The organism is Halalkalibacter alkaliphilus (assembly GCF_023555415.1).
GTDB classification, from domain to species: domain Bacteria; phylum Bacillota; class Bacilli; order Bacillales; family Bacillaceae_D; genus Halalkalibacter; species Halalkalibacter alkaliphilus.
Genome location: NZ_JAKRYL010000001.1, coordinates 288357 through 341461, shown reverse-complemented (window position 1 = coordinate 341461; position 53105 = coordinate 288357). Strand labels below are relative to the sequence as shown.

The following is a 53105-nucleotide window of genomic DNA, read 5'->3' as shown; positions in this document are numbered from 1 at the left end:
TTTTTAATACTAGGGGGAGACGATGAGTAAAATAGATACAATAAAAAAGATAGAAGTGGCTGCACTGTCAGATTTAACGGTTGGAATCGGGCAAAGGGTAAATGTAGATGGAGAAGAGATTGCGCTTTTTAAACAAAGAGATGGGTCTGTAAAAGCGATTCAAAATAGCTGTCCTCACAAAGGAGGGCCGCTATCGGAAGGAATCGTCAGCGGTGAGCATGTGTTTTGCCCCCTACACGATTGGAAAATTAACGTGAATGATGGGCAAGTGCAAGCACCAGATGTAGGTTGTGTGAAGAAGTATAAGGTAGACGTCGAAGAAGAATTGGTTTATATATATTTGTGAGTTTAAATGTAGGAGCATGCGCCTTGGGGGAAGGGCGCATGCTTTTTGTGTGGGAGGGGGTATTAAGTTAAGTGTGACCGTCATCACAACCTCCACAAAGTTTCTCTGATACCCTTATAAAAAAGGAGGTATTCATATGGAACATATTTGTGGATTAGCAGGTAACGCTTCAATCGAATTGTGTCGCCCACTTAGAACATTGAAAGAAGAACATAAACCATTACGCGAGCAAATGGAGTTTTTGTACAATTTATCGGTTTCAATAGAAGAGGAAAAAGATAGTGAAAAGATGAAGGAGCAGTTGGAAAATTTACGAGATGGAATCGTTCAGTTTGTTAGTCAGTTGGATCCCCACTCTGAAAAAGAAGAGGGAGTGTTATTTCCCATGGTGGCCAAATACACGGGGAAAGATGTAGGCCCTATTGCTGTAATGGAATATGAGCATGATCAAGCAAAAAGTAATTTACGAACGTTTCTAGAAAAAACATCTCAGTTAGAAGCAGAAGTAACCATTAACGAGCTCATTCAAATGACTCAACTTTATAATGAAGCATTTCATATATTACAAGGCCATTTTATGAAGGAAGAAGAAATTTTGTTTCCGATGGCAGAGCAATTACTGAGTAATGATGAGAAGCAAAGCTTGGACATACAAATAAATTCAAAGTAATGATATGTAGAGAACTCGTATTCAAAAGCGTGTTGTTTGAAAGCAGGACGTATCCTCAACGATGGATATAACTAAAAGTGCTATGGACCTCATTTCCATAGCACTTTTTCAGTTACTTTTCCTCAAATAACAGGTTTCCAACTAAAAAGATACAAAAGTATAACAATCAGCAACAAACATAAGGCGCCAATTAAAAACAAAAAAGAAGGTGATACAGCTAAAGCTCCAGCAAAAAATGACCCAGTAATAACACCAAAAGAAAAACATGCGTAAAACAGGCCAAATGCTTTACCGCGTTTTGCTTCTCCGGAGTGCTCGACAACCGTCGCGCTAGTCGATGGGAAAATAAAAGCAAAACCACCTCCATAAATCATCATTGCAAGCAGCAAATGAATAAAGGAAGCAGAGAGAGATAAGCTCACTAAAGCCCCACATATTATTACTAGCCCAATAGTCATTAGATGGACGTTATTCCATTTATCAAAAAGTACGTTCGTTGGAAGAACAAAGATAAGGATAGCTACCAGTCCAAATACACTTAATAATGGGCCGGTTAATTCGGCGCTTAGTTGCAGTTCTTCTACTTTTAACGGCAAAGCGAATGTGAGAATTCCTAATGTGAACATTAATAAAAAGATTGATGTGTATGAAAAAAGCATCGGTTTTGTCAGCTTAAGAGAAGTTATCTGAGGAGACGCTGCCTTAGAGCTGATAACTTGAAGCTCTTTTACAAAAAAGATAGCAAGTACCGCACATCCTATCATAAGAACGGTAAGCATGAAAAATAAATAATCATACCCGAATCTTCCACTAATAATCGCCCCAAGTGCCGGGCCTGCAATAGCGGCAATTCCAACAGAAGCTCCAGAAAAAGCCATAATCCGGCCTTTTGACTCAGACGTTTTTCTCGAACCTAAATACGTAAATGCTGCAGGGACGATCAACCCCCCGGCTAGCCCATGAAAAAAACGAACGTAGACTAACTGTTGCGGTGTTGTCACAATAGAATAGAAGAACAGCACGATTCCAACGAAGATCATTCCCACACATAAAACTATTTTAGGTCCACTTCGATCGATCCAGTACCCGGATACAATATTTCCAATAATATTTGAAAAAGAATAGAGACCAATAATAATGCCGACTAACATAGGTGTAGCTCCCAAACTTATAGCAAAGGGAGCAATAATCGGTAGCTGTGAAAAAGTATCGATAAATGCCACGATTATAATAATATAAAGCAAAGCCATAAACGTCACCTCAAGGTTACAATTTATCTACGTAATTTGATTAAAACAATCATGAGCAAATTAAGCAATCATTGTCGTGTATTTTTAAAAACATAGACAACATAAAGTGAGGAAATGATGAAAAATTTAGGTGGATTTGCTTACTTTAACAAAATAAGCAAATTATTTTGTTTCGTATTTAGAAATTGTTACTATAGGTTTGTAACTTCAGCAAGAAAGGATAAATTACATGTCAAATATACAAATACCTGTATCTGTTTTAAATTTAGCTCCCATTCGGAAAGGACAGACTGCAAAAGAAGCGATTGATTCGATGGTCGATTTAGCCCAAGTGACAGAAGAAATGGGATATAGTCGTTATTGGATAGCGGAACACCATAATATGCCGACCCTTGTTAGTTCAGCAACACCAATTTTAATTAAACATACGTTAGAGCATACAAAGAAGATTAAGGTAGGTTCGGGTGGAATTATGCTGCCGAACCATTCTCCATTAGTAGTTGCTGAGCAATTTGGAACGATGGCAACGATGTACCCTGAGAGAATTGATCTTGGACTTGGACGCGCTCCTGGAACAGACATGATGACAGCAAATGCTCTTCGACGATCAAAAAACGATACAGTCTATACGTTTCCTGATGATGTGAATGCACTGATTACTTATTTTGGACCTGAGGAACGTCAAAGTTACGTCAAAGCCTATCCTGGAGTTGGCACGAATGTACCGATTTATATCCTTGGATCATCGACAGATTCAGCTTACTTAGCGGCGAAATTAGGCTTGCCTTATGCATTTGCTTCCCACTTCGCTCCAAGACATATGGAGGAAGCAATCTCGATTTATCGCAGTCGATTTGAGCCATCCGAATATTTGGATGCTCCATATATGATGGTTTGTTTAAACGTAATTGCTGCTGAAAGTGATGAAGAGGCCCAATATGAATCAACAACGATGAAGCAATTTTTCCTAAATGTTGTACGTAATTCTCAAACACCGTTAAGTCCACCAGTGGAAGACATGGATTCGATTTGGAGTCCACAAGAAAAAGAAATCGCTATGTCGATGTCGAGTGTAACATTCATGGGTAGCAAAGAATCGATTAAACAACAATTAACCGATTTCCAAGAGAAGTATAACGTTAATGAATTAATGGCTGTGTCCTATATTTACGATCGAGATAAGCAAAAACGTTCTTATGAGATTTTTAAAGAAGTAGTGGATGGCAAATAATTAAGGAGGCTTTTATGGAAATTGGTGTTAGTACATTTGTAGAGACCACACCCGATGTAGAAACCGGAAAAGTGGTAAGCCATGCGAAGAGAATACGTGAAGTAGTTGAGGAAATTATATTAGCCGATCAAGTCGGTCTAGATGTCTTTGGTGTCGGTGAGCATCATCGCGAAGACTTTGCCGCATCTTCTCCAGCTGTAGTTCTTGCAGGAGCAGCCGCGCAGACGAAACGAATAAGACTAACAAGTGCGGTCACAGTGCTTTCTTCGGCCGATCCAGTACGAGTGTTTCAGGAGTTTGCGACGCTTGATGCAATCTCTAATGGCCGTGCAGAGATCATGGCAGGAAGAGGCTCGTTTATTGAATCGTTTCCGTTATTTGGGTACGAGTTAAAAGATTATGATGAGCTTTTTAACGAGAAATTGGAGTTGCTATTAAAAATTCGCGAATCAGAAAAAGTGACGTGGAGAGGTGGGCATCGTCCAGCGATTAATAATCTAGGAGTATACCCTCGACCAGTGCAAGATCCTTTACCTGTTTGGATTGGCAGTGGTGGCAATTCAGAATCCGTCGTTCGTGCGGGGCTCCTCGGACTGCCGCTAGTCTTAGCTATCATTGGCGGACGGCCAACCCAGTTTGAACCTCTTGTACGTCTTTATAAAAGGGCAGCTGCTAAAGCAGGTCATGATGTCTCGAAGCTGCCTGTTGCTTCACATTCTCACGGCTTTATTGCTGAAGAGACAGAAGTGGCAGCAAATAAATTTTTCCCATCAACACAGCATGTCATGAACAAATTAGGTAAAGAGCGTGGCTGGGGCCATTATGACCGATCCAGTTTCGATGCCGCTCGTAGCTTTGAGGGAGCGTTGTATGTAGGAGACTCCAAAACGGTCGCGGAAAAAATAATTCACCTTCGTAAAAATGTAGGAATTACACGCTTCATGTTGCATGTGCCTGTTGGATCCATGCCACATGATGATGTGATGAGAGCGATTGAACTGTTGGGAAAAGAGGTAGCCCCAATAGTTCGAGAGGAAATTTCTATATGGGAAGCAGAAGGGGAAGGGAAGTAATATTCAATAAGACCAACCATTGGTTATAACTTTAACACTCAGCTCCATAATTTGGTTTGTTTTGTTAAATTGCGGGTAAAGTAATAGTAATAAATAAGTAGAATAATGGAGGGTTTTACTTTTATGGCTAGCCAAACTGGTTCGATTGTTCAAGAATCATTAGACGCATTGCTAAAGGATTCTAGCTTTTTACCTGAATTAAAAGATAAAACAAGAGAACAAGCTTTTGCCTCATTAGCGTCCATTCTTTCAACCCCTAACAAAGTACATAAAGCTTTTTTACGAATTGCTCTAGACAATGGGAAGATTGTACGAATTCCTGCTTTTCGTGTTCAGCATAATAACACGCTTGGTCCATATAAAGGAGGGATTCGTTTTCATGAAACGGTAAAAGAGGAAGAAGTAATAAACCTTGCTGCCTTAATGACACTGAAAAATGCTCTTCATGACGTCCCTTTCGGAGGTGGGAAAGGCGGTGTTGTCTTGACACCAAGAGACCACTCCGCAAAAGAAATTAACTTAATTTGTCAAAAGTACGTTCATTATTTTAGTGATATTTTAGGTCCGGACAAAGATATTCCTGCACCAGATATGGGTTCCGGTGATCGTGAAATGGATTGGATGATGGCTGAATATAAAAGCATTCGCCCAGGTGAACCATACAGAGGAAGTTTCACAGGGAAAAGTATAATAAATGGCGGCTCATTAGGGCGAAGGGAAGCAACAGGAAAAGGTGTGTACTTTTCGTTTCGCTATATGCTCCATGATTTCTTAAAAGAGCAACAGACCTTTTTAACAAATACGGGGAACAAATTTGCAAAGACATTATTAGGTTATACGGATAAACCGATGACTTGTGCTGTTCAAGGTTTTGGGAATGTCGGTTCCGTTGCAGCTCTTGAAGCTTATCAATGCTCACTTTTGCAAAATAAAGTGGTTGCAGTTAGTGATCGAAATGTCATGCTTTATAATTCTGATGGCTTAGACATCCCTGCTTTAATTAATGTTACTGAAAAAAATAAAGGGGACCTTCCGACATCAGATGAGCAATTATCTCAGGCTGGAATTAAAGCGGTGATTCATGAGCGAGATCAAGTGTTAGAGCTTGATGTAGATGTATTAATTTTAGCCGCGTTACAAGATCAAATTTATGAAGATAACATGAAGAACATTAAAGCGAAATTTATTGTAGAAGGTGCTAATGCTCCAGTGTCAGGTAAAGCAGATCAATATTTAAGTGAAAAAGGTGTCATTATCATTCCTGATATTCTTGCAAATGCAGGCGGGGTAATCGTTTCTTATTTTGAATGGCTTCAAGGCCGTGAAACACAATTTTATAATGAGGAAGAAGTTTTTAAACTGTTAGTTGATAAGATGAAAGCAACTATGGATGCGATTCTTCCACAATATTTTGGAGATCCCTTCCCATTACGTCAGAATTGTTATATATATTCCGTTATGAAATTGAGTACGGTGTTGTATCGTCAAGGGAAGTTGTACTAAAAATAAAAAGGTCCTGCTTCAGTAATGCAAAGAACAACTGGGGCAGGACCTTTATGCAACCTTATGGGCCGGTGAGTTGATGACCAAGGAATAGGAGTAATAATCGAGTGAATGCTTGTTTGGAAGTTGAAATGCCAGACTAAGAGTTTAGTTGGGCTAGAGCCATGATGTTACCTCGTAGTAATATATTAAAAGTGTTCAATGTATAAATCGAGTTATGGTGAGTAAAACACATCGTCTTGAAAATGTCACTAAAACAAATTCATACATTTTTCGTAATTTGTTGTAAGAGCCGTAGCGAATGCAATAAATTGGTTGTATTATTTGTCGAATCCATTTATGATAATCTCATTAGTCTTTTACAACTATAATTATAGAAAGTTGTTTTACAAAGTCATGAACATATTGACTTGGTATTGAACTCTTTTTTGTATGATGGAATCAAAACCAATCTTATTTTAAAATAAAGGAGAAGAAAGCTTTGTTTCAATGGAAAAATATATTTAAAGGTATGACGATGGGTGTGAGTGATTTAATTCCTGGAGTAAGTGGGGGAACGATTGCTTTAGTCCTTGGAATTTATCAATCGTTAATCGCTGCGATTAACGGCCTGTTTTCAAAGGATTGGAAGAAACACCTTATGTTTTTGATGCCTCTTGGGCTTGGAATTGTTATTGCGTTATTAACGATTAGCCATTTAGTTGAATGGCTTTTAGCTGAATATCCTCAACCGACATTCTTCTTCTTCTTAGGATTGATTATTGGGATTATTCCTACGTTGCTAAAAGATATTGATTATAAAAATAGCTTTGCACCTGTTCATTATGTGTTGCTTGCAGTTGGTGCTGTTATCGTCGGTGCGACATTTTTTGTGAAAGATAGTGAGCTCGCGACAGTGATGACTCATTTAGTTTGGACTGATTATGCATTGTTGTTCTTTGCTGGCTGGATTGCTAGCTCCGCTATGATTTTACCTGGTGTGAGCGGATCGTTTGTATTTTTGCTTTTCGGTGTGTACCCAACGGTGGTCAATGCGTTATCTACATTCAATATTCCAGTCATAATTACAGTTGGATCTGGGATTGCGATTGGACTAGTCATTACTAGTCGTTTAATTACTTTTTTATTTAAAAAGTATCGAACTGGTACTTATGCGCTTATGATTGGGTTTATTATTGGTTCGATTGTTGTGATTTATCCTGGAATGGCAGGAGATAGCTTTTTATTGTTTATAAGTGTACTTGCCTTTTTGATGGGAGGCCTTAGTGCTTATGCATTAAGCTATCTTGAAGTGAAAAAAACAGTTGTGAAATTAAATCATTAAGGATTTAGCAGCCCCCTGTGTTGAATTGGAAGGCCACTGAAAAAGGTACGGTTTTGACCTTTTTCAGTGGCCTCTTGAATTGGCACAGGGGGCATTTTTTATACCTATAATGAACAAACTAAATGTATACATTAACAGCAAATGGAGGTGAACTGACATATGGAAAATAAGCCGCTGCATTATGATGGAAGTATTCAAAAGAACGAAACAGGAACGACTGAAGCAATAAGTGAACCATTCCAGCTGACTGATGAGATGAGAGTAAATATTTCTGGGAATCCTTATGAAAATGAGAATAATGAGTAGGGTGTAGAAAGGATGTCTTTTAGCTTGAGGCATCTTTTTCTTAGTCTGCTGTCCGAATGGATTGATGATTTTTGCAAAAACTAAAATGCAAATCATTTAGAGAGGTTGAACTAAACATGACAAAGGTATTATATATTACAGCACACCCACATGATGACACGCAATCCTTTAGTATGGCAGTAGGAAAAGCTTTTATTGACACATATAGGGAAGTAAACCCTGACCATGAAGTAGAAAATGTAGATCTGTACATAGAAGACATTCCTCATATAGATGTTGATGTTTTTAGTGGGTGGGGAAAGCTTCGGTCTGGACAGGGGTTCGATGAGCTTTCATCTGATGAAAAAGCAAAAGTGGGGCGACTTTCTGAATTATGTGAGCAGTTCATTGCGGCAGATAAATACATTTTTGTATCACCTTTATGGAACTTCTCATTCCCGCCGGTGTTAAAAGCGTATATTGATTCTGTTGCTGTTGCTGGCAAAACATTCAAGTATACAGAGGAAGGTCCAGTTGGGCTATTGACGGATAAAAAAGCGTTGCATATTCAAGCGCGCGGCGGGGTTTATTCAGAAGGGCCTGCAGCTCAAATGGAAATGGGGCATCGTTACCTGTCAATCATTATGCAATTCTTTGGGGTTCCTTCCTTTGAAGGGTTGTTTGTGGAAGGTCATAATGCCATGCCTGATAAAGCTCAAGAGATTAAGGAAAATGCGATTGCACGAGCAAAAGATGTAGCTCATACTTTTTAAAACTATAATATGTATTTTTTTGGAACCTGCTGATAATAGCAGGTTCTTTTTCATAAATATAAATTTTGAATGTTAGAGTGACTTTTTACAGGCACTCTTTTTTGTCATACAGGTTACCACACACCATTTCTAGACAGATGGAATACATTATTATGGTGTTTTATATAAAAACGTCTAGTCTTACCAACAGCAAGGAGAGAATAACAATAATGAACCATGATGTAACCGAATCAAAGGAATTAAGGCAGTTAGAACCTCTTGGACAACTAAGGCCAATAAATTATTATCACGAAGGGGACACGGTTCCGTATTGGTCGCATTTGCCATACATTAGTCGTTATACACAAGCTGTTCCAGTCCAACAATCATTATTGGAATTGCTACAAGGAGGAGGATATATTCTATACGCAAGACACGCAGAAGCAAACGTAGGAGCTGACCAACCAAATCTTTCCCTTCAGGATTGCACAACCCAAAGGAACCTTTCTGATTTTGGAAGAAGTCAAGCGGCGACATATGGAGAAGCCATTCGTCGAGCTCGTATTCCAGTCATGTACCCGGTTGTTGCCAGTCCTTTCTGTAGAACGAGAGAAACAGCTGACTGGGCGTTTGGAGGAGATTATGTTCAAATTGACCCTTTTTTGATCGATATTTATCGCTTAAACGGAAATTTGAGCCCAACGGAACAAAGAAGAATCTTAACCAACCTCCAATCTTATTTAGAAGTTGAACCGACGCTAGGGAATAATAAAGTTATTATTGCGCATAGTTTTCCTTCGGGTGTTGGTTTGAATTCTTTGCCTAATATGGGAACTGTTGTCGTTAGGCCAAGAGGAGAAGGAAATGGGTATGATGTAGTTGGGCATTTGGCTTTTGAGAATATGGTTAATTGGGTGAGTAGTAATGTAGATTGATAGGGTCCCTGTCCTTTAGCTTTTGAAATGCTAAGGACAGGAACCCATTTTAAGGTATTCAGATTAAGGAGAGGTTATTTCAAGTAAAGCCTAAAACTAGTTCCCAGCCCCGCGGTATTTCTTCACTCCCGCATTCCATAAAATTACCGCAATTGATAAAAACACAATCCCCATCACCGGTGTTAAAAATGCATACACATACCATTCTTCTCTTTGAAGGAAATAAGCAGCGGGATAGACACCGACAAAAGCAAACGGCAAGATCCATGTTAAAACAAAGCGAATCACGTTATGGTAAATGTCGACTGGGTATCTGCCGTAGTTTCCAATGTTATACATCATCGGCATAATGTCCGTGCGACTATCCGACCAGAAGCCAATGCTAGCAAGAGAAATAAAAATGCCAGCATAAATAAAGGCCCCGCCTAAAACCATGGCGATAAAAATGAAGATATCATACCAAGCAAACGTTAATCCTAAGTTTAAGCCTGCATAGTACATAATTGCTAGGCCTGTAACAACGCCGAATAATGACTCTAGCTCCATTCTCTCCATTATAATTTGAAATAGGCTATGAATCGGTCTAGTTAAGACACGGTCCATTTCTCCTTTCACGATATAGCGCTCATTAAAATCCCAGATGTTAAAGAAGGATGAAAAGATCGCGTAAGGAACTAGGAAAAACCCATAGATAAAGATAATTTCTTCACGGTTCCATCCGCTAAGCAGTGTCGTATGTCCGAACACTACTAAAATAAAAACTAGATTTACTGCTTGAAATAATAAGTCAGACATAATTTCAACTACCGTATCTACACGATACGTTAATCTTGTTTTTAAATATTGAGAGGCATATTGAAAGAATATAGAGATGTAAAACATTTATTAGCCTCCTTGAACAATCAACTGTTTTTTTGCTAGTGCCCATAACAGTTGAATTGGAATGAATAGAATAAGTGCCCAAAATGCTTGTAACAAAACAGCTGTATAAATCTCACTTCCTATGAATCCTTCTGTGAAAATCATACTAGGAATATAGCTGATTGCTTGAAAAGGCAAATACATCATGACAGATTGCGCCCAAAGCGGGTAAAAAGAGATTGGTAACAATAGGCCTGAAAACAAATCAATGACGACTCGTTTGGCTCGAATTAACCCTGAGTTATTAAATAAGAAAAATGTCATAATTCCTGTAAGTAAGTTAATTTGTGTATTTACAATGAAACTAAAGATTAGTGAGATAAAGAAAAATACCCATGTTAAAAAACTAGCAGAAAAACTAATCGGGAAGACGAGAGCAACGATAACCATACCCGGCACGGAAAAGAACAAGAGTCTAAATAAGCCTTCCCCGAGTCCTTGCATTGTTTTCATACCCAAATAATTATAAGGACGAATCATCTCAATCGCTACTTTTCCATCTTTAATCTCATTGGCAATTTCCCGGTCAATATTATTAAAGTAGAAGGCTCTAGCCATCCACGCAACAGCGACATACGTTGTCATTTGCAGAACCGATAACCCTTGAATTTCTTCTTGTCCTCCATAAATTGCTGACCATAAAAAGTAATAGGCACCAATGTTAATGCTATAGATTAATATTCCGCTATAATAGTTCGTTCGATAAGCGAGCATCATTAGAAAACGAACTCGAATCATTTCTATATATTGACTCATGAGATAGCCATTCCTTCTTCATAAATCTTTCGAATAATCTCTTCTGTTGAGATTTCATTAATTCGAACATTTTTGATCGGGTTGATTTGCACGACTTTACTAATTAGTTCAGAGACCGCTTGCTCATCTCCATTTACAGCACAAAGCCAAGTCGTTGCATCTTTTTGTTGCCAATGTACCTGTGGTGAAGAAGGGAGTGTCGCAGAAAGAACCTCTGTTAAAAATTCAAACTCAACTTGTTTTCCTTCGACTGCATTTGTTTGGAGTTGATTCAGTTTTCCATCATAGACGATTTTTCCTTCATCTAATAAGACGACCCGTTCGCAAAGAGCTTCGATATCTGTAATATCGTGTGTTGTAAGGATGATGGTTGTTTTATACTGTTCATTAATCTCTTTTAAGAACTTTCTAATTTTTAATTTTACTAACACATCTAGGCCAATTGTTGGCTCGTCCAAAAAGAGGAGAGGAGGATTATGAATAAGAGCTGCCGCTAATTCACAACGCATACGCTGACCTAATGAAAGTTTTCGTACCGGTTTATCTAATAAAGGACCGATTTCTAAAGTCTCAATTACTTGGCCCATATGAGTGTTATAATCTTCATCTGACACTCGGTACACTTTCTTTAATAATCTAAATGACTCCTGTACGGCGATATCCCACCATAACTGAGAACGTTGACCAAAAACCACACCAATCGTGCGAACAAATTGTTCACGTTCTTTATGTGGGTTCATCCCATTTACGACAATAGATCCGTCAGTTGGCGTTAAGATCCCTGTTAACATTTTGATTGTCGTCGATTTGCCAGCTCCATTCTCGCCAATGTAGCCGACCATTTCCCCTTGTTTCACCGTCAACGAAATATTATCAACAGCCGCAAGTACTTTATAATTTCTCGTGAACAGGTCACGGAATGCTCCAGATAAACCAGAACGGCTAGAATAAGATTTAAATTCTTTTCGTAAATTTGATACTTGAATCACATTCATCGTTCTTCATGCCCCCTTTGGCAAAAAAATTGTGTCGTACTTTTTAAAAGCAAAATATAGTTTAACTTGTAGACGCCATTCCAGCAAGTATGAGATTTTAAAGGGGGATAAGATTTTGAGCAAATTACTTGAGGGTTTTGCTTGATTCGCATTACAGTTAGGATGAAAGACTCTAAAATATTCATAAAAATTAAAAACTGTATATTATAGAGGAAATATTGTATTTATAAAGAAGTACTTACATAATAAAATGAATTGTAAGAGGTCAAACTACTTACTTAGTGAGGTGTAAATTGTGCAAAACAATAACGTGAAAAGTACAGAACAGCCTAAAGTGCAGAGAGCGGTTACAGTTACATATTCGAGAACGAATCCGTTTCAAGCGGAAATTCTTAAAACGTATAATTTGAATAAACCTGGCTCTAAAAAAGAAACACGGCACATTGAATTATCTTTAAAAGATTCAGGTCTTTCCTATGTACCTGGGGATTGCCTTGGAGTTTTCCCAGAGAACGACCCTGAATTGGTAAAAACACTACTTACTGAAATGAATTGGGATGCAAAGGAAAGTGTAACGATTAATAAAAAGGGTGAAACACTACCACTAGGTGAGGCGTTGAGCACTTATTTTGAAATTACATTATTAAACAAGAAGATTGTGCAGCAAGCAGCACAATTCACAGAAAATGAGGACATTCAAAAGTTAATTCTGCCGGAGAATAAAGATCAACTAAAAGAATATATGGATGGACGTGACTTGATCGATCTATTACGTGAATTTGGACCATGGGATGCGTCAACTCAAGATATTGTTTCCCTTTTAAGAAAAATGCCCCCACGTCTGTATTCAATTGCTAGTAGCTTAACAGCTCATCCAGATGAAGTTCATTTAACAATTGGTGCAGTTCGATACGAAGCTCACGGACGCGAACGAAAAGGAGTTTGTTCTGTCCAGTGTGCAGAACGTGTTGGCGAAGGAGATACACTTCCAGTATTTATTCAGCAAAACAAACATTTCTACTTACCAGAATCAACAGACACAGATATTATTATGGTTGGTCCAGGAACAGGAATTGCCCCATTCCGTTCTTTCATCGAAGAGCGTGCAGTAACGGGGGGAGAGGGTAAGACTTGGTTATTTTTCGGTGACCAACACGAGGCGACTGATTTCCTATACCAAGATGAACTTGAAAAATATAAACAAGATGGAGCACTAACCAAGCTAGATGCCGCGTTCTCCCGTGATACCGATAAGAAGGTGTATGTCCAGCATAAAATGCTTGAAAATAGCAAAGAGTTGTTTGAATGGTTAGAAGCAGGTGCATTCTTTTATGTGTGTGGAGATAAGCAGTACATGGCCAAAGACGTTCATAACGCACTAATTGATATTGTTGAAAAAGAGGGCGGCATGAGCCGTGAAGCAGCGGAAGAATATGTGACTGAGATGCAAAAAGAAAAACGTTATCAGCGTGATGTATATTAAATGAAATTTTGGAGGCAGGAATTTTTCCTGTCTCTTTATTCTTTTTTTATATCCAATGTGACATTACTCATAGATGAAAAAAAGCAAATAAATTAAAGTGAGGGATAACTTATGAAATTTGAATTTTTTGAAAATGGTTGTTAGGAGGAGTCAATAATGAAAAAAACAAATTTACCAATTGTCTACTCATGCTCAGGTTGTTCTTCAGCCGCACAAACAGCAAACATGATTGCGGTAAAAATGGATCGTGAAAAAGTAGCGGAAATGTCTTGCATTGCTGGTGTTGGCGGCGATGTTAAACCACTTGTAAAAACGGCAAAGTCAGGACGAGAAATAATCGCCATTGATGGATGTCCCCTATCTTGTTGCAAAAGTTCGCTAGCTAGACATGATGTTGCGCCAAAGCATTATTTTGTATTATCTGACTTTAACGTCCCAAAAAGAAAAGGAGAAGACCCGAATCTGACGCTATTTATGGATACATATGATCAGATTTTAGAGCTTGTTACTAAGTAGTTTTTTGTTCCTATCCCCAGGAGTTCACTGGGGAGGAACTCTTATATTGACTAAATCTAAAATAAAATAATTGAAAAGCTAATATAAAAAATGAGGAGATCACTTTAGTCTAAGGTTATTTTTTTCTTAGATAATCAAAGCAATTTAATTAAATACGATACTTATTTACAATATCCTCATTCAATTCAATACCTAAACCTGGAAGGTCATTAACATAAAGGACGCCTTCTTTTAACGAATGAGGTGTAAGTGATAATTCATCTCTTAAAGGATTTTCGTCTAGTGTATACTCAAACCAGTCACAGTTAGAAAGAGACAAGCTGAAATGTAGATTTGCAGCTAGGGAAACTGCACCAGCAGAAAAATGGGGAATAACTTTTAACCCAGATGTAGCAGCTAATGTAGCAATTTTTTTACATTCGGAAATCCCACCGGCCCAAATGACGTCAGTCTGGACGATATTCACTGCCTGTTTATCTATTATATTTTTAAAGCTGTACCTGGTATAATCTGTTTCATATCCGGCAATTGGAATCGATGTCATATTTACTAAATAACTACTATTGTCTATAAAGTCTGAAGAAATCGGCTCTTCAAAAAACATTATATCTAAGTCCTCAATTTGTTTACATAAACGAAGTGCTTCATTAATGTTGTAAGAGTTGTTAGCATCAATGGCTAAACGTACATCCTTTCCTAGTATGTCTTTTACTGCAGAAATTCGTTCGATATCCTCACTTAGAGAAGCACCGCCTATTTTCATTTTCATAGCTTTAAAGCCCATTTTTTTATAATTAATAGCTTCAGTAACTAAGTCTGCTACTGTTTTCCCTTTTAAATAATAGCCCCCACTTGCATAAGCGTTAACTTTATTTGTATATCCACCAAGTAGTTTATAAACCGGCATGTTTGTTAGTTTCCCCATTAAATCCCAAAGTGCAATATCAATTGCACTCATTGCTGCCAACACTATTCCACGACGTCCTACACGAAATGTTAATTTATACATTTTATCCCATAAATATTCTATAGATGTTGGATCCTCACCAATCAATAACGGGGAAAGGATTTCGTCTATAATCTGTTGAAGTGAATGAGCTGATCCTAATGCAAATGCTTCTCCAATTCCACTAATACCTTGATCGGTGTGAATACGGATTAGGAAAACATCCCTATTTTTAATACTTGAGAGTCCATCTCTAGGAGGGTTTTTAGGAGAGAACTGTAACTTAATCGTTTCCAACTTAGTAATGTTCATTTTATTCACCTCTAATTTTTAATATCTGGAACGATGGGTCAATATATTAAACACGTTTAAGGTTATTGGAACAACATTCCATTAATTAATAATAATAACAATAAGAAAGCGTTGTCAATCGGAAAAAATCAAAAAGATAGAATGTAAATAATATTTCGAAAAATGTTGACTAATCAAAACTATGGATTTAATATAAAAGGGAACGGCGTTCCGTTTGTGGTTACTAATTTTATTTTTGTGGGAATAGTTTTCGTTATTTTAAAATGAAATTACTCCAATTAAAACGAGGGGGAAATTGATTATGTCTAAAATTGTTGATGTAATTACAGAGTATTACTTAATTCCATTGGAAGAAGAATTAGGGGATGCAAAGCATGGGATTCATACCCATTTTGAATTACCTATTGTAACAATTAAGCTCGAAGACGGATCCTTTGGTGTTGGCTATACATATACAGGCGGTGTTGGCGGCCGTTCAATCTGTACAATGATAGAGCATGACTTGAAACCTTTTCTTATAGGGAAAGATGCTTCATGTATTGAAAAGCTGTGGGAAGAAATGATTTGGAAAATTCATTATGTAGGAAGAGGAGGAATTGCTTCTTTTGCAATTTCAGCTATTGATATTGCCCTTTGGGATATCCGAGCTAGGAAAGCAAATGAACCTTTGTATAAACTCCTTGGTGGATTTAAAAACAGTACAAAGTGTTATGCTGGTGCAATTGACTTGAATTTCTCAAAAGAGAAGCTTCTTAATAATATTCAACGATATCTTGATTCTGGTTTTAAAGCTGTAAAAATTAAGCTCGGACAAGAGACTCTTGAGGAAGACATGGATAGAGTTGCAGCGGTACGTGAATTAATTGGTCCAGACACTGTATTTATGGTAGATGCGAATATGAAATGGTCTATTGAGAACGCTATTAAAGCAGCCAAACAACTGAAAAAATATAACGTATTGTGGTTGGAAGAGCCTACAATTCCGGATGATTACGATGGATATCGGCGTATTTCTAGTGAAGGAGGTCTCGCGATAGCTGCAGGGGAGAACTTTCATACTGTTTATGAATTTAAAAATATGATTGAAAGAGGAAATATTGACTTTGTCCAGCCTGATGCATCCAATATAGGGGGAATCACAGGTTGGTTAAAAATTGCAAACCTAGCTTATGTCCATAATCTGCAGGTTTGTACTCATGGAATGCAAGAGCTCCATGTTAGTTTAATGTCTGCTATGCAACATCAATCATATTTAGAAGTTCACAGTTTTCCGATTGATAAGTATACAAAACGACCACTGGTTATTGAAAATGGTCGGGCTATAGCTCCAGAAACTCCAGGTACTGGGGTAGAATTTGATTGGGATCTGATAAAGCAATATAAAGCGAACTTTTAAAAAAATATAAATTATCAAAAAAACAATTGACTTTAAAAGTTAATGGAATTATTATCTAATTAACGGAACAACATTCCATTATAATAAAAGGGGGTGGGAATGATGGGTATAAGTTCCAATAATCAAAAAACCAATTCGGCAGTTGAAAGAGCACTGACTATTCTCGAGTATATCTCTTCAAAAACGGGACCAGTAGGGGTGAATGAAATTGCTAATGAGTTATCCCTTGCGAAAAGTACAACACATCGTTTATTAGATACATTGAAATCCAGAGGTTTTGTAGTACAAGATGATACAATCGAAAAGTATGATATTGGATTAAAAGCTATTGAGGTTGGAATGTCAGGTTTGAAAAATTGGAACTTAGTGGATATTGCTTCGGCCTACATCAAACAATTGGCTGCTGATCTATCTGAAACTTCCTTTTTAGCCGTGTATGACGAAGGTGAAATTGTTTATGTATATAAAGTAGAAGGACAGCGTGCAGTAATAACCAATTCTCAATTAGGTACACGCAAACCTGTTCACTGCACTGCACTTGGCAAAGCAATGATGTCGAGTTTGCATTTAGAAGAAGTAGATCAAATACTGAACGAAAAAGGTATGGAAAAATTCACTGAGAAAACGATTGTCGATAGACAAAGGTTTTTTGAAGAATTAAGCAAGATCCGTGAACTGGGATATGCGATGGATGATGAGGAAGTGGAAATAGGCCTAACTTGTTTTGCTGCCCCTATTTACAGTTACACAGGTAAAGCCGTTGCGGGAATAAGTGTAGCTGGACCAACAGAAAGAATGATACAAAATAAAAATAAAATAACTGAACAATTACTCGAGGCAAGTAATTTTATCTCTAGAAGGTTAGGATATGTTCCTGCAATGAGAAAGAGTCTTTAAAATTGGATTAGATGTATGAAGTTGTTACTAAATAAACAAGTTTTTATAACTTGTTTATTTATATAAATTAATAACCAAAAGGGAGAGGAAAGTAATGACAAAAAGATTAAGTGGAAAAATAGCGTTAGTAACAGGTGGAGGTCAAGGGATTGGTCGAGCTATCACTCTTAAATTAGCTGAAGATGGTGCTGATGTAATTATCGCCGATTTAAATCTAGAAAACGCTGAAAATGTGAAACAAGAAGTAGAAGAGCTTGGACAAAGAGCATATGCAGTACAAGTGGACGTTCGAAATGAAAATATTGTTAAAGAAGTTGTAAACGCTTCCGTTCGTGAAATGGGTAGAATTGATATCTTAGTAAATAATGCAGGGGTAGGAGCGTTTAATCCATTCTTCGATATTGAGGAAAAGGAACTAGATTTACAGTATGAAGTAAATGTTAAAGGTGTATTTTTCTTTATGAAAGCGGTCGCTGAGCAAATGGTGAAACAAGGCTCAGGTAAGATTGTCAATCTAGCATCACAAGCTGGTCGTCGAGGAGAGCCCTATGCCCTTTCATATTGCATGAGTAAAGCTGCTGTTATTAGTATTACTCAGTCTGCCGCTCTTGCTTTAGCTCGTGACAATATTAATGTAAACGCTGTCGCTCCAGGAGTTGTAGATACGCCATTCTGGGTAGAGGTAGATAAAAGGTTTGCTGAAATTCAAAACTTACCTGTAGGTGAGCCGAAGCGTCGAGTAGTGGAATCTATTCCGCTTGGTCGAATTGAACAACCAGAAGATGTAGCAAAAGTTGTAGCATTTCTAGCTAGTTCAGATGCTGATTATATGACTGGGCAAACAGTAAACGTTGATGGAGGGAATGTATTAAGCTAAAAAACTGAGAGGGCTGATTAGTAGTGGAGAGCAAAAAAAAGATTGTGATTACAGATTGTGATCATCCAGACATCAATCCTGAATTGGAGGTGATGCTAGGAAGCGATTATGATTTGGAACTTGAACAATGCCTATCCGAAACAGATTTAATTAACAAGTGTCAAAATGCAGAAGGGCTAATTAATCAATACGCACCACTAACTCGAAAGGTATTGGAATCACTTCCAAATTTAAAAGTTATATCGCGCTATGGTGTTGGTTTTGACAACGTAGATATTGATGCTGCTGCTGAGCTTGGGATTCAGGTTTGTAACGTACCTGATTACGGCGTCGAAGAAGTATCTGATCATGCAATGGCACTAGCATTTAACCTTACTAGGAAGATTAATTTATTATCAAACGCGGTAAAGAGAAATCATTGGGATTTTCAAATTGCTGCCCCAATCCGTCGTTTAAACAAGTTAACAATAGGAGTTGTTGGACTTGGACGAATTGGTACAGCGTTTGCAAAAAAAGCATCAGCAATGGGTTGGAATGTCATTGGCTACGACAAAAATAATACAACCCAATTCTATCAAACTACACTTGAAGAACTGTGTCAAGTCTCAGATGTGATTTCTATCCACTTACCACTTAATGAAGAAACACATCATTTATTTAATAAACGTCTTTTTAAATTAATGAAATCAAGCTCGATTATCATTAATACTTCAAGAGGTCCACTTATTAGTGAAACCGATTTAATTGAAGCATTAGAAAATAATGAAATAGCAGGTGCTGCTTTAGATGTATTAGAGACGGAACCTCCACCTGAGGACTATAAATTATTTGACTTTGATCAAGTAATTTTAACTCCTCATTCAGCATGGTACTCAGAAGAAGCTTCCTATGATCTAAAAAGAAAGGCAGCTGAAGAGGTGTTAACGTATCTTTGTAATAAAAAGGTGCGTTACCCTGTAAATAATCCAATCTCGGTAGGTGGTTCCCATGTCTAAGTTCATGACAGCGGCTGTCTACAATGGTCCTAAACAAATTGATGTTCAACAAGTAAGATATCCGGAACCGCCAGAAGGTTGTAGTCTAATTAAAGTAGCATATTGTGGGATATGTGGAACAGACTTAAACATATATGGCGGTGGCCATCCCCGAGCTCATGCTCCTTTAATAATGGGGCACGAATTTTCAGGTCTTGTTTATGGGCATCCGTCTATTGAGGATGGAAAGAGTGTAACAGTTTTACCCTTATTATATTGTGGAGATTGTAAACCTTGTAATGAAGGATTTTCGCATATTTGTGAAACTTTGAATTTGATAGGAATTGATTGTGATGGAGGGATGGCTCAATTTGTAGCAGTTCCTAATGAAAAAGTTATCCCTTTACCAGATTCTATGTCGCTTAAAGCAGGAGCTCTAATCGAACCGTTTGCTGTAGCTGTGCATGCAATCAGGGAATCTAAATTTAAACCGGGTGACTCTACTACTGTGTTTGGGGCTGGTCCTATAGGTCTTTGTGTAGCCCTAGTATTAAGGTGTTTTGGGGCAAAAGAGATTACCGTAGTAGAACCTAACAGCTATAGAAAAAACATTTCAACTGAACTTGGGTTCCACACACTGGACCCTGTAAAAGATGATATACCTAAAAATGATTTAGTTTATGACTGCGCAGCTCACCCAACGGTTGCAGAAAAATTAGTTGAAAAAACGCATGTTAGAGGAGAAATTGTTCTAGTTGGCGCTTATAAGAAACCGACGCCTTTAGATCTACAAAATATTACCTTTAAAGAATTATCAATTAAAGGTACACGAGTGTATACCGACATTGATTATGAAATTGCAATGAAGTTAATTAATGAACACCCTGACTGCGAAAAGATAATAACACATGTCGTTGATATTAAGAATTCAAGTCAGTTGCTTAAGGAGTTATCTGAGGGCGCTAATATAGTAAAAGCTGTTGTTTCTTTTAATCTAGAAAACTAAAAAAGAATATCTGGGGGAATAATTATGAAAAAATTGCTTAGTAGTATGTTCCTTGCAATTCTTGCAACTTCCTTAGTAGCTTGCGGTGGCGAATCAAGTAGTTCTGAATCTTCAGGTGGTACGTCTGAATCATCAGATCAGGCAGGTAATTCTGAAATCGTAGTTGGATGGTCTCAAATGGAGAATAACAACCCTTGGCGTATTGCTGAAACAGAAAGTATTAGAAATGAAGCAAAAGAGCGTGGTTTTGGAATGGTTTATACTGATGCCCAAGGAGATACTGCTAGACAAGTATCTGATATAGAGGACATGATTGCTCAAGGAGTAAATTATATTATTTTGGCACCTCGTGAGTTCGAGGGGTTAGGGCCGGCGTTAAAATCTGCAAAAGAAGCAGAAATTCCAGTTATCTTAGTCGATAGGTTAGCAAAAGGAGAAGCAGGAGAAGATTTCGTTACATTTATCGGATCTGATTTTGTTCTTCAAGGACAACGTGCAGCGGAGTGGTTAGTTGAAGAGATGGATGGAAAAGGAAAAATCGTTGAATTAACAGGAACAACTGGTTCATCTGTAGCCATTGATAGAAAAGAAGGTTTTGAGAATTATATCAATGAGAATGCACCAGAAATGGAGATTATCGCGTCTCAAACTGGAGACTTTGCCCGTGCTGAAGGTCAAAGAGTTATGGAAAACATGTTACAGTCCCACAGCGGTGAGATCGATGCTGTTTATGCTCATAATGATGAAATGGCAATTGGTGCAATTAATGCAATTAAATCTGCCGGATTAACACCTGGTGAAGATATTATTGTTGTGTCAGTTGATGGTACAAAAGATGCACTTCAAGCTATTATAAACGGGGATATGGGAGCGACAGTTGAAAGTTCGCCTTTCTTTGGACCAGTTGTGTTTGATGTTATTGAACAATTAATTGCAGGTGAAAGTGTTGATACAGAGATTATCTTAGAAGACCGCTTCTTTGATAGTAATAACGCTACTGAATTTGTTGATGAAGCATACTAAGCTAGAGTAATGGTTGAAATGAGAGTGTCTGATTACTTCGAATTAACTTTTTAAATCAGGCACTTCTTGTTCAACAGTGTTTTAGTAAAGGGGAGAAGGACAATGGCGGACAAACCGATACTGAAAATGGATGGAATTATCAAGACTTTCCCTGGAGTTAGAGCATTAAAAGGTGTTTCGTTTGAAGTAAGAAAAGGTGAAATCCATGCGCTAATGGGAGAAAACGGAGCAGGTAAGTCGACTTTAATTAAAATCCTGACTGGTGTCTATCAAAAGAATGGTGGAACGATCTATTTTGATGACAATGAGGTTGATTTTAAGACGCCAATCGAAGCTCAACAGGGTGGTATTAGTACAATTTATCAAGAAGTTTCCCTCATCCCTTACTTAACAGTTACTGAGAATGTATTGTTAGGTCGAGAACCGAAAGCGAAATGGGGAAACATTGATTGGAAAAAAGCTCATGAGGAAGCAAAAGAAACATTGAAGTCTATGGGAATAGACATTGATGTTAAAAAAGCTGTAAGCGATTATAACACGGCCATTCAACAAATGGTATCAATTGCTAGAGCTGTATCCATGAAAGCGAAATTAGTTATTATGGATGAACCAACATCTTCATTGGATGATAATGAAGTAGAAGTGTTATTTCGCGTAATGCGCCAGCTTCAATCTGAAGGGATTGCAATTGTATTTGTCAGTCATCGTCTTGATGAAATCTACCAAATGTGCGATAGAATTACCGTTTTACGTGATGGCGATTTTATCGGAACATGGGATATTGAAGAATTAAATCAACAAAAATTAATTGCTCAAATGATTGGTAAAAGTGAAACAGAAGTAAAAGCTCTATCAGGTATGAAGCAAGTCAATGATAAAAGTAATGAAGATGTGGTTATAAAGTTAGAAGGTGTTAGAAGAGGGAAAAAGGTTCAAGATATTAGTTTCACCTTACACCGTGGAGAAGTATTGGGACTGGCTGGCTTACTCGGATCTGGCCGATCTGAAGTGGCTAAGGTTATCGCAGGTATCGACGGTAAAGATGAAGGTAAACTAGAATTTAATGGCGGCGAAATAAATCTTTCTTCTCCTAAGCAGGCGATACAAAAGGGGATTGCCATTTGTACAGAAAATCGGAAGACAGAGGGAATTGTCCCTAATATGTCTGTGCGCGAAAATATAACATTAGCTTGCCTACCTCAAATATCCAAGTTCGGATTTGTATCTAGAAAGAAACAGAATGAAATTGTAGACCTCTATATTAAAAAAATGGGAATTAAAACCCCAAGTCCTGAGCAGAAGATTAAGAATTTAAGTGGGGGTAATCAACAAAAAGTATTATTAGCTAGATGGTTAGCTCTTCATCCTACATTACTCATTTTAGATGAGCCTACAAGAGGAATCGATGTTGGAGCCAAATCAGAAATACATTCCTTAATAGATCAACTATCAAAAGATGGGTTAAGTTTACTAATGATTTCTTCTGAATTTGACGAACTAATCCAGAATACTGACCGCATTATAGTATTACGTGATGGTGTCCGTGTAGGAGAGTTAAACGGAGATGAGCGAACTCAAGATAATATTATGTCAGTTATTGCTAACGAAGGCGATAATGACGAAATCGAGGGGGTGCTCTAACAAATGGCTAACACGAATATGGTTGTTAATGAATCTAAAACAAATAAATTGAGAGAAATACCTGTCACACAATTAGTTTTACCGATTGTTATTGTATTGCTTGTTATTTTTAATATATTTGTAACGAATAACTTCTTTGCGATCCAAACCTTATGGAATTTGTTACTTCTTATTTCAACAACAGCATTAGTTGCAATTGGAATGACGTTGGTTATTGCAACGGGAGGTATAGATTTGTCAGTTGGGGCAATTATGGCGATTGCAGCTGTTACTTCAACTTTTCTCTTAGAAACAAATATTTTTATTCTTGTTTTAGGTACTCTATTTGTTTGTATGCTCTTTGGTTTATTTAATGGAGCTATTATCTCCTACATTGGGGTGCAGCCTATAATTATGACGTTAGCAATGATGATAGCTGGTCGGGGAATTGCTCAAGTTCTAACGGATGGATACTTAGTATCTTTTTCAAACCCTTCATATGAATTTATAGGCAGAGGTTCGATAGCTAGTATTCCATTCCCTGTAATTATCTTGTTCTTTGTCGCGTTAACCATATATTTGGTGGTTAAGTATACTACTTTTGGTAGATACGTAGAAGCAATTGGAGATAATGAAACCGCCGCCAATCTGTCTGGGATTAATGTCAAAAGAATTAAGCTTATGGTTTATTGTATCGCTGCGGTTTTAGCTGCGTTAGCTGGCTTAATTGAGACGTCCCGCTTAGCGGCAGCAGATGCTACAAGAATAGGAGAGTTAATTGAGTTAGATGCAATTGCTGCAGTAGTGGTTGGAGGAACTTTAATGACCGGAGGAAGGCCTTATATTTGGGGAACTGTATTCGGTGCGATTCTTATGGGATTAATCACAGTAACATTCATAATGAATAATATTCCGTACACATATTCTCTAGTCATTAAAGCAGTAATTATTATTGGCGCAATTTACTTTCAACGAAAGAACAGATAAGAGGAGGCGGATCTAGTGAAGACGGTAGTAAATAAAATGAAAAATACGAGTTTTCCTATGAAGTTTAATGCTACCTTTATCCAAAAACAAGGCGCCCTCATCGCTCTCCTACTTTTGATTATTTTTGCTACTGTTCGTTATGATAATTTCTTAACATATCAAAATGTTATGAATGTCTTAAAGCAAAATAGTATGTTAGGTTTAGTAGCAATTGGTATGACTTTTGTAATTTTAACAAGAGGTATCGATCTATCGGTAGGGAGTTTTATAGCACTTGGGGGTATTCTAGCAGCTCAACTGTCCTCGGTGAATTTATTGGTAGCAATCATTGTACCAATACTTATTACTGGGGCATTAGGAATGGTGAATGGATTAATCATCGCAAAAGGTGGTTTGGAGCCTTTTATCGTTACGCTAGCGATGATGATAGGGATTAGGGGAATTGTATATATTATGACTGACGAGAGGTCCGTCTCAGTTCCCGATAGTGCAGAACCATTTTTTAATTATTTAGGAAACGGTTTATTACTTGGAATTCCAGTACCTATATGGTTGTTTCTAATTTTGATACTTATCTCTTGGTATATCCTTACACATACTCAGTTTGGTAGACATGTTTATGCAGTTGGAGGAAATGAAAGTGCCAGCCAATTAATGGGTGTCAAAGTAAATAAAATCAAAGTATCAGTTTATGTCATTAGTGGGATTCTTTCCGGTTTCGCTGGTATTGTCTTAGCAGGCCGGCTCGGGGGAGTTGCTCAGCCTGTAGCAGGAACAATGTGGGAACTTGATGCCATTGCTGCTGTTGTAATCGGGGGGACACTTCTTATCGGCGGTAGAGGTGGAGTTGTAGGGACATTCATAGGTGTAATGCTACTAGGTATTGTCTTAAATATTATCAACCTTGAAGGAACACTAGATTCATGGTGGCAACCAGTAATTCGAGGCTTATTCTTAATAGCAATTGTTGTGATTCAAGCTAAAATTATGAATTCTAATAAAACAAAATTGGGAGGGGCTTAACATGAGTACAACATTCAAGATAGGAAAACTATTAATTAACGGTATTGCAAGAGGTGCAAGTAATGGAGAATATATGGACGTGAAAAATCCAGCCACAAATGAAGTGATTGATCAAATTCCATTGGCAACTCCAGAAGATGTAGAAGAAGCGTTAGATGTTGCTCAAACTGGTAAAGTAGTATGGGCAAACACACCAACGCATGAGAGATATGACATTTTAGTTCGATATGCAAACTTGCTCCAAGAAAAGAAGGCAGAATTAGCTGAGATTCTAACAAGAGAAAATGGAAAACCGTTAGCACAATCTGAGGCTGAAGTAGATACGGGTACCCGGTTGTTTAAAGGATTTGCAGAAAAGTCTAAAAGTCTATATGGAATCTCTGCTCCATTAGATGCCCAAGCAGGTCTTGAAAAAGATATCTTTTTTACAAGAAGAGAACCAATTGGTGTGATGGGAGCTATTCTACCATTTAACTTCCCTATTGATCTATTTACACATAAAGTGGCCCCGGCCCTCGCTGCAGGTAACGCTGTCGTTATTAAACCCGCATCAGAAGCACCACTTACTGTTATTAGATTAGTCGAACTTTTGCATGAGGCTGGAGTACCTGAAAGTGTTATTCAGGTTGTAACAGGGAGAGGATCCGTTGTCGGAGAAATTCTTGCTAGCAGTCCTAAAGTAGATATTGTAAGTATGACAGGAGATACAAATACAGGAATTCATGTCGCACAAAATGCTGCAAAGAACTTATCAAGAACATTCCTTGAACTTGGAGGAAATGATGCGCTTGTCGTATTTGATGATGCTGACATTGAAGAAGCAGTTGATCACGCTTTATTTGGTAGAATGTGGGCAAATGGACAATGTTGTTGTGCGAATAAACGAATCATTGTTCAAAATAACGTAATGGGAGACTTTACGGATTTAATCTTACAAAAGGTTCAAGAGTATAAACTAGGCGATCCATTCCAAGCCGATGTAAAGGTTGGACCGTTAATTAATGAGAAAGCAGCTAAAACTGTATGGTCTCAAGTAAATCAAACGGTCGATGCAGGGGCTGAGGTTATTTATGGGGGAAAACGTGAAGATAATTGTTTCTACATGCCGACGATTTTAGCTAATGTTACCAAAGATATGGAAGTTGCTCGAGACCTAGAAATCTTTGGTCCTGTTGTGCCATTAATCTCTTTTGAAAGTGATGAAGAGGCAATTGAAATAGCCAATAATTCCATCTATGGCCTAAGTGGATCGGTATTTACTAAAAATATACAAAGAGCTATGAACGCATCTTTCAAGATGAAGACGGGACAGGTAGCTATTAATGGGACGGGATTATATCGTCCGGATGTATCTGCTTTTGGTGGTTATAAGATGAGCGGGGTAGGTCGTGAAGGCTTATCGGTTACATTAGAAGAGCTTACTCAAGTGAAGAATATTGCTATTAGAAATGCATTATTGTAAGTCAGTAAAAGATTGAGAGGCTGTAATTATGTATGATGTGATCACAGTTGGAGAGACAATGACATTGTTAACAAGTGAGAACGGAACGATGCTCCGTTCTCCTTCCTTATCCAAAGGATTTGGTGGAGCAGAAAGTAATGTAGCTATTGGTCTAACACGGTTAGGACACAAAGTATCATGGATTAGTAAGCTTGGTATGGACCCTTTTGGTGATGAAATTCTCTATCATTTACGAGGTGAGGGTGTTGATACAAGTTATGTGAAACGGAGTCAAACGAACCCAACAGGACTAATGATCAAAGAACTAAAATCTATTGGTGATCCAGCTATTTATTATTATAGAAAAGATTCTGCTGCTTCCACTCTTAGTATAGAAGATCTTGATCTAAACGTGATAAAGAAAGCAAAGGTTGTTCATTTGACAGGTATTACACCCGCATTAAGTGGTAATTGCCAAGACGTTATTTTTAAAATCGTTGAATATGCCTACGATAATAATGTGAAAATAAGTTTTGATCCGAATCTAAGGTTAAAACTGTGGAAAATAGAAGAAGCAAGAGAGTTTATTTTGAAACTCTTACCGTACGTTGATTATTTCTTTCCAGGCATAGAAGAAGCAGAGTTATTAACGAATAGTGATCCAGAAAGGAGCACTCCACAAGACCTTTGTTCTTATTTTATAAGTAAAGGTGTAAAAAATGTGATTTTGAAATTGGGAAAAGAAGGATGTGCTGTCTCAAACGAAGTAGACTTTACGTTTATTTCAGGATTTACAGTCGAAGCAATTGATACTGTAGGAGCTGGAGATGGCTTTTGTGCGGGTTTTCTTTCGGGATTACTAAATAACCTTAGTTTGAAAGAGAGTGCTAGTAGAGCCAATGCTGTAGGAGCAATGGCTGTAACAGCAAAAGGAGATTACGATGCTCTTCCTACTAGAAAAGAATTAGATGTTTTTCTGGGAGGAAAGCAAGAGATAAAAAGGTGATATAGGATGAAGAAGTGGGATGTTTGTAAAAAGATAGAAGAAAAGAAAGTGATTGCTGTTATTCGAGCAAACTCAAAAAAAGAAGCGATAGAAATGTCAAAAGCAGCGCTCGAAGGTGGAACAAATATTATTGAAATCACGGCAACAACTCCGGGATTTTTGGAAGTTATCGATGAGCTACTCGAAACGGAAGACCCTGATCTGATACTTGGTGTGGGAACGGTTTTAGATACAAATACGGCAAGAATTGCACTGTTAAAAGGAGTTCATTTTGTTGTTTGTCCTCATTTTGATAAAGAGATAGTGGAGTTATGTAACCTTTATAATACTCTCATAATACCAGGGGCAACGAATGTTCAGCAGATTATAGAGTGTTTAAAAGCAGGATGTCAAACGATAAAGCTATTTCCAGGAAACTTCTTTGAATCAAGTGCCATAAAAACGTTAAAAGGACCTCTTCCGCAGGCAGACTTTATACCTACTGGTGGCATTTCTGAAAAGAATATGAATGTTTGGTTAAGAGAAGGGGCTCTAGCAGTTGGAATAGGAAGCGAATGGAATAAAGTTTATAAAAAAGGATATAAAGAATTAGTTTCTTATTCTCAAAGGTTAAGTGAATCAGTTGACGATAAAGTGCGAGTATAGAGGAGGTTGTGATGAGTATTTTTAATATTGAAAGCAAAGTTGCTCTCGTTACTGGTGGAAACAGAGGAGTAGGAAAAGCAATTGCGCTAGCTTTTGCTGATGCGGGGGTAAATGTAATTATTGTTAGTAGAAGTGGAAATGCAGGTGAAGTAGTTAAAGAGGTTACGGATCGCGGAGTGAAGTGCGTGTCTATTCAACACGATATAGGGGATATTAATCGGGTGGATGAGTTAGTTGATAAGGCCTACAGTACCTTTGGCAAGGTAGATATACTTGTCAATAATGCGGGTGTTCAAAGACGCTCTCCTTCTGTTGAATTTAGTGAAGAAGACTGGGATTTTGTACATCAGGTTAATACCAAAGCTGTATTTTTTCTCTGTCAAGCTTTTGGAAAGAAGATGCTTGAAGTGAATGAAGGGAAAATTATTAATCTAGCATCATTATTATCTTTTCAAGGAGGCTTTACCGTTCCGGCCTATGCAGCAAGTAAAGGTGCTGTAGCTCAACTTACAAAATCACTGTCAAATGAATGGGCTAGTCAAGGTGTTAATGTAAATGCGGTAGCTCCAGGCTATATTGCAACAGATATGAATGAAGCTTTAATTAATGATGAGAAACGCAGTAAAGAAATATTAGGTCGAATTCCAGCTGGTAGATGGGGGAAGCCTGAAGATATTGCTGGAGCAGTTGTGTTTTTGGCCACTCCTGCTGCTAACTATATTCATGGAGAAATCTTGGTTGTGGATGGCGGCTGGATGGGAAGATAATTTTCACATTAAAACTACGTACTTTTAGAGGGTACGTAGTTTTTAAAATCAAAGAAAAAGGTAGTTTTCATTTATAAAAAAGTGTAGGCAGGTGAGAGTATGCACAAAAGTTTATTAGACCAAAGGGTAGAAGAGAGTTATCAACAAATACTAACTCATCTAGAAAAGGGGATTATTCCATTTTGGCTAGGAAATGGAATCGATCCTGTTGAAGGGGGATACTTAACTTGTTTTGATGAAAATGGTCTGCCGACAGACGATACAGATAAGTATATTGTCACACAAACGCGTATGATTTGGGGAATGTCAGCTTTATATAGAACGTACCCAGATAATGAAATTTTTTTACAAGCAGCAAAACAAGGAGTTTCCTTTTTTTTAGATAATTTCTGGGATGACAAATATGGGGGATGGTATTGGAAAACTGATAGGACAGGCAAAGTCATCGATACAGGAAAAGTAACGTATGGACAATGCTTTGCCATCTATGCATTATCAGAATATACTCTAGCAACTAGTGATCCAATTGGGTTAGAGTATGCTGAGAAAACCTTTGATTTAATGCAAAAATTTTGTGCTGATACGTATAGAGGTGGATATTTTGAAAATTTAGAAGAGGATTGGACAGTATCACAGCCAGGGTTTCATGCGGGTGACAGAAAATCGTTAGATATACACATGCACATTATGGAAGCTTTTACAAATTTATCTGAATGTTCTGGCAAAGAGTTGCACAATCGAAAACTAAAAGAAATAATAAATGTGATTCTTTCAAAAATGATTCATAAAAAAAGCGGTTGTGCTATGAATCAATTCGATTTAGATTTTAACCCTATTCCTGCTATTGATATAAGGAGAACTTGGAATGCAGAACGAGCTATAGGTGAAATCATAAGTGAACCTATTGATACAACTTCTTATGGGCATAATCTAGAATTGGGTTGGTTACTTACACGAGCTGTAGATATATTAGGTGAAGAGAACAATTATAAAGGAATTCTTAGAAATTTAGCAGATCATGCCTTAAAGAACGGTGTAGACCCAGTATATGGGGGCCTATATCGAGATGGACCTCATGAAGGAGAACCGTATGTTTATGATAAAGAGTGGTGGCAAAATTCTGAGGCATTAGTTGGGTTTTTAGATGCTTATGAGCAACTAGGAGATTCTGAATATTTAAAGGCGTTTATAAATATATGGACTTTCAGCATGGAACATATAATTAACCATGACGTTGGGGAATGGAAACAATTATTACGTAGGGATGGACATACGATCGTAGGTGATATTGGGAATCCATGGAAAGCAATTTACCATTCAGGTAGATCGATGCTAGAGTGTAAAAAAAGATTACAAAGAATCCTAAATCAACCGAGTAGTCCTCTGTGAAAAAAATACATTTGAGATCCTGTTCCTGTTTAACGCATGGTACAGGATCTTTTTTGAGCAAAGCACAATTGATTGAAGCAAAAATCATCAAAGTGTATACTTACCAATAAAACTAAACAGGAGAGATGATATTGAATCCAAAAACTAAAGCTATTTTCTTAGACATGGATGGTACCATCCTAAATCATTATAATAAAGTAAGTATACATACAAAAGAAATCATTGATCGCATGCGGAGTAAAGGATTTTTCGTTTTTATTGCAACTGGCCGGGCTTTTGATGAAATTGAAGGTGTTGTCCCAGAAGGCTTTGAAGTGGATGGGTACATTACTTCAAATGGAATGGCAGGTTATGTTGGGAAGGAAGCGGTATTTGAGTATTCCCTTTCGCATGAATTGGTGGAGAAGATCATTGAAAAAGCTAGAGCAAACAAGGTGTATTATGAACTTTTTCCTTATGGAATGGATCGAATTACATTAAAGCAAGATCAAAAATATGTGGAACATGAAATTAGAGATCCAAAGCCTGCTGAAGTTGGTATTAATGAATGGCTCTCACGTAAACAAGCCATTAAGGAAGAAATTGTTTGGACGGATGAGATCAAAGGAGAGAAGTTCTCAAAGTTTTATTTCTTTGCTAGAACGAAAGATCATATCAATGAATGGAAGCAAGAGCTAGATCAATTAAAGAAGGAAATTGATTTTACAACCTCAATCTCGTCTCTTCACAATGTGGAAGTAATGGTAGCGAATGTGAATAAAGCGACAGGAATAAAGGAAATGTTGGAGCATTTTGATTTAGTTGGTGCTGATATTATGGCGATTGGTGATAGCAATAACGACATACCAATGCTTAAGTTTGTCAGTCATGCCGTGGCAATGAAGAACGCTCCTGATCAAATTAAAAAAATGGTTGATGATGTAACAGAATTTACTTGTGATGAAGATGGTGTGTATCATTATCTTAAAAAGAAATTTCAACTGTAAACAGGGTTTAAGCACAGCCACATAGAAAATAACTGAGGATCTCTATTAGCATAATGAATTGAGAAATTGGAGGCGATCACATGCAAGATTTTACTTTTCAAAACGGTACAAAGATTATCTTTGGAAAAGATCAAGAGCAAGTAGTTGGACAAGAAACGGTTGTTTACGGCAAAAAAGTACTTTTGCATTTTGGTGGCGGTAGTATTAAAGAGAGCGGTTTGTATGATAGAGTTGTTCAATCCTTACAAGAGCAAGGAGTTGAAATTTTTGAGCTAGGCGGAGTCAAGCCAAATCCAAGAGTGAGCCTTGTTCGAGAAGGAGTGACTCTTTGTAAGGAGAATCGCATCGACTTAATTCTGGCTGTAGGCGGAGGAAGTGTCATTGATTCGGCTAAGGCGATTGCCATTGGTGTGAATTATGATGGAGATGTTTGGGATTTCTTTACGGGAAATGCATCTGTCGCTGATTGTTTACCGATTGGTGTGGTGCTAACCATTCCAGCTGCTGGTAGTGAAAGCAGTGCAGGCAGTGTCATCACAAATGAGGAGGGTGCTTATAAGCGGGCAGTCGGTCATGAAACGATGCGACCTAAGTTTGCGATTTTAAATCCCGTTCTTACATATACATTGCCAAGCTACCAAACAGCTTGCGGAATTACAGATATGATGGCACATATTTTAGAAAGATATTTTACAAACGAGAAACATGTAGATTTAACTGATCGCTTATGTGAAGCGACATTAAAAACGATTATAAACAATGCACATACCGTTCTTGAAGAACCGACAAACTATCATGCGAGAGCAGAAATTATGTGGGCAGGTACATTAGCACATAATGATTTATTAAATACAGGCAGAATCGGTGATTGGGGAAGTCATGACATTGAACATGAGATCAGTGGGATCTATGACTTAGCGCACGGTGCAGGGCTTGCAATTATCTTCCCAGCATGGATGAAATATGTATATAAACATGATGTGAATCGTTTTGCTCAATTCGCTAATCGAGTGTGGGATGTAGAGATTGATTTGAATGATTTAGAGAAAACAGCTCTAGCAGGGATTAAGAAAACGGAAGAGTTCTTTAGCTCGATTGGAATGCCAGTTACACTTAAAGAAGCCAACATCGATGACGAGCATTTTGAGGAGATGGCGAGAAAGGGTACGGAAAGAGGACCACTTGGTAACTTTGTGAAGTTGCAAGAGACGGATGTTTATAATATTTATCAGTTAGCGAAGTAAGAGATAAGGCCTCGTTTATAACGAGGTCTTATTTTTAGTTTTTCTCATAACCTGATATTTTCCAATAATAAAGTGAGATCCAATAAACGTGTATAAAAACTATTAAAATACTGATAAAATAAGAAGAAGGAATGTAGCCAGGCTTGAATGTTATTATCCTGTTTTAAGGTCATACATTTTTAACTTCTATATTCATCGTGGAAAATAAGAAGCATGTTGTTCGGCTTTAAGAAATCTAATTAGTAGTCAAATGCTTAAAAAAGATTCAATTGATGTTAGGAAATCTCTTTGATAAGCCATGGAACGAAGAATACCCCGATAATTCAACTGGAAATATTGGTCCTAGATGTGCTGTTGACTTGTAATAGGAAAAGATAAATGAATAGTATATAAAAGATATGTAAGATAGAGGATACTGAGCTTTTTTAAGTGCCGTCTACAAAGGAGGGATGTCTATTGTTTAAGGATAAGTTAGGAAATATGTACCCCCATTATAATCAAAAGCTGTTCATGAGAGACTTATTAGCTGGAATAACACTTTTTGTCATGCTTATTCCTCAAGGTATGGCGTATGCGATGTTAGCAGGGCTCCCGCCAGTAATGGGGTTGTATGCAGCTACGGTTCCTTTATTTATTTACGCTCTATTTGCTTCTTCTAAGCATTTATCCATTGGGCCAGTAGCGATTACATCTTTACTTGTTTTTTCAGGAGTCTCTATTTTGGCAGAACCAGGTTCCCAGGAGTATATCTCTCTCGTTTTACTCCTCGCAATTATGGTGGGGGCTATACAGCTTTTATTAGGGATAAGTAAGCTGGGGTTTATTGTGAAATTTATTCCCCACTCGGTGATGAACGGATATACATCTGCAGCTGCGATTGTGATTGGGCTTAGTCAGTTCAAACATGTATTAGGAATTGATTTAGGGAATCACTTACAAGTTCACTATATCCTAATTGGTGCGTTAGAAAAAATAATGGATATTAACCTGATTACGGTGTTGATCGGAATCACTAGTATTATCCTTCTTATTATGTTGAAAAAAATTGCTCCGCGTCTTCCAGGTGCATTATTGGTCGTTGTTTTATCAATCCTTTTTGTATTTTTATTTAACTTAGAAAAAAGTGGTGTTCAAATTGTAGGAAATGTTCCTCAAGGCTTTCCGCAGTTTGTGATTCCTTCGTTTACGCTTGAAACTGTTCAGCTTCTCATTCCGATGGCACTGACGATTGCTCTTCTCGGTTTTATGGAGTCTTTAGCGATAGGAAAAGCGATTGCGAAGAAAGAGAAGTATAAACTGAATCCTAATAAAGAATTAAAGGCTTTAGGCTTATCTAATATGATGGGTGCTTTCTTTCAATCGTTTCCGGTCAATGGTAGTTTCTCTAGAACAGCAGTTAATCATCAATCAGGCGGTGCCACTCAAATGACATCCGTCATAACAGGTGTGTTCATTATCATTACGTTATTGTTTTTTACTTCTTTCTTTTATTACTTACCAAATGCCGTGCTGGCTTCGATTATTTTAGTTGCGGTTTATAAGCTAATCGATATAAAGGAGATGAAGCACCTTTTTGAAGTGAAGCCGTTTGAAGGATGGGTTTGGGTTATTACGTTTATTGTTACGCTATTTGTAGGTATTCAATGGGGAATTATCATTGGGGCCATCTTTACGTTAGTATTATTGCTAAATCGAAGTTCCAAACCATCTATTGTTGAAATGGGTTATGTAAAAAGGGAGAAGACATTTCGTAATGTTAAACGTTACACAGAAGCGGTGACTTCAGATGAAGCAGTTATTTTAAGAATTGATTCGAATCTTCATTTTGCCAACATATCTTATGTGGAAGAGAAAGTAAAAGAGGTTCTTAAAACTAGAGAAGGAACGAAATGGTTGATCTTTGATATGTCTGGTGTGAATGATGTTGACACCATTTCAGTAGATACCTTAGAGGAAATGATTGATTTCTATCACGACAGAGGGATTATTACGCTGTTTGCAAGTATGAAAGGTTCGATTCGAGATACGGTCAATAAAGTTAATTGGGATCAGAAATACAAGGAACAGCAGAATCATTTACCACTAGAGCAGTTATTGAAAGCGAAAGGAATTAGCATGGAGAAAGAAGAGTATGTTATTAGTGCACTGGATTATCAGATTTGATGAATAGTGTTGAACGGACGTCAATAGATCTAACCGGTTTTCGGTTAAAGTTTAAAGGTTCCTATCCCCTGTGTGTATCACACTTGGTCTAGGAACCTTTTTTTCATCATTTAACCACTCACATTTTTTCCATGCACATTTTCAATACTTGAAGCTTTCATACGATTGGTCAAGAAATTGAAACTTACTAGTATGACTAAAACAAAAGTAGCTAGGAAAACAAATAAATTTGAAAACCCAATTAGCGGAACCATAAGTCCTAATATAAACGATCCTGCAGCAACCCCTGAGTCGTATAATGTAAAAAATGTTGCAGTTGCATGTCCTGTTCGATTAGTTTCCACAACACCAGTCGCTAGTGATAAGAGAAGTGGCATCAAGGAACCATATCCAACTCCAATTATGCCGGCAGCAACTAAAAACGCCCAAGCAGACTCTGAAAACGCAAGGAGGAGAAAACCTAATGAGTACATTACTAAGCTAGGAAGTATGACAATTTTCGGTCCTCGTTGATCAAATAAGCGACCCAGGTATGGTCTAGATATAAGCATGGTTGCAGCAAAAACAAGAAAAAAATAGCCCGAAACTCTTTCAAGCCCTATCTCAATTGCATATACCGAAATAAACGAAAGAATCCCAGCGTATGCAAAGGCGACAAGAGAGATGATGAATGAAAAAGGCAATGCTTTAAATTCAAAAAAGTCATGAATGGAAAGCTTTCGTTGAGTTTGTGAGGTAAGTGGTACTGTTGTATTCGTTATCTTTACTATCAACGCACAGATGACACTAATGACAACAAAGAAGCTTAGGATAACAAATAATTGGTTAAACGAAATAAATTGAATAAGAGTAAGACCAATAAATGGTCCAATGACGATCGCAATATTCATGAACATCGTAAAATACCCGAGGCCTTCTCCTTTTCGTTCAATTGGCACGGTCTCTGTCGCAATGGTTGATGTCGTAGTTGTTAATATAGCAAAAGAAAAACCATGAATGAAGCGTAAGATCATAAGTGGTATGAATTGATCTATCCAAATATACCCTAATGAAGTGACGGCAAATAAACCTGTACTAGCTATCAATACATTTCTTTTGCCAAAGCGTTGAAGCAAATTTCCCGAAAACGGTCTAATTAAAATCGCAGATAATAGCATTACGGTAACAACGAGACCAGCTTGTGCTTCTGTACCATTGAGCTCATAAATCACATAGATTGGCAACGTAGTTAATAGCGCATAGAAAGTAATAAACACAATTAAATTCACAAAAGCAACACTAAAAAAGTTCCTCGTCCAAATCGGTTTCTTATTCGTTTTCATCTAAACCATTCCTCTTTTGCCCTAACTTTTCTAGAAGATGCTGAAGTTGTTGTTGTTCCTGTTCAGAAAGCTTTGAAACGTATTGACCTTCGAAGCTATCGAGTTGAGCTTTTACTAATGGAAGTTTTTCTTTGGCAAATTCCGTTAATTCAATACGGCGTTCGCGTTTGTCTTTACCTAGTCTTCTTGTAATCCACCCACTAGATTCCATTCTTACAAGTGTTCGAGTTACTGTAGGAGGTTCGACTTTCAGGTATTGCCAAATTTCAGTTTGAGTCATTGTACCTTTTTGGCTAAGTACATAAAGAATTGCCCACTGGGAAGAGTACAGACCAAATTCCTGCAACTCTTCATTTAATTCCTTGGATAAGAGTCGGGCTTTTTGGTTTAACGTATGGAGAAGGCTGCTTGTGTCCATTTGATTTCTTCACTCCTATTTTAGTTAGCTAGGTAAATAAATGTGATGTTTATATTATATAGGGGCAGGGAGGGGGAAGTAAAGTAAAATAAGAGCAGTCCCACATTGGTCTGCTCTAATCTATTCTACCTCTGTATTTTAGTCAAATGTAACGTTGGTTGATGATCATGCGTGATCACTTCCCAATAATGCAGCATGTTATCGTGTACTGTAACATGTTCATTTCGTGAAGCGATTATTTCTTCTGATAACACATTTAAATTTTTATCAAAAACATGTTTATGAAGGTACAGGCTATCATTTGAAAATACCTCAATTTCACCTATTTCATTGCTGCTCATATGAACAAGTTCTCCAACTTCAGCTACTTTTTCTTTTTTACTTTCATCATAAAGAGGTTCGCCACTATCTAAAGAAACTTGCAGCAAGCCAGTTGATTTTTTTCCAAAGCCATATAACTTATTGTTAGCAAAATCAATATAGCTAGGTTTTTCAATCCCACCTTCTGGAAAGTACTTAATTGAGATTGATTGTTTTTCTAATGTATCATCTTCAATTGGAATCACATTATAAGTAATTTCCTTTGTTTCAACGCCACTATTACTGCTATAAATAACGGCTTTTCCATGTGAAGATGGAATGATGTCTAAATTATAAACAATGGGTATCGAGGCAAGGACTACTTCTTCACTAAATGTACCATCTCTCGTTAGTTGTCTTATACTAATTTCTCGTTGTGGTTGCGACCAAGACCCTGTATCTTTCAGCACTAAAAGGTGCGTCCCTTCTAATTTCCAAGATAAATAATCATTGTTATCAAATAAGGCTTTGTTGGTAACCTCCCAATTTTCATTTGTAGCAACAGACCCATGTAACCCAGTCGTACCAAGGAAACCATTTTTTGTCGTCCAAACGACAAATGTGACATCGTCCTCTTCAATGATAGAAAGGTTTGAATTCCGATCAAAAAAACCATCGTCATTCAATTGAATTTGTAACTTTGGGTCAAATGTATCACCACCAAAAGCGGCGACCTCTTCAACAACGTTTGGTGTTGCGATATTCATCGAGCTAACCACTTGAGCTTCGATGTTCTCACTCTCGTTCAGTTCCTCAATGGCATCGTACTTAGATTCTTGACACCCGGAAACAAAAATGCTTAAAAGAATAGAACAGATAACTAGTTTTTTCATGAATAGTGAAACCTCCTTGTCTCATATTTTTAACCATTCTGAGCTAGAAAGGGGAAGATTATTCATATCGGACTTTCCAGCCTCAGAGACTTTCCTATTTAGGGGTACTGAGGTGGACAGATTATTTTGGAGTGTGTAATGGATACATACAATTTCGTAAAAGTACATAATTGCCTTTAACAAGAATGGGAAGTGCTTATAGAATCATAAGGGGGAAGTACTCCTATTTATATTTTCCTATAAAGTACTAAATTTCAGTCTTTCTTTTAATTAATCGGTACATTTATGGGAGGAGATTAGGTACTATGGTCCAAGTCTAATAACACGTTGACAGAGTCTTTGTAAGCGTTTACTATTTTAATAGAATAACAACGTTGTTATTGTTAGTGGTCAACCCTCTAAATATAACTCTCCCAAGTTGTTTGAATTCAGCAAAAATAACAACGTTGTTATTAGGTAGTCCGATCCTTCCAGAGGTGACTTATTCAATTATCACTCAAGCTTTATTTTTACTAATTTACATGAAAGGTTAATCCATTTCATGAAAGCTTAAAAACGCTGTAGTTTTCATGATGTTTAAATATGACCAACTTAACGGAAGGGAGGATACATAGGAAAAAGCTAAATTTGATAAAGGAGAGGGTTATTAAATGAAAAGAAAACATAAAAGATGGCTAGCGATGTTGATGGCATTCATTCTTGTTTTATCTCCTATGAATCTAGCTGTCTTTGCAGAGGCGGACGAGGATGAAACAAGTCCTGAGATGATTAACATTAAAAGTGATTGGCAAGGCAGTGTCTTTGGAGACAATGGGGGACAAGGAAATATTACTTACGAAAATTTTGAAATCACGGAAAATGATGATGAAACGGTAACTCTTCGTAGTTCTAATAATAGAGGAAAGATAGCTAGTTCGACTGAAGGAATCGCCTATTATTTTAAGGAAGTTCCGTCTGATGGCAACTTTGAACTAACAGCAACAGCTCATGTCGATGCATGGACTGCTAATAGCCAAGTTTCCTTTGGTTTAATGCTAAGGGGAGATATTTTAGAAAATGAAAATAAAAGCGACTTTACAGGAGATTACGTGGCTGTTGGTGCGCTTGATCAAGTAATGAAAGGCTTCTATAAATATGAAAATGAAAATGTTCATAAGGATGGGTTGGCATTTAATGCAAATGCACCAGCAGCTGACGAAGAATACAAGTTAAGTATTCAAAAATCAGGAAACCTGTATATCTTAAAGATTAATGATGAAATTCAGACGATTGAAAGCTATGATGGAAAGATCATCTATGCTGGTCTATTCACATCTAGAAATACAACAGTTACCTTTAGTGATGTAAATTTGGAAGTCGCTTCCGGACAGGTTAACAGCATACATGCAGATACAACCGACATGAAAACTGAATACCTACGTGGTGAACAGCTTGACCTATCAGGTTTAAAAGTGAAAGCCATATTTGAGGATGACACTGAAGCTGAACTTTCCAGCAGTGACTACATAGTCACTGGATTTGACAGCAGCGAAGTCGGCACAAATACCATTACAATTCATTACAATGGTGTTACTACAACAATAGACCTTGAAATTAAGGTACCTGGTGTAACTGGGCTCGACATTAAATATTACCCGGCAAAATCCGTCTATTATAAAGGGGATTCCTTTGACCCACAAGGATTGGTCGTCGTAGCAGAATATGAAAATGGATTTGACTATCAAGAGCTTACGAGCGGTCAATATTCGTTTGTGATTGCTGGGGAAGAGTTGTCTGAAGAAGGCTACACGTTTGAAGAGGCGGGAACTGTAGAAGTAACAGTTCAATCGACTGAAACACCTGAAACAACGACGAGTTTTGATGTAGAAGTTAAAGATGCAGAGATCGCTAAACTTGATATAAGACAGCTACCGGTAAAAACTCTTTACTTCTTAGGAGATGAGTTGGATCTTGCTGGCTTAAGTTTATATGCTGAATATAGCGATAAGAGTGCGGTAAGACTTCTGCCGGGTGAGTATGATGTGTCTGTTCTTGATACAACAATAGTTGGGGAGAAAGAAATTACTCTAGCTTACAAAGGAGTAACAGTCAACTTCCAAGTAGTCGTGAAAGAAAAAGAGTTATCGGCCATTGAAGTAACGAGTTATCCAAAAACAACGTATGTCGTTGGCGAAACTTTTGATTCTACAGGATTAGAAGTATCAAAAGTATATGATAACTTGGACATGGAAGTTTTATCTACTGATGATTATAAGATTGATGAATCAGAGTTTGATAGCTCTGAAGCTGGAACGTACGAAATTAACATCGTTCCGGAAGAGAATGATATCAAGTCAATTTCGTTCCAAGTAACCGTTAGAGAACCTGTTGAACCAGCATGGAAAAAAATGAGATTTGGACAATCGTCTTCTGATCAGCGTAACTATGTTGATGTCCAAGATGATGGGACTGTGAAGTTAGTGGCGTTAGAAGGCGGTGGGAAAATTACAGGCGATCATGATGGAATCTCGTTTTACTATACGGAGATAGATGCGGAAGAAGATAACTTTAAATTGACTGCTGATATAAAGGTTATTGAATACGCAAAGACTCCTCATGATGGACAAGAATCTTTTGGAATCATGGCAAGAGATGCAGTTAATTCGGTTCAAGATGCAAGTGTGTTTGCATCGAACATTGCTGCTGTCGGTGGATTTAGTGGTGGAACAAGAGATGAGAACGGAACGCAAGGCTTTATTAGAACTGGCGTGTTAGCTTCTGACGGGGAAGGTAGCGAGGGCATTCAAAAGCAGATGCTGAAAAATGTTAGACCAACAACAGATAATACGTACCCTGCCCAAGAATATAGACTAACGCTTGCGAAAACAAACAGCGGCTACACAATGAAGCTTAATAATGACGAAGAAGTGATGTTCTATGAACCAGAAATCTTAGATGTTCAAGATTCCAAAATTTACGTCGGCTTCTATACAGCGCGGCTGGCAACAATCGAAGTAAGTAATATTGATTTTACGGTTACTGCTGCTGCAACGGATGCACCAAAGGTTGAACCACCAGCGGAGCCGGTTACACCAAGTTTTACGATTGAATCACTTGATAAAACATCCAATACGGATTACAACCTGATGGTTCAATCCAATGTAGATGGGTTTGTCACGATTAGACAAGGGCAAGAGGTGATCGCTCAGGATGTAGAAGTGAAAGCAGGAGAAATTCGTGAAGTTGCTGCAAAGCTTAATTCAGGGAATACCAATTTTAGTCTTTCATTTTTGCCCGATGATACGCAGTATTTAACTTCCTACCATCAAATTGTTCGAAACTTTACAGTTCAATCAAAAATATTTGATGGAGATATTTATGTCTCGCCAACGGGGACAAGCAGTGGAGACGGTTCAAGAGAGAACCCTCTCGATCTTGATACCGCTATTCATTTTGTAAGTGAAGGACAAAAAATTATTGTCCTTGAAGGTCAATATGTACGTAATTCAAAGCTTGAGATTAAAAAGTATAACGACGGTACTAAGGATGCAATGAAGTATTTAGTCGCTGATCCTGAAGCAAAAGACCGACCTGTCATTGATTTTGACAGACGCTCAGAAGGAGTCGTTCATAGTGGTGATTACTGGCATGTAAAAGGAATAGACTTTGCTCGTTCGGCTGGAAATACAAAAGGGTATACGATTGGCGGTAGTCATAATATTGTTGAGGATGTTCGTGTGTACGAGCATGGTGATACAGGGTTACAAATTAGTCGTACAGATGGTTCGCCAAATAAGGAAGATTGGCCATCGTACAACCTCATATTAAATAGCGTTGCCTTTGATAATCGTGATCCGTCTGAAAATAATGCAGATGGGTTTGCAGCTAAGCTAACAGTAGGTGAAGGGAATGTATTTAGAGGGTGTATCTCACATAACAATATTGATGATGGCTGGGATCTATACACAAAAGTCGGAACAGGTGCAATTGGTGCTGTGACAATTGAAAATAGCATTGCCTTTAATAATGGACGCTTAACAAATGGCTATGAAGGGAATGCTGGGAAAAATGGATTTAAGCTTGGTGGAGAAGGAGTTCACGTTCCGCATGTGATTAAAAATAGCATTGCATTTGGAAATGGTTACTTTGGATTCACAAGTAATAGTAATCCAGGGTTGATTGCTAAAAACAACATCGGCTTTAACAACCATGGGGCAAACTTAAGCTTTACAACATACGCGCACATTCCAACTGATTTTACAATCGACGGTTTTGTGTCATACAGAACAGCGGAGGTAGGGAGTGCAAAAGATAGTTACCCTTCAAACGTGGAGTCGGATAATAACTATTTCTTTACTGGATCAAAATCAGTAAATAAATCTGGAGAGACATTGTCAAATGATATCTTAGATAGCCTTGAATCAATTTTTGAATATGATAGTGATGGAAATATTGTTTCGATTAAACGGGGGGGAGATGGAGAGATCCTCTGGGGAGATGTATGGGATACATTTAATGAATTAGTTAACCCTGAATCAGAAGCTGAAACTGTAGAAGCAGCGATTGACTTCACTCCACATGTTCTAAATGTAAAAGGTGTTAATAACAGTAGTGGTAACAATCCATCCGTTGCGACGGTAAAAATTGAGTTTGCAGATGAGACAACAAATCAAGAGGTTGTAGTAGAATCCATTCGATTGAACGGTATAGTTAAGCCTGTTCAAGATGCTGACATTGATGGTCAGAAAGTAACGGTCAAATTTTCTAGACAAGACCTTGCAAAGATACTTGAAGAAGGAAATCAAGTTCCGATTGTTATTACTGGCCAGCTTGAATCTGGCGCTTTGTTTGAAGGTACAACACATATTACAGTTCGTAAGTAAAGTGAAAGGCGGCTGAGAGTTGATTCTCAGCTGTCTTTTTCTGTAGGTGTCACACTCTCCAGCTAGGTGAATATCATGTATTTTGAAAGGAGAGGAAAAAATGAATAATTATTATCAAAGTGAACTCGATGATACAAGAGCATTGCATGATCAATGCAAGCAATATATGCATTATCATGTAACATTAACAATGAGAGATGGCAGTAATGTAGATGGGATCATTCAAAGTGTTGGTACTGATGGCGTTCATGTTTTAGTTGGCGAGGATGTTATGGACCGTAGTGACGAACAAGATGAGCGTTACTATGCTGGCGGATATGGTTATGGGTTTCCTAGAAGAAGGTTTAGACGGTTTAGACCACACTTTTTCCCGCTTGCTAGTTTAGCTGCTCTAGCTTTATTACCTTATGTCTATCCAGCTCCATATCCGTACTCTTATCCGTATCCGTACCCTTACCCATATTATTAATAGCGAATGCAAAAGAGCCATTATAAAATATAACGTTACAGTAGAACATCTATATTACAGCGCATTGGATTCCAATGCGCTATTTTATAATGTCATACATTTTAGCGATGAAACTTTTCCACTTCAATAACGTATATAGTAGTGGAAGGTGGGACGGACATGAAAAATAAAAAAATGATAAGTTTGTTAATCGTAGCTCTGCTGTTATTTATTCCTTCAAAAGTGTTAGCAGTTGAATATGAAATTACAAGTGTCGAAATACATGCATACTTACAAGCGAATGGGAATGTCTCAGTCCAGGAAAGTCATACGTATGACTTCAGTGGTGAGTTTGGAGGGATAATTCGAGAAATAATTCCGAAAAAGGGATGGGAGATTTTTCAACTAGAAGCATTTGAAGATAATCTACCTTTACTAATCGAATCAAATGAAACCGAGCATCGCATCCATCGGTCTGGAGAAGATGAAACGATCAAGATAGACCTCTTTTATGAAATAAAAAATGGTGTTGATGTTTACACAGACGTTGCTGAATTTTACTGGCCATTCTTTGACCGAAGCAATGATTCCACATACGGAAATTTAACGATTAATGTTTATCCCCCAGAATCAACAGCAAATGTGATTGCCTTTGGTTATGATGAGGCCTTTCAAAAAGAGACAGTTTTACAAGGTGGGCATGTTCAATACAACTTTGGGCAAGTACCGAGTAAACGAAATGGGGACATTCGAGTTGCTTATGATGCAAACCTCTTCGGTGCAGCAACGATTTCTTCCAATCAACTAATGCGAACAGAGATTGAAGAGACCAAACAACAATTACTTGAAAAAGAAGCTGCAGCATTAGAGAGAAAAGATTCACTCTCGTCCATTGGTACGATGATAGTACCTTTATTTAGTTTCGTTTTACTTTTCCTTCTTTACCGAGCTTGGTTTGAGGCGAAAGGAAAGCGCTCATCGCTCATGCGAGAAGTAACAACTTGGGAACTTATCCCAAAGGAAACACTCTCAATGCTAACAACCATTTTTTATATGAATTACCAACAGATCCACCCAGAGACTGTTGCCGCTGCGCTATTAGATTTAGTACGTAAAGGCTATGTGAAGAAACTTAAAGATGATCGTTTTAGATTAGTTGATCGAAGTGAGTTATTGAAACACGAAACAGTATTGGTTGAATGGTTGTTTGATGAAATAGGAAATGATAATGAGTTTAACTTTGATGATTTATCATCCTATCTTAAAAATAAGAAGAATCATCAAAAATACCAACGTCAAAAAGTAAAATGGCAGGAAGCTGTACGAGTTGAATTAAAAGAAGCTAGTTTGTATGAAAATAAGGTCAAATACCGTGTAATAGTAGGCTTATTAAGTATGATTTTACTTCCGTTTATTATATTATTTGCTATTCATGGGTTAATCTTTTTTGCCGTATCATCTGGCATCTTGTGTATAGCATTGATACTATTTGCGATTTGTTATAATCCAAAGACATGGGATGGTACAAAGGTCACTCTTCAGTGGCGTAACTTTAAACAACAATTTCCAAATATGCAGCCTTCAAATTGGCAAGTTTTATCCGAAGATGATAAAATGCGTGCCTTCATTTACGGGCTAGGAATGAATGAAAAAAGTATTAAGAAGAAAAATGAAACATTATTGAATGCTTTTAACCCAACAATAAGCGCAAATCCATCAGGTGCAGCATATAGCTTCGATTCAACTTGGCTTATCATTGCAGCGGTTACATCCTCGAATTTTAAACGTGCAGATAAGACGACTGGAGTGGTCGATAGTAGTTCTGGAGGCAGTTCTATTAGTGGAGGCGGCTCCGGAGCAGGAGGTGGAGGGGGAGGATCTGGAGCGTTTTAACATTTATTTTAGTTAATTAATAGGTAATTACGGAAGTCAAGTTAGACAACTGTAATTACCTTTTTGTATGGTCAATTAGATACTATTTGAACGTAATAAAGAAAAATATTTTGTGAAAATGGCAACCTTGACTGGAATAAAGTACATAGGACGTTTGTATAATGACAAAAGAAGGGAGGTGAAACATTTGGGAATTAAATTTATTAAGATCTCAGTTGTTTATTTCGTCATTGGAGTTTCTCTTGGTTATTATATGTCTGTTGCTCATGCTTATAATCTGACGGGGGTTCATGTCCATATTAATCTATTAGGGTGGACTTCGATGACACTTGCGGGTATTCTTTACACATTATTTCCAAGAGCGGAGTCTAGTATTCTAGGAAAAGTTCATTTTTGGCTTCATAACATTGGGCTGCCGCTTATGATGATCGGTTTATTCTTCTTGCTTCAAGGAAATAGCTCTCTTCACTTCTTCATTCCAATTGGTGCTACGGCAGTATTATTAGCTGTTATTTTATTTGCAATTAATATTTTGAAAAATGCAAAAAATGAGGACGTTCAATCATTATTTCAAAGGTAAATTAATTACGAAAAAAAAGGTGTGACCCTAGCAATTAAATGCATAGGGATTCACATCCTTTTTTTAATAGATTATTACTTTGAATGATCAGTTAACCATTCTTCAATTAATGGATACGTATGTTTCACAGCACTTCTTCCGACAGTTACAGAGACGTGACCAGCAGGAATTAGCTTAAATGTTTTATCTTTACTAGATATTTTATCCATTAGACGTTCAGTTTGTTCAGGGATAGCAATATGATCGCGATCAGCTGCAATGTTTAGAACGTTTGCTTTAATGTTCTTTAGCTCAACTTGCTGTCCACGAATATACAGCTCATCCTTAATTAACTTATTCTTCTGATAAAATTCACCGATCCATTGTCTGTACGCTTCACCAGGGAAAGGTACTCCATCACCGACCCATTTTTGCATGAGAGTCCAGTTTTTAACGAATTTGTCGTTATCTGCACGATCAGCTAGTGCGACATATGGGCCAAAGTAGTTGACAAGTGGTTTTAATAATTTGTTACCGAAATCAATTGTTTCAGCTGGGATGTTGCCAAATGTATCAACCATAAGATCTAAATTGAAATATCTTTCATCGACCCAATTCGTAAATAATCCTGCATCTTCAAAGTCGAATGGGCTCGTCAAAAAGATCGTATTACGAATCGGCAAGTTCGGATGTAGTGCTGAGAAAATAGCAGTTAATGTCCCGCCGATACAATAGCCAAGTAAGCTAATTTCTTTCGCTTCAGATGTGCGAAGTACTTTCTTCACTGCGCGTGGGATATAATCTAGCACGTAGTCATCCAATTTCATATGACGGTCTTCATAACCTGGTGTTCCCCAGTCTAACAAATAAACGTCATGTCCCTTATCTGTTAAATACTCAATTAGGCTACTGCCAGGAGCTAAATCGAGAATATAAGGTTTATTTATTAGCGCATAGATCATTAAGATTGGAACTTTATTTGTCTTTTTCTTAGCTGGCTGATAGCGGTAAAGCTTAGCTTTATTTTTCGTCCATATTACCTCTTTAGGAGTCTGACCTACTTTTGGTTCAGGCTCTTTTGTCAGGACATCCATAACTCGTTTAAAACGTTTTATGTCTTTTTGGCAATCCTCAGGCACTGTTTCCATTAATGTTTCTAGCGATTTGGTACTAGTATAAACCATTAACCATTCTCCTTTTCACATCTAACCTAAATTTTTGTTACATGTATAATCCGCCATTTACATTGATGCACTGACCAGTGATATAACTGTTATTTGCTAAGAATAACACAGCGTCAGCAATTTCAGCAGTTTGACCTAGGCGCTTCATTGGAACTTTTCCTACAATTTGTTCTAATACTTTTTCAGGCATTTCTGCAACCATTTCCGTTTCGATAAATCCAGGGCAAACAGCATTGACTGTAACTCCTTTACTAGCCGTTTCTAATGCAAGGGATTTTGTAAATCCAATCATTCCTGCTTTTGAAGCAGCATAGTTTGTTTGTCCGAAACCACCAGCTTGACCGATGATAGAGCTAATATTAATAATGCGACCAAATTGTTGCTCAAGCATAGGGTTAATAACGGCTGAAGTAGTATGATAGATACTATTCAAGTTTACGTTAATAACTTCATTCCATTCTTGTTCGCTAAGCTTTTTGAACGTGCGGTCTCTTGTAATTCCTGCATTGTTAACAAGGATGTCTACTTTGCCGTAATAGTCGATCGTATTTTCAACTAAAGCGTGTGCTTGATCATAGTTAGATACATCTGCTTGGAATGCGACACCGCTTCCACCAAGTTGATCAATTTCAAAAAGCACTCCATCTGCAGCATCTTTTCTAGCGTTGTAGTTAATGACAACTTTTGCACCTTTGCTAGCTAGATCTTTAGCAATTGCTGCACCAATTCCACGTGACCCTCCTGTTACGATGGCAACTTTTCCTTCCAAACTTAATCCTTCTTGTAGTTTTTGAGCTGATTCATTTTGAATAATTGACATTTTCATTCCTCCAAATATGTTTGTAGTTTAGTTTGTGTAGTAATGAGCTTATAAGTTTAGTTTACTCTGGCTTATGCTCTTGCTGCTCTTGCTGTTCTTGTTGCTCTGGCTTTTGTTCTGAAGACGGTGAAGGAGCGTTTGATGACGACTCTTCTTCATTCGTCAAGATCTTTAAGATTTGACTCATTTTCTTATCGAGTCTTGTAATACTAGCTTTTAATTTAGTGATTTCTGAGGATACATTTTGATTAAGAAGCTCGTCATCAATTTTCTCGTCAAGATTTTCGACTTTTTCCTCAACATTAATAATTAATGAGGCAATACTTGAGATTTCTTCACGAGTTGGAACATTGATTTGCTTGAGATACGCATCAGTTGCACTTTGAATGAACTGTTGGTATTGGAGGTATCCACTTTGTAAATGCCCTAAATACTCCGCGTATTCTTCTTTTTTCAGAGTTTCGTGGATTGCGTCACTTAGATTTGACTCTGTTTGTTCATACATGCTTTTCCACAGGGCAAAAGGATCTAGCGTGGTTTGTTTTGTCATGAATCCCACTCCTAACTTTATTAAAAGATTGTACAACTTAATAGTAAGGCAAAATGAGTAGATTTTTGGCAAAAACAATTCGTAAAATAGTTTCATTTTTCCTTAAATTTTGACATTTTTCACGCTTACATTTGGATAATGGTGTCGTTTTTTATCTTTTTATGTCGTATTTTGAATAAAGTAGTAAGGGTTGACTTTTTTTACCTATAGGTGTAAATTACACATATAGATAATTAAATATTTGGTGAGAAGGTGATAGAATGACACCCAGAAGCAGTAGCATAGATAAAAAGAAAGCAGAAGCAGCAGGAGCTCCCAAAAATTTCATTATTCCTGTTTTACTATTGCTATTAAAAGATTGGAATGCACATGGTTATGAATTAATGCAAAAACTAACGCAATTTGGGTTTCACTCTGTTGATCAAGGGAACTTCTATCGAATTCTTCGTCAACTAGAAAAAGATGAATTAGTTACATCCGAATGGGATACAACATCATCTGGACCAGCAAAAAGAATTTATTCCATTACTTCGGCAGGAGAGCAATACCTTGATATTTGGGCAAGTTCACTAGAGCAATATCAAAAGATGCTTGATCAGTTTTTCAACATGTACACAAACTTCTTCACACCACCTAGATACACAAAAAATGAAGATAAGAAGAATGATTAGATAAGCTTCATAGTCAGTCACCGAAACTTGTTAGTAACATAAACAAATGTTTTAGCTTTGTTTTATGTTGTTAATACCGAGTCATAATTTGACTTTGGTAAATATATAACTTAATTATGTGGAGGGATTTTAGATGGTGGCAAAAAAGGAGACGAATAATTCAAATAATGGTTTCGTAAAAGATTGGTGGAGTCAATTTAATTTCATTGAAGAATTTGAAGCAAGAACACTGCAAGCGTTTGATAGTCAAAAAGAGTGGATTGAAGGAACGAAAGAACAGTTAAATCAATTTGAAGAAAATTCAAAAAAGATGACAACAGAGTGGAAAACAAGTACACAGTCATTACTTGAGAATTATAACAGCGCATTTGGAGTTCAAAATTATCAAGAGTGGTTAAATAAAATAGAAGATATCAGTCATAAATCTCAATCAATTGCTACATTACCAAGTAAAGCTTCACTTGAACTTCTTTCAAAATCAAATGAACAATTACAAGATGCATTTGCAAATGCAATCGCTCAAAACCAAAAAATGCGTGAAAAATCAACGAATGCATTTGAAGGGGTTTTTGACCAATGGAAGCAAACACAGCCTCAGATGTTCAAATTCTTTGACTTCTATGCAACAACTAATGCAAAATAATTCATTCTAATAGGAATCCAAGCTTATTCATAAATATAACAGCTTCTTAGGAATTAGACTTCTCAAGATGATCCAAGTTAGACTTTATGAATGGCTAGTTTTCCTTTTTTTATGCGCAAACGCTTTCTATACCCTTTATTACTATTGACCTTGTTACTTGGAACTGGAGAGAAACATGAAAAAAAGTAAGGGGGAATGGAAATGAGATTAAAAGGAAAAGTCGCGATTATCACAGGTGCATCAAGAGGTATTGGTGAAGCAACAGCGAAAAAATTTGCCATAGAGGGTGCAAAGCTAGCTTTAGTGGATGTGAATAAAACTGAAGTTGAGCGTACTTCCACTATGATACAAGAGCTTGGTGGAGAAAGTATCGCACTTGAAGGAGATGTAACGGATCGTCAAAATGTTGAGAACATAATGGAAGAAACTGTTGCTCAGTATGGTCGAATTGACATTGTCGTCAATAATGCAGGAATTACAAATGACGCGAAATTAGTAAAGATGACCGAAGCGCAATGGGACAGCGTCATTAATGTGAATCTAAAAGGCGTATTTAATGTTGCTCAAGAGGCAGCAAAAGTAATGATTGAACAAAAGAGTGGAGTTATATTAAATGCTTCTTCTGTTGTTGGTCTTTACGGGAATTTTGGCCAGACGAATTATGCTGCCGCTAAATGGGGAGTAAACGGAATGACAAAGTCTTGGGCTAAGGAATTAGGGAAATATGGAATCCGTGTAAATGCTATTGCTCCTGGGTTTATTGCGACACCTATGGTAGAAAAAATGCCAGAGAAAATTATAGACATGATGAAGGAAAAATCAGTCTTAAATTGTATGGGAGATCCAGAGGATATAGCGAATGGTTATGCGTTCCTTGCGTCGGATGAAGCGAAATATATTACAGGAACGATCTTAAGCATTGATGGTGGTACCGTTCTTTAGTCTCTTTGAATCTTGAATTGTAAAATAGTAATAAGAAGATACAAATATCAACGGATACAACACTTGTGAGATACAAGTGTTGTATCCGTTTTTGTTATTTCTGAGAATGCTATTCTAGATTTTAAAAAGAAATTTCAGATTTTAAGCATCTTTTCCTCTAGTTAATCGTCTATACTTACGACAAAAGATGGGGGAGGTTGAGAAATGAACGATCACGAACTCATACGTGAGATTCTTACAGGTGATCAACAAGCTATTCAACAATTACATGAACGATATGTGGATCGAATTTTTCAATACATATACATACAAACGAATAGCTATCACGATACAGAGGAACTGCTGCAGGATGTTTTCTTTAAAGTGGCACGGCAGCTAGGTCAATTTGAAGGGAAATCTTCATTTAAAACATGGATTTTTAAAATAGCCCGAAATGTTGTGATTGATTATTACCGTAAGCAAAAAAAGGAGAGGCAGTCCATTTCAATGGATAAAGACGTAATCGAACATTTAGGTGGCAAGGATGAATCAGCGGAGGTCACTGTTCTTCGTCATTTACATATGGATGAAATTCTCAAGACGATCGATAAGCTACCTAGTCATTATCAGGCTGTTCTCCATTTAAGGTTTATCGAGGGTTTTTCAACCAAAGAAACAGCGGACATTATGGGGAAATCCATTCTTTCGGTGAAATCAACTCAACGAAGGGCAAGATTGGCTCTATCTGAACGAATGAATATGGAGGTGAGTAGCCATGAATAACCGAAACCGTCATGAGGAAGAACTTCGTTATATTATGCAACAACGAGAGAAGATGAAAGCATCTAAGGAAGCACGTGATAAAAGTCTGCTAGCATTCCAAGATGGTTTAAAAGATATTAGTAATCGCTCTAAAAAGGAACCGCAACGAAAGATGATTCGTCAACGTGTAATTGGGAGCGTGGCTACAGCTGTTGCAGCAGGAATTGCGGGTCTATTAATTATAAATTTTACTGTCTTGCAAGACGACACACAAGATGATTTGCCAACCCATATCGTTCCAGATGTTGTAGATGAGAAGAGAAGGGGAGAATCGATTGATTTGCAGCATACCGAAGAAAACCCAGATATGTTATTCAGAATACTCGAACGGCCGACCTTTGATTATAATGATTTGAATGCAATGAATACGACTAGCATTTACAACGATACATTTTCTGTGTATCTGCCAAGGGAATGGTTTGTAGAGGAAGAGCAGGAGGAGGAGTTTTATTCCGTTCACGTACATGGTCCAGCCTCAGAGGAATTGAATCTTCTTCTCTTTGATGTAAATGCGGAAGAAGGACTAATAGAAGAGAAAATTCAAGAGCTAACTGCTGATTTTACTCAAACGGGGGGGACAACTGTACCACTAGATTTGTTAATTAACGAAATGCGAATGAATTTTCAGGTTTCATTTCCTTTCAGGGATGTCCTTCCTTTTGATCAGGAGAACACAAGGATGTATGCATTTATTGATGAAGACACCGGGCGTTTTCTCGAGGTATATGTATCTCAGTTATTTGGACACCCGATGATCTACACGGCTGATTTTCCTCTTGATGACAGGGAAAGCTGGTCTATATCGTGGCTCATATTCTCACAAATGAGAGTAGGAATGCCTTACATTTTTCCAGGATCAGAAGGAGAGCTTCACCAAGAGTACCAAAGACCTTTGGAACAAACGGTTCTCCTCCAAGTAGGAGCTATTGGGTTCGAGGAAGTTCAATTAGAGCTCTATGTAAATGAAGAAGCAGGAATCACAAGTTACCTTCCAAAAGATACAACGATTGAACGAATTGAACATGATTATTTTATAGAATGGCGCTTTAGCGACCCGGCGGTTTCAACTAATAGTTTTTACTCATTCGGTAAGCTTAAGGATGGATTTCCTATTGAACAAGGGAAAGAAATTATGTTTGATGCGTTTAACATCGACCTTTCATACCACGAAGACTTAGGCGGAGGGATTCCTCACCACTACGCCTACTATAGTGGAATGGACGAGGAGTTTATCGATGGGTACATTGAGCTGTTCGAACTGTCTGGAGAATGGTTTTACAAGCATAAGCATGCTGACCGAGAGGATTATAATGGAGGTGTGTTTATGCAAAGATTGGATACGTTTATTGGTTCTTTAGAGAAGCATCAGGGGATGTAAGGGTATCTCAAAAGCTAGAACAGAGGAGGCAATGGCTCCTTTCGTTAGCCTGAAAGGAATATCCACTTCTCTCAAGGCTCTAAAAGATGTAGAAACTTCGAGATTATCCCAAAGGTTAAAAGCATGCCTTTTTGGGATAATCCCCTTTATTCATGACTTTCCTTCATCCATATTCATTCGTCTTATCCTCATTTTATTAGATGGCCGCCTAAAGGACCATTATTTCTGAATGTATGACGATTATGTTAAAAGATAATCATAAGGCACGTGAACAAGCTAACAATGGGAAATACCAGTATGTTAAGAGAGCTTTTGATGAGGAAGAAGGAAATACAGCCAAACAGTGTTATGCCAAGAAGCATATCGTACAATAAAACGTAAAGATTCACCGAATATAAAAGTGCCAGATAAATTTAAAAAGAGATTAGTGAAATGGGGCAATTCTTATTTAGTTAAATTAAGGGGAGTTTATAGTTTTCTTAATTAAATATAATTGTAATAAGAGTACTAACAGCCCCGCCAACGCTGTCAGTGTAGCGACCCCACTTGTCGCTCTACCCAACATGATTGTACTATTAAAAAAGGTTAAATCAGTTAAGCCTATGTAAATAACGTTTAAAGTTTTCATAAAGAAAGTAAGGTCAACCAAGAAGGGTGCTAGGGTGATGTAAGTTCTAGC

At 37.5% G+C, this 53105-nt stretch carries 48 protein-coding genes; 37 read left to right on the top strand and 11 right to left on the bottom strand.

The genetic code is table 11. The features are described 5' to 3' along the window. The first annotated feature begins 22 nt into the window (after nucleotides 1-22). On the top strand, nucleotides 23-346 hold the full coding sequence (gene nirD, locus MF646_RS01515; RefSeq protein ID WP_250094714.1) for a nitrite reductase small subunit NirD: 324 nt from the start codon (nucleotides 23-25) through the stop codon (nucleotides 344-346). 136 nt (nucleotides 347-482) lie between these two features. Then, nucleotides 483-1016, top strand: a complete 534-nt coding sequence (locus MF646_RS01510) for a hemerythrin domain-containing protein (protein ID WP_250094713.1) — start codon at nucleotides 483-485, stop codon at nucleotides 1014-1016. A 122-nt stretch (nucleotides 1017-1138) separates the two neighbouring features. Here MF646_RS01510 and MF646_RS01505 read toward each other — a convergent pair whose 3' ends face one another. Then, nucleotides 1139-2266 carry an MFS transporter gene (locus tag MF646_RS01505; RefSeq protein ID WP_250094712.1) on the bottom strand — a complete coding sequence of 376 codons (1128 nt, stop codon included), beginning with the start codon at nucleotides 2264-2266 and terminating at the stop codon, nucleotides 1139-1141. Between the two features lie 229 nt (nucleotides 2267-2495). Between MF646_RS01505 and MF646_RS01500 the strand changes: the two genes are divergently transcribed. From MF646_RS01500 to MF646_RS01470, 7 genes are all read left to right on the top strand, one after another. After that, complete coding sequence (locus tag MF646_RS01500) at nucleotides 2496-3497, top strand: LLM class flavin-dependent oxidoreductase (RefSeq protein ID WP_250094711.1); 1002 nt, start codon at nucleotides 2496-2498, stop codon at nucleotides 3495-3497. 14 nt (nucleotides 3498-3511) lie between these two features. Beyond that, the gene (locus MF646_RS01495) at nucleotides 3512-4570 is read left to right on the top strand and encodes an LLM class flavin-dependent oxidoreductase (protein ID WP_250094710.1); all 1059 of its coding nucleotides are present in this window, start codon (nucleotides 3512-3514) and stop codon (nucleotides 4568-4570) included. 123 nt (nucleotides 4571-4693) lie between these two features. Beyond that, nucleotides 4694-6073 (top strand): Glu/Leu/Phe/Val family dehydrogenase, encoded by a 1380-nt coding sequence (locus MF646_RS01490; protein WP_250094709.1) that lies wholly within the window; start codon nucleotides 4694-4696, stop codon nucleotides 6071-6073. A gap of 481 nt (nucleotides 6074-6554) precedes the next feature. Continuing rightward, nucleotides 6555-7397, top strand: coding sequence for a DUF368 domain-containing protein (locus tag MF646_RS01485; RefSeq protein ID WP_250094708.1), 843 nt, complete (start codon nucleotides 6555-6557; stop codon nucleotides 7395-7397). Nucleotides 7398-7556: 159 nt separating this feature from the next. Further along, the gene (locus tag MF646_RS01480; RefSeq protein WP_250094707.1) at nucleotides 7557-7703 is read left to right on the top strand and encodes a hypothetical protein; all 147 of its coding nucleotides are present in this window, start codon (nucleotides 7557-7559) and stop codon (nucleotides 7701-7703) included. 116 nt (nucleotides 7704-7819) lie between these two features. Further along, complete coding sequence (locus MF646_RS01475; RefSeq protein ID WP_250094706.1) at nucleotides 7820-8455, top strand: FMN-dependent NADH-azoreductase; 636 nt, start codon at nucleotides 7820-7822, stop codon at nucleotides 8453-8455. Nucleotides 8456-8664: 209 nt separating this feature from the next. Then, complete coding sequence (locus tag MF646_RS01470; RefSeq protein ID WP_250094705.1) at nucleotides 8665-9369, top strand: histidine phosphatase family protein; 705 nt, start codon at nucleotides 8665-8667, stop codon at nucleotides 9367-9369. A gap of 96 nt (nucleotides 9370-9465) precedes the next feature. On the opposite strand, the gene MF646_RS01465 is transcribed toward MF646_RS01470, so the two are convergent. The 3 genes from MF646_RS01465 to MF646_RS01455 are packed head-to-tail and all read right to left on the bottom strand — an operon-like array spanning nucleotide 9466 to nucleotide 12041. Beyond that, nucleotides 9466-10251 (bottom strand): ABC transporter permease, encoded by a 786-nt coding sequence (locus MF646_RS01465; protein WP_250094704.1) that lies wholly within the window; start codon nucleotides 10249-10251, stop codon nucleotides 9466-9468. A 3-nt stretch (nucleotides 10252-10254) separates the two neighbouring features. Continuing rightward, the gene (locus MF646_RS01460; RefSeq protein ID WP_250094703.1) at nucleotides 10255-11046 is read right to left on the bottom strand and encodes an ABC transporter permease; all 792 of its coding nucleotides are present in this window, start codon (nucleotides 11044-11046) and stop codon (nucleotides 10255-10257) included. Continuing rightward, entirely contained in the window at nucleotides 11043-12041 is a 999-nt protein-coding gene (locus MF646_RS01455; protein ID WP_250094702.1) for an ABC transporter ATP-binding protein, read from the bottom strand. The genes MF646_RS01460 and MF646_RS01455 overlap by 4 nt, the downstream gene beginning before the upstream one ends. Nucleotides 12042-12336: 295 nt before the next feature. Here MF646_RS01455 and MF646_RS01450 point away from each other — a divergent pair, with 295 nt between their 5' ends. Beyond that, on the top strand, nucleotides 12337-13524 hold the full coding sequence (locus MF646_RS01450) for a sulfite reductase subunit alpha (protein ID WP_250094701.1): 1188 nt from the start codon (nucleotides 12337-12339) through the stop codon (nucleotides 13522-13524). Between the two features lie 156 nt (nucleotides 13525-13680). Then, nucleotides 13681-14040: a putative zinc-binding protein gene (locus tag MF646_RS01445; RefSeq protein WP_250094700.1), complete on the top strand. Its 360-nt coding sequence runs from the start codon at nucleotides 13681-13683 to the stop codon at nucleotides 14038-14040. 148 nt (nucleotides 14041-14188) lie between these two features. On the opposite strand, the gene MF646_RS01440 is transcribed toward MF646_RS01445, so the two are convergent. Next, a complete protein-coding gene (locus MF646_RS01440; protein WP_250094699.1) occupies nucleotides 14189-15298 on the bottom strand; it encodes a mandelate racemase/muconate lactonizing enzyme family protein in 1110 nt (369 codons plus the stop codon). Nucleotides 15299-15599: 301 nt separating this feature from the next. Here MF646_RS01440 and MF646_RS01435 point away from each other — a divergent pair, with 301 nt between their 5' ends. The 17 genes from MF646_RS01435 to MF646_RS01355 all read left to right on the top strand — a co-directional run bounded on the left by MF646_RS01435 (nucleotide 15600) and on the right by MF646_RS01355 (nucleotide 34742). Beyond that, nucleotides 15600-16694, top strand: a complete 1095-nt coding sequence (locus MF646_RS01435; protein WP_275980163.1) for a mandelate racemase/muconate lactonizing enzyme family protein — start codon at nucleotides 15600-15602, stop codon at nucleotides 16692-16694. A 102-nt stretch (nucleotides 16695-16796) separates the two neighbouring features. Continuing rightward, nucleotides 16797-17591, top strand: coding sequence for an IclR family transcriptional regulator (locus MF646_RS01430; protein ID WP_250094698.1), 795 nt, complete (start codon nucleotides 16797-16799; stop codon nucleotides 17589-17591). A gap of 94 nt (nucleotides 17592-17685) precedes the next feature. After that, entirely contained in the window at nucleotides 17686-18468 is a 783-nt protein-coding gene (locus tag MF646_RS01425) for a glucose 1-dehydrogenase (protein WP_250094697.1), read from the top strand. A 23-nt stretch (nucleotides 18469-18491) separates the two neighbouring features. Continuing rightward, on the top strand, nucleotides 18492-19463 hold the full coding sequence (locus MF646_RS01420; protein ID WP_250094696.1) for a C-terminal binding protein: 972 nt from the start codon (nucleotides 18492-18494) through the stop codon (nucleotides 19461-19463). Further along, nucleotides 19456-20448 carry a zinc-dependent alcohol dehydrogenase gene (locus MF646_RS01415; RefSeq protein ID WP_250094695.1) on the top strand — a complete coding sequence of 331 codons (993 nt, stop codon included), beginning with the start codon at nucleotides 19456-19458 and terminating at the stop codon, nucleotides 20446-20448. Before MF646_RS01420 ends, MF646_RS01415 begins: the two co-directional genes overlap by 8 nt. A gap of 24 nt (nucleotides 20449-20472) precedes the next feature. Then, nucleotides 20473-21471: an ABC transporter substrate-binding protein gene (locus MF646_RS01410; protein ID WP_250094694.1), complete on the top strand. Its 999-nt coding sequence runs from the start codon at nucleotides 20473-20475 to the stop codon at nucleotides 21469-21471. 102 nt (nucleotides 21472-21573) lie between these two features. After that, nucleotides 21574-23112: a sugar ABC transporter ATP-binding protein gene (locus MF646_RS01405; RefSeq protein WP_250094693.1), complete on the top strand. Its 1539-nt coding sequence runs from the start codon at nucleotides 21574-21576 to the stop codon at nucleotides 23110-23112. Nucleotides 23113-23115: 3 nt separating this feature from the next. After that, nucleotides 23116-24078: an ABC transporter permease gene (locus MF646_RS01400; protein WP_250094692.1), complete on the top strand. Its 963-nt coding sequence runs from the start codon at nucleotides 23116-23118 to the stop codon at nucleotides 24076-24078. A gap of 15 nt (nucleotides 24079-24093) precedes the next feature. After that, complete coding sequence (locus tag MF646_RS01395; RefSeq protein ID WP_250094691.1) at nucleotides 24094-25101, top strand: ABC transporter permease; 1008 nt, start codon at nucleotides 24094-24096, stop codon at nucleotides 25099-25101. Nucleotide 25102: 1 nt separating this feature from the next. Further along, the gene (locus tag MF646_RS01390) at nucleotides 25103-26563 is read left to right on the top strand and encodes an aldehyde dehydrogenase family protein (protein WP_250094690.1); all 1461 of its coding nucleotides are present in this window, start codon (nucleotides 25103-25105) and stop codon (nucleotides 26561-26563) included. A 28-nt stretch (nucleotides 26564-26591) separates the two neighbouring features. Continuing rightward, nucleotides 26592-27548 carry a sugar kinase gene (locus tag MF646_RS01385; protein WP_250094689.1) on the top strand — a complete coding sequence of 319 codons (957 nt, stop codon included), beginning with the start codon at nucleotides 26592-26594 and terminating at the stop codon, nucleotides 27546-27548. A 6-nt stretch (nucleotides 27549-27554) separates the two neighbouring features. Continuing rightward, entirely contained in the window at nucleotides 27555-28193 is a 639-nt protein-coding gene (gene eda, locus MF646_RS01380) for a bifunctional 4-hydroxy-2-oxoglutarate aldolase/2-dehydro-3-deoxy-phosphogluconate aldolase (RefSeq protein ID WP_250094688.1), read from the top strand. 8 nt (nucleotides 28194-28201) lie between these two features. Then, nucleotides 28202-28960 carry a glucose 1-dehydrogenase gene (locus MF646_RS01375; protein WP_250094687.1) on the top strand — a complete coding sequence of 253 codons (759 nt, stop codon included), beginning with the start codon at nucleotides 28202-28204 and terminating at the stop codon, nucleotides 28958-28960. A 99-nt stretch (nucleotides 28961-29059) separates the two neighbouring features. Further along, nucleotides 29060-30349 carry an AGE family epimerase/isomerase gene (locus MF646_RS01370; protein WP_250094686.1) on the top strand — a complete coding sequence of 430 codons (1290 nt, stop codon included), beginning with the start codon at nucleotides 29060-29062 and terminating at the stop codon, nucleotides 30347-30349. 125 nt (nucleotides 30350-30474) lie between these two features. Next, the gene (locus MF646_RS01365) at nucleotides 30475-31335 is read left to right on the top strand and encodes an HAD family hydrolase (RefSeq protein WP_250094685.1); all 861 of its coding nucleotides are present in this window, start codon (nucleotides 30475-30477) and stop codon (nucleotides 31333-31335) included. A gap of 80 nt (nucleotides 31336-31415) precedes the next feature. Then, on the top strand, nucleotides 31416-32579 hold the full coding sequence (locus tag MF646_RS01360; protein WP_250094684.1) for an iron-containing alcohol dehydrogenase: 1164 nt from the start codon (nucleotides 31416-31418) through the stop codon (nucleotides 32577-32579). Nucleotides 32580-33035: 456 nt separating this feature from the next. Beyond that, on the top strand, nucleotides 33036-34742 hold the full coding sequence (locus tag MF646_RS01355; RefSeq protein ID WP_250094683.1) for a SulP family inorganic anion transporter: 1707 nt from the start codon (nucleotides 33036-33038) through the stop codon (nucleotides 34740-34742). A gap of 110 nt (nucleotides 34743-34852) precedes the next feature. Here MF646_RS01355 and MF646_RS01350 read toward each other — a convergent pair whose 3' ends face one another. The 3 genes from MF646_RS01350 to MF646_RS01340 all read right to left on the bottom strand — a co-directional run bounded on the left by MF646_RS01350 (nucleotide 34853) and on the right by MF646_RS01340 (nucleotide 37675). Next, on the bottom strand, nucleotides 34853-36064 hold the full coding sequence (locus MF646_RS01350; protein WP_250094682.1) for an MFS transporter: 1212 nt from the start codon (nucleotides 36062-36064) through the stop codon (nucleotides 34853-34855). After that, nucleotides 36051-36482 carry a MarR family winged helix-turn-helix transcriptional regulator gene (locus MF646_RS01345; RefSeq protein ID WP_250094681.1) on the bottom strand — a complete coding sequence of 144 codons (432 nt, stop codon included), beginning with the start codon at nucleotides 36480-36482 and terminating at the stop codon, nucleotides 36051-36053. The genes MF646_RS01350 and MF646_RS01345 overlap by 14 nt, the downstream gene beginning before the upstream one ends. A 125-nt stretch (nucleotides 36483-36607) precedes the next feature. Then, a complete protein-coding gene (locus tag MF646_RS01340; RefSeq protein WP_250094680.1) occupies nucleotides 36608-37675 on the bottom strand; it encodes a hypothetical protein in 1068 nt (355 codons plus the stop codon). A gap of 650 nt (nucleotides 37676-38325) precedes the next feature. Here MF646_RS01340 and MF646_RS01335 point away from each other — a divergent pair. The 4 genes from MF646_RS01335 (at nucleotide 38326) to MF646_RS01320 (ending at nucleotide 45458) form a co-directional block, all read left to right on the top strand. Then, complete coding sequence (locus tag MF646_RS01335; protein WP_250094679.1) at nucleotides 38326-42537, top strand: bacterial Ig-like domain-containing protein; 4212 nt, start codon at nucleotides 38326-38328, stop codon at nucleotides 42535-42537. A 100-nt stretch (nucleotides 42538-42637) separates the two neighbouring features. Beyond that, nucleotides 42638-43006 (top strand): small nuclear ribonucleoprotein, encoded by a 369-nt coding sequence (locus MF646_RS01330; RefSeq protein ID WP_250094678.1) that lies wholly within the window; start codon nucleotides 42638-42640, stop codon nucleotides 43004-43006. Between the two features lie 159 nt (nucleotides 43007-43165). Continuing rightward, nucleotides 43166-44878, top strand: a complete 1713-nt coding sequence (locus MF646_RS01325) for a DUF2207 domain-containing protein (RefSeq protein ID WP_250094677.1) — start codon at nucleotides 43166-43168, stop codon at nucleotides 44876-44878. 187 nt (nucleotides 44879-45065) lie between these two features. Beyond that, complete coding sequence (locus MF646_RS01320; protein WP_250094676.1) at nucleotides 45066-45458, top strand: cytochrome-c oxidase; 393 nt, start codon at nucleotides 45066-45068, stop codon at nucleotides 45456-45458. Nucleotides 45459-45532: 74 nt separating this feature from the next. Here the strand turns inward: MF646_RS01320 and phaC are convergent, their stop codons facing one another. From phaC to MF646_RS01305, 3 genes are all read right to left on the bottom strand, one after another. Continuing rightward, nucleotides 45533-46621 carry a class III poly(R)-hydroxyalkanoic acid synthase subunit PhaC gene (phaC, locus tag MF646_RS01315; RefSeq protein WP_250094675.1) on the bottom strand — a complete coding sequence of 363 codons (1089 nt, stop codon included), beginning with the start codon at nucleotides 46619-46621 and terminating at the stop codon, nucleotides 45533-45535. Nucleotides 46622-46658: 37 nt separating this feature from the next. Further along, on the bottom strand, nucleotides 46659-47441 hold the full coding sequence (fabG, locus tag MF646_RS01310; protein WP_250094674.1) for a 3-oxoacyl-[acyl-carrier-protein] reductase: 783 nt from the start codon (nucleotides 47439-47441) through the stop codon (nucleotides 46659-46661). Nucleotides 47442-47502: 61 nt separating this feature from the next. Next, the gene (locus tag MF646_RS01305) at nucleotides 47503-47991 is read right to left on the bottom strand and encodes a poly(R)-hydroxyalkanoic acid synthase subunit PhaE (protein WP_250094673.1); all 489 of its coding nucleotides are present in this window, start codon (nucleotides 47989-47991) and stop codon (nucleotides 47503-47505) included. Nucleotides 47992-48251: 260 nt separating this feature from the next. Between MF646_RS01305 and phaQ the strand changes: the two genes are divergently transcribed. From phaQ to MF646_RS01280, 5 genes are all read left to right on the top strand, one after another. Further along, the gene (gene phaQ / locus MF646_RS01300) at nucleotides 48252-48662 is read left to right on the top strand and encodes a poly-beta-hydroxybutyrate-responsive repressor (RefSeq protein WP_250094672.1); all 411 of its coding nucleotides are present in this window, start codon (nucleotides 48252-48254) and stop codon (nucleotides 48660-48662) included. Nucleotides 48663-48795: 133 nt separating this feature from the next. After that, on the top strand, nucleotides 48796-49305 hold the full coding sequence (locus tag MF646_RS01295) for a hypothetical protein (RefSeq protein WP_250094671.1): 510 nt from the start codon (nucleotides 48796-48798) through the stop codon (nucleotides 49303-49305). A gap of 201 nt (nucleotides 49306-49506) precedes the next feature. Continuing rightward, a complete protein-coding gene (fabG, locus tag MF646_RS01290) occupies nucleotides 49507-50247 on the top strand; it encodes a 3-oxoacyl-[acyl-carrier-protein] reductase (RefSeq protein WP_250094670.1) in 741 nt (246 codons plus the stop codon). 204 nt (nucleotides 50248-50451) lie between these two features. After that, nucleotides 50452-51009, top strand: a complete 558-nt coding sequence (locus MF646_RS01285) for an RNA polymerase sigma factor (protein WP_250094669.1) — start codon at nucleotides 50452-50454, stop codon at nucleotides 51007-51009. Further along, the gene (locus MF646_RS01280; protein ID WP_250094668.1) at nucleotides 51002-52426 is read left to right on the top strand and encodes a hypothetical protein; all 1425 of its coding nucleotides are present in this window, start codon (nucleotides 51002-51004) and stop codon (nucleotides 52424-52426) included. Before MF646_RS01285 ends, MF646_RS01280 begins: the two co-directional genes overlap by 8 nt. The last annotated feature ends 679 nt before the right edge of the window (nucleotides 52427-53105 follow it).

Excerpts from the sequence above, each read along its gene's own strand:
- MF646_RS01365 (WP_250094685.1), top strand. The coding sequence starts at position 30,475 with ATGATATTGAATCCAAAAACTAAAGCTATTTTCTTAGACATGGATGGT.
- nirD (WP_250094714.1), top strand. The coding sequence starts at position 23 with ATGAGTAAAATAGATACAATAAAAAAGATAGAAGTGGCTGCACTGTCA.
- MF646_RS01510 (WP_250094713.1), top strand. The coding sequence starts at position 483 with ATGGAACATATTTGTGGATTAGCAGGTAACGCTTCAATCGAATTGTGT.
- MF646_RS01360 (WP_250094684.1), top strand. The coding sequence starts at position 31,416 with ATGCAAGATTTTACTTTTCAAAACGGTACAAAGATTATCTTTGGAAAA.
- MF646_RS01285 (WP_250094669.1), top strand. The coding sequence starts at position 50,452 with ATGAACGATCACGAACTCATACGTGAGATTCTTACAGGTGATCAACAA.
- phaQ (WP_250094672.1), top strand. The coding sequence starts at position 48,252 with ATGACACCCAGAAGCAGTAGCATAGATAAAAAGAAAGCAGAAGCAGCA.
- fabG (WP_250094674.1), bottom strand. The coding sequence starts at position 47,441 with ATGTCAATTATTCAAAATGAATCAGCTCAAAAACTACAAGAAGGATTA.
- MF646_RS01415 (WP_250094695.1), top strand. The coding sequence starts at position 19,456 with ATGTCTAAGTTCATGACAGCGGCTGTCTACAATGGTCCTAAACAAATT.
- eda (WP_250094688.1), top strand. The coding sequence starts at position 27,555 with ATGAAGAAGTGGGATGTTTGTAAAAAGATAGAAGAAAAGAAAGTGATT.
- MF646_RS01305 (WP_250094673.1), bottom strand. The coding sequence starts at position 47,991 with ATGACAAAACAAACCACGCTAGATCCTTTTGCCCTGTGGAAAAGCATG.
- MF646_RS01495 (WP_250094710.1), top strand. The coding sequence starts at position 3,512 with ATGGAAATTGGTGTTAGTACATTTGTAGAGACCACACCCGATGTAGAA.
- MF646_RS01370 (WP_250094686.1), top strand. The coding sequence starts at position 29,060 with ATGCACAAAAGTTTATTAGACCAAAGGGTAGAAGAGAGTTATCAACAA.
- MF646_RS01390 (WP_250094690.1), top strand. The coding sequence starts at position 25,103 with ATGAGTACAACATTCAAGATAGGAAAACTATTAATTAACGGTATTGCA.
- MF646_RS01330 (WP_250094678.1), top strand. The coding sequence starts at position 42,638 with ATGAATAATTATTATCAAAGTGAACTCGATGATACAAGAGCATTGCAT.
- MF646_RS01295 (WP_250094671.1), top strand. The coding sequence starts at position 48,796 with ATGGTGGCAAAAAAGGAGACGAATAATTCAAATAATGGTTTCGTAAAA.
- MF646_RS01385 (WP_250094689.1), top strand. The coding sequence starts at position 26,592 with ATGTATGATGTGATCACAGTTGGAGAGACAATGACATTGTTAACAAGT.
- MF646_RS01425 (WP_250094697.1), top strand. The coding sequence starts at position 17,686 with ATGACAAAAAGATTAAGTGGAAAAATAGCGTTAGTAACAGGTGGAGGT.
- MF646_RS01410 (WP_250094694.1), top strand. The coding sequence starts at position 20,473 with ATGAAAAAATTGCTTAGTAGTATGTTCCTTGCAATTCTTGCAACTTCC.
- MF646_RS01405 (WP_250094693.1), top strand. The coding sequence starts at position 21,574 with ATGGCGGACAAACCGATACTGAAAATGGATGGAATTATCAAGACTTTC.
- MF646_RS01340 (WP_250094680.1), bottom strand. The coding sequence starts at position 37,675 with ATGAAAAAACTAGTTATCTGTTCTATTCTTTTAAGCATTTTTGTTTCC.
- phaC (WP_250094675.1), bottom strand. The coding sequence starts at position 46,621 with ATGGTTTATACTAGTACCAAATCGCTAGAAACATTAATGGAAACAGTG.
- MF646_RS01500 (WP_250094711.1), top strand. The coding sequence starts at position 2,496 with ATGTCAAATATACAAATACCTGTATCTGTTTTAAATTTAGCTCCCATT.
- MF646_RS01460 (WP_250094703.1), bottom strand. The coding sequence starts at position 11,046 with ATGAGTCAATATATAGAAATGATTCGAGTTCGTTTTCTAATGATGCTC.
- MF646_RS01480 (WP_250094707.1), top strand. The coding sequence starts at position 7,557 with ATGGAAAATAAGCCGCTGCATTATGATGGAAGTATTCAAAAGAACGAA.
- fabG (WP_250094670.1), top strand. The coding sequence starts at position 49,507 with ATGAGATTAAAAGGAAAAGTCGCGATTATCACAGGTGCATCAAGAGGT.
- MF646_RS01465 (WP_250094704.1), bottom strand. The coding sequence starts at position 10,251 with ATGTTTTACATCTCTATATTCTTTCAATATGCCTCTCAATATTTAAAA.
- MF646_RS01505 (WP_250094712.1), bottom strand. The coding sequence starts at position 2,266 with ATGGCTTTGCTTTATATTATTATAATCGTGGCATTTATCGATACTTTT.
- MF646_RS01345 (WP_250094681.1), bottom strand. The coding sequence starts at position 36,482 with ATGGACACAAGCAGCCTTCTCCATACGTTAAACCAAAAAGCCCGACTC.
- MF646_RS01455 (WP_250094702.1), bottom strand. The coding sequence starts at position 12,041 with ATGAATGTGATTCAAGTATCAAATTTACGAAAAGAATTTAAATCTTAT.
- MF646_RS01335 (WP_250094679.1), top strand. The coding sequence starts at position 38,326 with ATGAAAAGAAAACATAAAAGATGGCTAGCGATGTTGATGGCATTCATT.
- MF646_RS01490 (WP_250094709.1), top strand. The coding sequence starts at position 4,694 with ATGGCTAGCCAAACTGGTTCGATTGTTCAAGAATCATTAGACGCATTG.
- MF646_RS01440 (WP_250094699.1), bottom strand. The coding sequence starts at position 15,298 with ATGAACATTACTAAGTTGGAAACGATTAAGTTACAGTTCTCTCCTAAA.
- MF646_RS01430 (WP_250094698.1), top strand. The coding sequence starts at position 16,797 with ATGGGTATAAGTTCCAATAATCAAAAAACCAATTCGGCAGTTGAAAGA.
- MF646_RS01445 (WP_250094700.1), top strand. The coding sequence starts at position 13,681 with ATGAAAAAAACAAATTTACCAATTGTCTACTCATGCTCAGGTTGTTCT.
- MF646_RS01400 (WP_250094692.1), top strand. The coding sequence starts at position 23,116 with ATGGCTAACACGAATATGGTTGTTAATGAATCTAAAACAAATAAATTG.
- MF646_RS01475 (WP_250094706.1), top strand. The coding sequence starts at position 7,820 with ATGACAAAGGTATTATATATTACAGCACACCCACATGATGACACGCAA.
- MF646_RS01325 (WP_250094677.1), top strand. The coding sequence starts at position 43,166 with ATGAAAAATAAAAAAATGATAAGTTTGTTAATCGTAGCTCTGCTGTTA.
- MF646_RS01350 (WP_250094682.1), bottom strand. The coding sequence starts at position 36,064 with ATGAAAACGAATAAGAAACCGATTTGGACGAGGAACTTTTTTAGTGTT.
- MF646_RS01280 (WP_250094668.1), top strand. The coding sequence starts at position 51,002 with ATGAATAACCGAAACCGTCATGAGGAAGAACTTCGTTATATTATGCAA.
- MF646_RS01470 (WP_250094705.1), top strand. The coding sequence starts at position 8,665 with ATGAACCATGATGTAACCGAATCAAAGGAATTAAGGCAGTTAGAACCT.
- MF646_RS01435 (WP_275980163.1), top strand. The coding sequence starts at position 15,600 with ATGTCTAAAATTGTTGATGTAATTACAGAGTATTACTTAATTCCATTG.